Origin of the sequence: Pseudoalteromonas sp. ND6B, assembly GCF_000764215.1 — a bacterium.
In the GTDB taxonomy this organism is placed as follows: domain Bacteria; phylum Pseudomonadota; class Gammaproteobacteria; order Enterobacterales; family Alteromonadaceae; genus Pseudoalteromonas; species Pseudoalteromonas tetraodonis.
This window is the reverse complement of sequence record NZ_JQFL01000058.1, coordinates 115,343-173,013: the sequence shown is the minus strand read 5'-3', so window position 1 is coordinate 173,013 and position 57,671 is coordinate 115,343. Positions and strand designations below refer to the sequence as shown.

Genomic DNA, 57,671 nt, shown 5'->3' with positions numbered 1-57,671 from the left:
GGCACTTACAGCACCATCGCTTGAGTTTTCCCACTGTTTTACCGCTGCTTGCATACGCGTTCTTAGTTTGAGTGTTTCTTGAAATAACCGCTCTGTTTCTTCAAGTCGCTTTGCTATTAATTGTCGTGTCAGTGGGCATGGGCAATTCCCTTGCTCCGACTGAGCAACTATTTGCTGAATATCTTTAATAGAAAAACCAAGTTGCCGTGCACTAATAATAAACTTTAAACGCTGTTGATCGGCAGCGGTATACACTTGATAGCCATTGCTTTGGCTACGAATGGGGTTAAGTAGCTTTATACGCGTGTAGTGCCGCACTGTATCTTGGGTCACTCCCATGATTTCAGCTAGCTGTTTAACATACATAACTCACTCCATCGGGTTTTAATAGTGACATAATAAACCTATGTCTAACACACAGGTCAACCGCTATTTTAAAACTCAGGGAATGCGTTATCGGCACATTAAATAAGTGATTACGTTTGCTTAAAGAAGAGGAAGAATACAGCAGTCACAAAATAGTGACTGCTAGAAAATGTAGACGTTATTTTGCTACGAGTTAGGTTAACTATAGTTTAATTTGCTTCGCTACGCGATTGCTTAAGTGCTTCACCTAGCTGCCCAGCAATTGCTTGGATCTCAGGCATGGCTTCTTGCACTAAAGATTGTGACATTTGCATAGATGCTTGCATCACCTGTGGCATTTTTTTCAAAATAGCTTGCCCTGACTCTGTTTTATAAAAATCGAGCATATCGCTAATCTCTTGCTCACTAAATTGCTTATCATAAAGGTCAACCATCATAGGCTGCATTTTTTGCCAGCTCATTTTGGTTTTTAGCACCTTAGTCATATCGGCATAATATTTGTCAAATATTGGCTTTTCATCTGGCTTTACACCCATTTGCACCGACATATTTTGCATCATGCCCTCAACTTGAGAATACATAGAGTCAACCATAGCGTCCATATCCATCACCTCTACCAGCTCATCAATTTTTTGTTGCTTAGTAGTTTGCGCTGCATATAGGCTAGTTGAAAAAATAAGTAGTGATAAAAGTAATACCTTACCCATATTAATATCCTTTTTGTATTTGAATTTACGCCATACTCACATGTTCAATAAGTGTTGTAAATGGGAACAACCAAAAAAACAAAAAGCCGAATAACTACCATTATTCGGCTTTTTGTCGTTTGTTAGGGTTAATCTTTTTCGATATTATCGAGTCCTTTCGTTCCATCTTTGGCTTTTAACTTATGATGAATAGCGGTTTTAATTAGCATATAACCACTAATGGGCGCCGTGATTAATAAAAATATAGTGATTAATATTTCTTTTACGCTTAAGCCACTAGCTGAATTGGCAAAAAATACCATCGCAGCCGTGAGTATACTTGCCATCCCTAAAGTGGTTGCTTTAGTTGGCCCATGTAAACGCATAAAAAAGTCCGGCAGTTTAATTAAGCCAATAGAGCCAATTAAAATAAAGAGCCCACCTAACAACAGCAATATTGATACGATCCATTCACTTATCATTTTAATACCTTACTCAATTATATCGCCACGAAGTAAATACTTACATACTGCCACGGTACTTATAAAGCCTAACATTGCGATAAGCAAAGCGGCTTCAAAATATAAACCTGTTCCCATACTGATGCTATATAAAATAATCAATGCAATAACGTTAATGTACATTGTATCGAGCGCCAAAATACGATCTGGTACTGATGGACCAATAATAAGTCGCCATAAATTTAGTAGTAATGACAATCCAACCATTGAAAAAACAATCAGTAATACTGTATCTAACATTGAAATATCTCCTTTAGGGGAGCTTCGTAGCGTGCTTTAATTTGTTTGATAAGTGCTTGCTCATCATCTAAATCCAACACGTGAATTAATAAATATCGCTGCGCTGGTTCATCATCTTCATTAAGTGACTTAATGAGAGGATAAACCTCAGCACTTACTGTACCCGGCGTTAAAGACACACAACTAGCTAAAATAGTAATTGGCATTTCATGCATTAAATCGATAGGCACTTTAACAAAACCTGGACGTAAATTTTTTGAAGGGCCCAGTATTAATAAGGCCACTTGTAAATTAGCCACAATAATATCGTAAAGCACAATAAGTAACTGCTTAAACGCCAAGCCAGGCTTTAATATGAGTGGTTGTGGATCTCTAAATGACATACTGAATAAAGGAATAAGCAGTGCTAACAATGCACCCAATATAATATGCCCTACAGACACACTGTTATTTAATAATAGCCATACTATAAATAAAAATAGACTACGAAACGGTGTGGGTAACCAACGAAAACGAGCTTCTAAGCGCATTACAGACCTCCCTTGAGTACCGCATTAATACCACCACTAATATCATGAAGTTGTGTTGCTGTTTCAAGTGCATATTGCGTTGCCAAATCACCAAAAACAACCAACAGTATTGAGCTTGTGAGCAGGCCAACAAGTACGATAACTTGCAACGGATGTGCATTAGCAACATCAGCAGCCTCACCGCCTTTGTCTTTATGCTCCCAAAACAAACTCGTGCCTGCACGTGATATAGCAACAATTAACGCTAAGCTCATAATTAAGTAAACAGGCCAAAATACCAGTGCTTGCTCACTGTTTAAGGTGGTTTTTAAAATCCAAATTTTACCTACAAAACCTGAAAGTGGCGGCATACCTATGACGGTTAGTCCAGCGATAATAAAACACGCTCCCAACAAGAATGGTTGTTTAACTGCGCGTCCGCCAACTAATCTGTCGCCGGCTTTACCTCGCTGAGTTGCAATTAAATCAGCCAGTAAAAATAGTGCTGCAGTCACTAACGTTGAGTGCACCAAATAATACAATAGTGCAGCTGTGGCGTTTATATTTTGAAGTGCAACCAGTGCCACTAAAGTACCCACAGAAACCAGTACTAAGTTTGCGGTAAGCTTACGTAAATCTTGTGCTGCCAACACCCCGATTGCCCCAATCACTATAGTAGCAATGGCCAACGCCCATAGCCAAGACTGCGCCATATGCTCAAGTTCACCGGCTTGCTCACCAAATACCACTGTATATACGCGTAAAGTGGCGTAAACACCTACTTTGGTCATAATCGCGAATAATGCAGCAACCACAGGTGTCGCACTTGAATAGGCATTTGGGAGCCATAAATGCAGTGGTAATAGTGCACTTTTAAGGGCAAATACTACAAGCAATAGTAACCCGCCCGCTTTAGCTAAATAAACATCATCACCGGTTAACTGCGGTACTTTATTAGCCATATCAGCAATGTTTAGGGTACCCAATACCCCATATAAAATACCTAAGCCGATTAAAAATACACTTGAGCCAACTAAGTTTAAAATAACGTAATGCAGTGCTGCACGTGTTTTTGGTTTACCGCCGCCGTGCATTAATAGCGCATAAGAAGCAATTAGTAACACTTCAAAAAAGACAAAGACGTTAAATAAATCGCCCGTTAAAAACGCACCATTTACCCCTAATATTAAAAAATGAACCAAGGGATGGAAAAAGCTGCCTTGCTCGTCATCGCCGGCACACCCATATAAAACCACACCAAGGCCTAAAAAGGCGGTTAAAGTAACCAGTAAAGTTGAGAGCATATCTGCTACCAATACAATACCAAACGGCGCTGACCAGTTACCGATTGCATAAACAATAATCCCGTTATCTTTAACCTGAACCAGCAGTAATACTGTAATTACAAAGGTTAAAATAGCCATTAGGCTTGAAGTTAATCGCCGTGCAAATAAACTTTTGCCACACGGTGGCAGTAGCAGAATGATTGCCGCTAGCATAGGCATTAAAACAGGCAAAGATGCTAAATGCTGAATCATTTTCTCTCCTTGCGTTTACTTCTGGTTAGGGTGCCATCAACATGATCATTCCCTAAATCTGCTCGCCCTCGTATCGATAAAATAACCACAAACGCAGTCATGGCAAATCCTATCACAATAGCTGTTAATACTAAGGCTTGTGGCAGCGGATCGGCGTAATCAGCGCCAGTTCCAAGTACCACCGCTTTATTGATAGTTAAGCGCCCTGATGAGAATAAAAACAAATTAACCGCGTAAGAAATCATTGTCAGCCCCAATACCACTGGGAATGTGCGCGCTCTTAATAATAAGAACACACCACAGGTGACTAGCACGCCAACGCAAGATGCGTATAACAGTTCCATTAAATATTTACCTCTTCTTTCTCTGCGTTCGCTGTCATATTACCTAGGCTCGCAAGGATCATTAGCGTCGCGCCAACAACGGTTAAGTACACGCCCAAGTCAAATACAATGGCGCTAGCTAGCTCTGTTTTACCAACAAACGGAATATCAAAGTAATCAAACCAGGTAGTTAAGAATGGTTTATCGAAGAACCAACTTCCGACACCCGTAAACATGGCGATAGCGATACCTGATGCAATAATTTTTCGATAGTTAACATCAAAACGTTCATTAATCCACGCAGTACCATGAGCCATATATTGTAAAATAAAGGCAATAGAGGTCACGAGGCCGGCAATAAATCCACCGCCCGGTAAGTTATGACCACGTAAGAAAATATAAGCGGATACTAATAGCGCCAATGGTAATAAGCTTTGTGAAATACAAGCCAATAAAATAGGGTGACGGTCTTTAGACCATGGGCGCCCTTCACTGTCGCTTGCTGGCATATAAAGCGGAATTCTTGATAACAGTTTAAATATACCCAGTGCTGCAATCCCTAACACGGTGATTTCACCTAAGGTATCAAAGCCCCTAAAATCAACTAAAATAACGTTAACAACGTTAGTACCCCCACCGCCTGTTTTAGCATTAGCAACAAAGAATTCAGAAATTGAATTAAGAGGACGGGTCAGTAATGCATAACAAATACTAGCAATAATTACCCCCACCGTAGAGGAAATAACCACATCACGTAAAATACGCAACGAGCTTGACTCTCTTGGCGTACTTTGCGGTAAGAAAAACAGTGCCAACATTAATAATATGATGGTCGCAACTTCTACTGTAAGTTGCGTTAAGGCCAAGTCAGGCGCTGAAAAACGTGTAAACGCTACCGACACCATTAATCCCACAATCGACAGCATTAATAACGACACCATCCGAATTCGATGCCAAATAACGGTAGCAATAGCACCAATAATCAGTAGCCCTGCACCTATAGCATTTTGAATATCAACTGGGGTGTTAGGTACACTGCCAGCTAGCTGTTTCATTTCAAATAATGGCCAACCTGAGGCAAGTAATACAACACCTAACATAATAAATACATAGCGTTGTAATGAGCCATTTTCTGTTGATTGGATTTTGTTTTGACACCAATTAACCACAACCGCTAAAAAACGCTCGAAGATTTTTTTAGCGTTAAAAGGAGGTAACGACGCCTGAAACTGGAACAAGTACTTACGATTAACGTAAATAAATAAACCACCAATCACCGCCATACCACTCATAAGTAGAGGTAAATTGAAACCGTGCCAAATAGTTAGCTTGTACTCAGGCATAGCTTGGCCAAGTACGGCCAATGAGGCAGCCGATAAAATACCATCTACTGCAAAGTGCGGAAAAATACCCACTAAAATACATAGCACCACTAAAATTTCGATAGGCACACGCATATAACGTGGCGCCTCATGAGGGGTGCGTGGTAAGTCTATCGGTTCACCATTAAAGAACACGTCATGAATAAAGCGAGATGAGTACGCTACCGACAGCGCACCTGCAACGGTTGCCAGCACAGGAATTAACCACGACATAGAGCCAAGTACTTGCTGATGCAGTGTTTCAGCAAAAAACATTTCTTTAGATAAGAAACCATTTAATAGCGGTACACCCGCCATAGCGGCAGCGGCCACCATCGCCAATGTGGCTGTATAAGGTAAGTAGCGCCACATGCCATTGAGTTTGCGCATATCACGCGTGCCAGTTTCATGGTCAATAATACCCGTGGCCATAAATAACGACGCTTTAAACGTAGCATGGTTAATAATATGAAAAATAGCGGCTACGGTTGCAAGTTGTGTGTCTAGGCCGAGTAATAGAGTAATTAGGCCTAAATGACTAATTGTTGAATAGGCTAATAAGCCTTTTAAATCATGTTTGAATAGCGCGATGTAAGCGCCAAATAAAAGTGTAGTTAAACCCGTCAAACCGACTAATAAAAACCAAGTGTCGGTACCCGCCAGTGCTGGATAAAAACGCGCAAGTAAAAAGATACCCGCTTTTACCATAGTGGCAGAGTGTAAATAGGCACTAACAGGCGTAGGTGCTGCCATGGCGTGGGGTAACCAAAAATGAAACGGAAATTGTGCAGACTTGGTAAAGGCGCCTAGTAATACTAGCACCAGCGCTAATTCGTATAAATCATGTGATTGAATAATCGCTTTGCTAGCTAAAATAGTGTCTAGGTTGTAGCTTCCAACAATATCACCTAGCAGCATTAAGCCGCCCAGTAATGCTAAACCACCCGCACCGGTTACCGCCAGTGCCATACGCGCCCCCTTGCGCGCCTCTGATTTATGCCACCAGTAACTAATCAACAAGAACGAGCTAATACTGGTTAGCTCCCAAAATACCCATAACTGAATCACATTGTTTGACATAACAATGCCCAGCATGGCGGTCATAAATAACATTAAGTAACTAAATAGCTTTGGCAGTGAATCGTTTTGACTTAGGTAATAACGGGCATACAAAATAACCAGCAGCCCTATTCCTAAAATCATAAATAAAAACAGTAAACTCAATCCATCTAAGCGTAAGGAAATATCCAGCCCTAAAGCAGGTATCCACTGCGCGCTAAAACGAATGGTTTCTCCCGCGAGAACCGCAGGCGCATGATAAAGTGTAATTGCAAGCGCGGCTAAAGGCGCAATAGCCGTTAGGCTCGTTGCCTGATTTCGAGAAAGTTTGCCGGTGCATGCAGAAATAACACTGCCTAATAAGGATAACAGGGGTATCCAGAGCAAAGTCATAATGAAGGGCCTTTTTGAATCATAAAGTTTATCAATTCGCTACTTGTTATTATTAAATACCAAAGTGACTTGGGTATACGTTTTATATCTGTTTTTTAACAACATTAATACGTACAGTTATACTGATAAACACGGTTTTTGTCTATAGAAAGCGCTTCTAGCGGGGCAATAATCAAACAAAAAAGTCTATAAATTAATGAACTGGGATAAAACTGGCTCAGCTTTTAAGCAGTTTTAATAGGCTCATATAATCATTGGTTAAACAACCTAAAAGCACTCTATTTAATGATTAAAAGCGCGGGAATAAATCTGCATGTTGCTCTATATGAGTTTGCCACAAAGCCCGATATTGCTCTGAAAGTCCAACCTGTTGATATTGCATAATAGACCACTGTGCGCTTGGCTTATAAGCAACACCTCCTTGCTGACAGCTTTTGCTTTTGTGCCATCCTTTTGGCGCATCAGTGTTATGAGCAATAAACAAGTTAGGGGCAACCAACCCCTCAAGCTGACAAAGCCAAGCTTGTTTTTTTGCTGGTAAAGCATATTCATCTTCAAAACCATTAAAGTGCATTAATTCATGTAAAAAGACTGCATAATTAGCCTGCGAGTTAATATGCATTAAGCCCTGATGCACATTGGCAGTACCTTGCTTGGGCATCATAATCGCAAAATCGAATCCTTTAGGAAGCCGCTGCTTAAGTGATGACTGTTGCCAATCGCACTGCGCAAGCGTTGCTTTAGTGCTGTTACAAGCAATTGCATTACCAACATATATAGGCTTTGAAAAACAAAATGCATTACTACTAGGCTCTGGGTGTTGTGCGTATTTTTTCACAAAGTGGTTGAGCCTATATAAACCATCACGGTGATCGCTCAGCATTAGCACATTAAATGTGCATTGCTTTTGTATCTCAATTTGATCGCTCGCTACCAAAAACCCTAATTTATTCATAAAGGAGTTGTTTAATGCATCGAAGGGAGCATGCTGTTGTAACTGTAAATGATAAAAGGCATCCCCTTTAGGTAACTTATTGTGAGCTTTTAATAACGCTAAATCTTGCCAACGCTGTTGAGCAAGCAATGAAGCTGCGAGATGTTTTTGTTGTTTAATTGTTATCTCATCGAGGCTTGCTTGCCAAAAGAGCTTGGCGGTTTCAGTTTGATTATTGGCTATTAATGATAACCCATATCCGTATTGTGCATGGGCTATTTTATTGCGTGCTAAGGTGGCTAATGAGGTCGGGGGGAGTTGTAAAATATGCGATGCAAAGTAACTAGGGAATTGCCAATAACTATCAATCACATTGGCTTTGGCGTGCAATACTTGCCAAAAGCCAATGCTATTTTGTTTATTACTGGAGCCACTAATTAAGCTAGTGCACAGTAATAAAATACTTAATTTAAAAAAATTAGCCCGCGCTTTCACTTGCCATCAACTCAAGCTCTAAACGTGCATATTTATATTCTATAAATTCATGAACGTTCGTGGCCAGCGCCAACTTAAAGTAATCTGTTGCAATTGAAAGCTCACCTGCGGCTTGGTGCTGTTTAGCTAAGTAAAAATAAGCTTCACATAAACGTTGAGCATATTCTTGTTGTGAACTTACACCATCGGCTATGCCTGAAAAAAATGCTTTTTCACTCATATCACCTACATACAAGGCAATAAGCTGGTATGCCCATTCATTTTCATCAAGGGCCGCCGCATTAGCTTTTAACGAAGCGAGTGCCTGAGTTTTATCTTGTGCGGCCTGCGCTAAATAAAGCCACAGCACACGATAAGGATCGTTAGGAGAGCGCTCCAAAAACGTTTTAAAGTCATCCTTTGCAAGCGTGGCTCTATCACCATAGTACAAAGCAATACCACGATTTAAATACGCATATTCATGTTCTTGGTCTAACTCTATGGCTGAATCAAAATACTCGTATGCTTTTTCGTATTGCTGCATCAAGGTATGTTGAATCCCCAAAAAGTTATACACTTCAGCCAAATCAGGTTTCAGTTTAACTGCTCGGTTAAAATCAATTCGCGATAAAGTGGTCATGCCTAAGCTATCAAACAGCACACCACGGTCATAATACAGCTTTGCTTGTTGCTCTGTACTTAAGTCTGCTCTATTTAATAGTTCTGAAAAACGAGCAATGGCAATTTCATTTCTAAAGTCTGATGCAAGTGGCGCAGTAAATGGCACATTAATAATAGCAGCGGGTTTAGTAGTAGCCTGACAAGCGCTTAAAGACAAAATAGCAAAAGATGCCAAGGCTAAATGTTTAAGTCTCATTAAAATCCTTAATACCGAGGTAAGTAGCAAATAGATAAGACATAAGCTGTCTTGTAAGGTTCATTCTTGTTATATGTTACTTAACGTCTTGAACACAATAGATTGCTAACATTAAAGCATAAAAAAAGGGGCTAAACAGCCCCTTTTTATACTATCCAGTAATTATCTGGATGAAAGATTAGCAATTACGCGTCTTTAGACTCGTCAGCTGCAGGTGCTGCTGATTCCATTGCTTCTTTAATACTTAGACGTACACGGCCTTGGCGGTCTACTTCTAGTACTTTAACTTTAACTTCTTGACCTTCACTAAGGTGATCAGCAACGTTGTTAACACGCTCTGTGCTGATTTGTGAGATATGCACTAGGCCATCTTTACCAGGAAGAATATTTACAAACGCACCGAAGTCAACGATACGTACAACTTTACCTTCGTAGATAGTACCAACTTCAAGCTCAGCAGTTAATTGCTCAATACGGCTAATTGCATTTGCTGCACTTTCACCGTCTGTAGCAGCAATCTTAATTGTGCCATCATCACCGATTTCAATCGTAGTACCTGTTTCTTCAGTAAGTTGACGAATAGTTGCGCCACCTTTACCGATTACTTCAGCAATTTTCTTCTGTGGGATTTGCATCGTGTAAATACGCGGAGCAAACATAGATAACTCTTCAGAAGGTGCAGAAATCGCTTCGTCCATCACACCTAGAATGTGTAAACGAGCTGCTTTAGCTTGCTTAAGCGCGATTTGCATGATTTCTTGCGTGATACCTTCAATCTTGATATCCATTTGTAGTGCAGTGATACCGTTAGTTGTACCCGCTACTTTAAAGTCCATGTCACCTAAGTGATCTTCATCACCTAAGATATCTGAAAGTACTACAAAGTTTTCTTCTTCTTTAACTAGGCCCATCGCGATACCCGCAACAGAGGCTTTAATTGGTACACCCGCATTCATAAGCGCTAGAGACGTACCACAAACCGATGCCATTGAAGATGAACCATTTGATTCAGTGATTTCAGATACAACACGAATTGAGTAAGGGAACTCAGTTAATGTTGGCATTACAGCTTGGATACCACGCTTAGCTAGGTTACCGTGGCCGATTTCACGACGCTTAGGAGAACCTACAAAACCCGTTTCACCTACACAGAATGGAGGGAAGTTGTAGTTAAGCATAAAGTGGTTTTTGTGCGTGCCAGTTAAATCATCGATTAACTGTGAGTCACGTTCTGTACCAAGTGTTGCTGTTACTAATGCTTGCGTTTCACCACGTGTAAAGATTGCAGAACCGTGAGTACGTGGAAGTACGCCAGTCATTACATCTAGTGCACGGATCATATCTGGTTCACGACCATCGATACGTTTTTCGCCAGCAGCGATACGGCCACGAACGATTTTTTTCTCAAGTGAACCGAATACTTTACCTACTTCTTGCTTATCAAGCGTTTCGCCTTCAGCAAGTTCGCTAGTAAGCGCTTCAACTACGGCATCTTTTGCTGCAGTTAATGCTTCTTTACGCGCTACTTTATCAGTAATACGGTAAGCTTCGCCTACTTTATCAGCAGCAAGTGTTGCTACTTTCTCTTCTAATGCAACGTTTTTCTCAGGTGCAGTCCAATCCCAAGTAGGCTTGCCTGCTTCTGCTTTAAATTCGTTGATTGCCTTGATGATAGACTGTGATTGCTCATGGCCGTATACAACTGCGCCTAGCATTACGTCTTCAGCAAGTACGTCTGCTTCTGATTCAACCATAAGTACGGCGTTATCAGTACCAGCAACAACTAAATCAAGTTGGCTTTCTTCAAGCTCTTTTAGTGTTGGGTTAAGTACGTATTCACCGTTGATGTAACCAACACGTGATGCACCAATTGGACCGCTGAACGGGATACCAGAGATAGCAAGTGCTGCTGATGTACCAATCATCGCAACCATATCAGGTTGGATTTCAGGGTTTACAGAAACAACAGTCGCGATAACTTGTACTTCGTTTACGAAACCATTTGGAAAAAGTGGACGAATTGGACGGTCAATAAGACGTGCAATTAGCGTTTCGCCATCGTTAGGACGACCTTCACGCTTAAGGAAACCACCTGGGATACGACCTGCAGCGTACATACGCTCTTGGTAGTTAACTGTTAGTGGGAAAAAGTCTTGGCCTGGTTGAGCTTCACGCTTACCAACAACCGTTACTAGCACTGACGTGTCGCCAATGCTTGCTAGTACTGCGCCATCTGCTTGACGAGCGATAGCACCTGTTTCTAGCGTCACTGTGTGTTGACCTAGTTGAAATTCTTTTATAATTGCTTGCACTTAAAATATTCCTTAAATGTATTTTTAGTATTAATTAAGTTTTCATCAAAGTACCAATTACAGTACATAATTGTATTCAGTTGGAAATCAATTAAGTACTACAATTGGCAATGATGTAAATAACCGTAGATAAACCTTTTTATCTACGCGCCATAGTATATAACAAAGTCAGGTAAAATTGCGAGCTTAGCACCGAGATAAAATAGTGCTTGCAACAATGCCAAATACATTCGCTTTGTGAAAGATAATAGTATGGCTTTTATTCGATATTTCAAGGGGTTTACTGAGAAGTACTGGGGAAGACGAGAAAATTTAAGCACAAAAAAAGGAGCTAAAAAGCTCCCCTTTTGATAATCAAGTTCTTAGCGACGTAGGCCAAGCTCTTTGATTAACGCAGTGTAACGCGAGATATCTTTACCTTTAAGGTAATCAAGCAGTTTACGGCGAGTGCTTACTTTACGAAGCAGACCACGACGTGAGTGGAAGTCATGCTTGTGATCAGCAAAGTGACCTTGAAGCTTGTTGATATCAAAAGTAAGTAATGCTACTTGTACTTCAGGTGAACCAGTGTCGCCTTCAGCGCGTGCGAATTTAGCAATGATATCGATTTTTTCTTGATTGCTTAGTGACATAATAACTCCAAAAGTTAAATTTAATAGGTGCTTTAGCCGATCACTAATTCAGCCAAAACGATTAAGCGGGCGTATTCTACCAATTATCAGCATAACTACAAGTTAAACTTTACTCTGGTTGCTGATTAGACAAGCCACGTTTTGATTTTAGATGGCCATCAGGATTACGTTCACCAGTACCAATAAAAATTCCGTCAGCCAGAACTTTTATTGCACCTTCAGGTAATTCTTTACCTAGCACCACAGCTTGACCATGGCTAAATGCTATTCCCTGCTCTTTAGTAATTTCCACAACAGGTAAATCAACTAACGCGGTATCCATTGGCAATAATAGTTCGTCAAGGTAAGTAGAAGGCGCAACGTCTTGTTCTTTCGCTTGATTTAATAACGTTTCTAACTGCTCAAGTGTGACCATTTTATCTGCTGGGTAATGCCCTACAGCACTACGATGCAGCATAATCACATGCGCGCCGCAGCCAAGGTTTTCACCTAAGTCATCAACAATAGTACGAATATACGTGCCTTTAGATACATGGGCAGTCATTTGTATTTCGTTAGCTTGCTCATCAAACTCATCAAGCGTTAAGCTAAATACGTTAATTTTTCGACATTTGCGAGGAACTTCTATGCCTTCGCGCGCGTATTTATATAAAGGCTTGCCTTCATATTTAAGCGCTGAGTACATTGATGGGTATTGATCTGACTCACCTAAAAATTTAGCAATTTCCTGTGTAAGCAGTTCAGCAGTAACATTAACATCACGCGTTTCGACCACTTCACCATCAGAGTCTGACGTGGTAGTACGCTCACCCAGTTTTGCTCGCACAACATAGGTTTTATCTGTATCGAGTAAAAACTGGGTAAACTTAGTGGCTTCACCAAAACAAATAGGCAGCATACCGGTCGCAAGCGGATCGAGCGCACCAGTGTGCCCTGCTTTTTGAGCAAAATAAATACCTTTCGCTTGCTGCAGTGCTTTGTTTGATGAAATACCTTCTGGTTTGTTTAACAACAAAATACCATCAACTGGACGGCCTTTACTGCGTCTTGCCATTAGTCTTTAGTGCCTTCTTCGCTATCTGTTTCATCATCAACATGCTTAGCATTATCTTCACGAATGATAGAGTCCACTAAGTTAGAGATTCGCATCCCTTCCATTAATGAATTATCAACCACAAATTTAAGCTCAGGCATGATACGCGCACGAATACGTTTACCCAGCAACGAGCGGATATAACCGGTTGCTTCGTTAAGTACTTTGGCACTTTGTTTGGCTGCATTTTCATCTTCAGTGTTAAACACGGTGATAAAAACTTTGGCATAAGATAAATCGCGCGATACTTCTACCGCAGACACTGTCACCATGCCCAAGCGTGGATCTTTAATTTCGCGTTGTAAAATCACCGCAATTTCTTTTTGAATTTGCTGAGCAACACGATCAGTGCGAGAAAATTCTCTCATTTCACTTTCCTAAAATTATAACTTATTGAAAAATAATAATAAGCTAACTAAATAATGGATACACAAATGGGGGCTGAGCCCCCATTTAAAATCTTAGCATAGGTTATGTTGGGCTATCGAGGTACAACCTTGAATGTCCAACACCACCTAATAACAATTAAAGAGTACGTTGTACTTCAACTGTTTCAAATACTTCGATTTGGTCACCAACGCGAACGTCATTGTAGTTCTTAACGCCGATACCACATTCCATGCCGTTACGAACATCAGCTACGTCATCTTTAAAGCGACGTAATGACTCAAGTTCACCTTCGTAAATAACCACGTTATCACGAAGTACACGAATTGGAGCGCTACGCTTAATTGTACCTTCAGTAACCATACAACCGGCAATTGCACCAATTTTTGGAGACTTAAATACGTCACGTACTTCAGCAAGACCAATGATCTCTTGTTTAAACTCAGGCGCAAGCATACCAGACATGGCTTGCTTAACTTCTTCGATTAGCGCGTAGATTACGCTGTAGTAACGAAGATCTAGGTTTTCAGAATCAATCACTTTACGCGCTGATGCATCAGCACGAACGTTAAAGCCAACCACAATCGCGTTAGACGCTGCCGCAAGAGTTGCATCAGTTTCAGTGATACCACCAACACCAGAACCAACAATCTTCACTTTTACTTCATCAGTAGAAAGCTTAGTTAATGAGTCTGAAATTGCTTCGATTGAACCTTGAACGTCTGCTTTAAGTACCACGTTAACTTCAGATACGTCGCCTTCAGTCATGTTAGTAAACATGTTTTCAAGCTTCGCTTTTTGTTGACGCGCTAGTTTAACATCGCGGAATTTACCTTGACGGTAAAGTGCAACTTCACGTGCTTTACGCTCATCTTTAACTACAGTTGCTTCATCACCGGCAGCTGGAATACCAGACAGACCTAAAATCTCAACTGGAATAGAAGGACCGGCAGACTTAATGTCTTTACCGTTTTCATCGCGCATTGCACGAACACGGCCGTATTCAAGACCACATAATACAATGTCACCTTGATTAAGCGTACCTGACTGAACAAGGATAGACGCAACAGGACCACGGCCTTTATCAAGACGTGATTCAATAACAACACCTGCAGCCATACCTTCGGTCGGCGCATTTAACTCTAAAAGCTCAGATTGCATTAATACAGCTTCTAGCAGGTCATCAATACCTAAACCAGTTTTTGCTGAAATGTGCACGTACTGTGTATCGCCGCCCCACTCTTCTGGGATAACGTCTAGCTGAGCTAGTTCGTTTTTAACGCGATCTGGATCTGCGCCTTCTTTATCCATTTTGTTAACAGCAATAATTAAAGGAACGCCAGCTGCGCGAGCATGCTGTACCGCTTCTTTAGTTTGTGGCATTACGCCATCATCAGCTGCAACTACTAGGATTACGATATCAGTTGCTTTTGCACCACGAGCACGCATTGATGTAAATGCGGCGTGACCCGGAGTATCTAAGAAAGTGATCATGTTGCCGTTAGTTTCAACGTGGTATGCACCAATGTGCTGTGTAATACCACCGGCTTCGCCTGATGCAACTTTAGCTGAACGAATGTAATCAAGCGTTGATGTTTTACCGTGGTCAACGTGACCCATAACAGTTACTACTGGCGCACGTGGCTCTGACTTACCATCTTCATGGCGGTCATTAAGTACTGTTTGCTCTAATTCGTTTTCTTTAACGATGATAACTTTATGGCCCATTTCTTCTGCTACAAGTTGCGCAGTTTCTTGGTCAATAACTTGGTTAATAGTAACCATGTCACCCATTTTCATCATAGTTTTTACAACTTCAGCACCTTTAACCGCCATGCGTGATGCAAGCTCAGCAACTGTAATTGTTTCACTAATACGCACTTCGTTTTTAACATCAGCCGTTGGTTTTTGGAAACCGTGCTGTAATGACGCTGGCGCTTTTAGCTTACCTTTTTTACCTTTAGACGCTGCAAATTTATCTTTTGCTGGCGCTTTTTTCTTTTTCTTCGCACGGCGAGAGCCTTGCTCTTCGCGAGCATCAGCTACATCTTCTGCTTCACGTGCGTACGTTGAAGTCGTAAGGTGGTGATCCGCGGTTTCTTCGCGTTTCTTACGTTCTTCTTCTTCTTTCTTCCAGCGTGCTGAGTTCTCTTCAGCTAGCTTTCTTGCCTCTTCTGCTTGACGTTTCGCTTCTTCTTCAGCTTTCTTCAATGCGGCCTCTTCTGCTTCTTTTTGCAGACGCTCAGCTTCGATGCGATCTTTCTCAGACTTAGCACTTTGCTCAGGGGTCATCTGCTGTTGTTTCGCTTTACGCTCAGCATCTGCTTTGCGTTTAGCTTCTTCTTTGGCTTTACGATCAGCATCTTCTTTTGCTTTACGTTCTGCCTCTTGTTTTGCCTTTAATTCAGCAGCGGCTTGTTCAGCTTTTTGCTGCTCTTCAAGACGTGTTTTTTCTTCAGCGGCTAGACGTTGCTGTTCTTGTTCTTGCTCAACAGCACTTTTTTTCACATAAGTGCGTGTTTTACGAACTTCAACTTGCACAGCTTTTGCTTTACCCGTAGAGCCCGTCACACTTAATGTGCTTTTGCTCTTACGTTGCAATGTCATGCGAGCAGGGCCTTCAGAGCCCGTGCCACCATGTTGCTTGCTTAGGTGATCAAGTAACGTCGCTTTTTCAGCTTCAGTTACATTATCGCCTGCTTGTTTAGTAATACCGGCTTGTGAAAACTGCTGTAGTAATTTATCAACAGTTGTACCTATATCACCGGCTAGTTTTTCAACATTTACTTCTGCCATAGTCTCTAATACCTCCGTTAATAAATTACTCGTCTGCAAACCAACAAATATTACGTGCAGCCATAATTAGCTCGCCCGCTTTCTCTGAAGATAGCTCTGTAATATCTACAAGCTCATCAATGCCTTGCTCAGCTAAGTCTTCAAGTGTTACTACACCCTTACTTGCCATAACAAATGCTAAATGACGCTCTAAGCCTTCAAGCGCAAGTAAGTCTTCTGCAGGCTCAGCGCCTTCTAAGCTTTCTTCCGTTTTAAGCGCTTTCGTTGTTAATGCATCTTTTGCACGTGAACGTAATACGTCCACTGTTTCTTCATCTAAGCCGTCGATTTCTAAAAACTCTGAAGCCGGAACATAAGCAACTTCTTCAAGTGTTGAGAAACCTTCGTTGATAAGTAATGATGCAAATTCGTCATCAATATCTAAGTTTTCAGTAAATAAGTTAATTAACTTATCTGACTCAGCTTCGTTCTTAGCGCGCATTTCATCAACGGTCATTACGTTTAATTCCCAGCCAGTTAATTGGCTTGCTAAACGTACGTTTTGACCATTACGACCAATAGCTTGTGCTAAGTTATCAGCTTCAACAGCAATATCCATTGAGTGTGTATCTTCATCCATTACGATTGAAGCCACTTCTGCTGGTGCCATTGCGTTAATAACAAACTGTGCAGGGTTGTCATCGTAAAGTACGATATCAACACGCTCACCGCCAAGTTCTGACGATACCGCTTGAACACGTGCGCCACGCATACCAACACACGCACCAACAGGGTCAATACGCTTATCGTTAGATTTAACCGCGATTTTAGCGCGTGAACCTGGATCACGTGCTGCAGCGCGTAATTCAATCATTTCTTCGCCAATTTCTGGCACCTCAATGCGGAATAATTCCATCAGCATTTCTGGTTTAGAACGGGTTACAAATAATTGTGCACCGCGTGCTTCAGGCTTCACTTCATATAAAAGACCGCGGATACGATCACCCGGGCGGAAGTTTTCACGTGGCAGCATGTCGTCACGATAAATAACCGCTTCTGCGTTGTTACCTAAATCAAGTACGATTGCATCACGAGTTGCTTTTTTAACAACACCCGTTACCAGCTCGCCTTCTTGATCTTTATATGCTTCAACGACTAAGGCGCGCTCTGCTTCACGTACTTTTTGTACGATCACTTGCTTAGCCATCTGTGTTGTTATGCGGTCAAATTTAATTGATTCAATCTGCTCTTCTACGTAGTCGCCCATTTTCAAGTCAGGTTCTTCAACTTGAGCAGCTTCTAACGTGATTTCGCTGTATGGATTCTCTAAAGAACCATCTTCTAAAACTTCAGCTATTTGCCAGCGACGGAAGGTATCGTAATCGCCGGTTTTACGGTCAATTGCAACACGTACATCAATTTCACCATCATGCTTTTTCTTTGTCGCTGTCGCTAATGCGAACTCTAGAGCTTCAAAAATCTTTTCTTTTGGAACCGCTTTCTCATTGGAAACGGCTTCAGCAACCAATAATATTTCTTTTGCCATGGGTAATGCCTCGCTTGCCCTATTCCTTCGCACTCGAATTAAAACTTTGCGATTATGTTCGCACGTTCAATGTTACTAAGCATGATTAAATGCTCTGCACCATCGCTAGATAGTGTGATCATATCGCTGCTAACTGCTATTAAATCGCCTTTAAAATTACGGCGACCGTCTTGTGGAAGCTTAGTACGCACGCGTACTTCCTCTCCTTGCGCCTGCTCGTAGTGATCTTGTTTGAATAATGGACGATCAACACCAGGAGACGACACTTCCAAATCGTATTCGTTTGTAATTGGGTCTTCGACGTCTAAAATCGCACTAATTTGACGACTTGCATCGGCGCAGTTGTCAACTGAAATCCCATCCTCATGAGCAATGTATACTCTTAAGGTAGAATGGCGACCCGCTTGTACAAACTCAAGCCCATGTAATTCAAAGCCTAACATTTCTACCGCAGGCGTTAACATGGTTACTAAATCTTGTTCAAGTTTTGTCACGAAAATCCTCCATACAAACAAAAAAAGGGCTTATAGCCCTAAAATACTGAGTTTAAATTTTGATTTAATCGATAAACATTAAATCAAACGGTGCAGATACAACAACGCCCCGAACCAAGCGGGGCGTCACACCAAAAAACGCAAAACTGTGTGGCCTAGGGCCAAGCTTGGTTGCGAGTCAGTACCCTGACCAAATTAAACTTCATTAGCTTAAACGCAAAACGCGCATTACTTAGAATGCGCGATATAAAGTAGTAAGTATAAACCTACTATTAAGATTGGTTGCGGGAGCCGGATTTGAACCAACGACCTTCGGGTTATGAGCCCGACGAGCTACCAGACTGCTCCATCCCGCGCCAATAGATAAAAAGTTAATAACTTAATATCGCTGTTAGTAAATTTTATAACCTACTAAACAATGGCCGCTATTATAAAGATGTACACCTAAATTAGCAACCACAATAAGTAATAAGTTGATAAAAAAAGCAATGCTGTTTATTGCTTTGCTCTATGATTAAAACGACATGTAGAAATCGATCGCTTTTTAAAATACAGCGTATAAAAATGATTTTGGCTCATTATGAAAAAATTCAAAACCTTAAAACTAATTTTAGGTGACCAGCTAAACCCCGCTCATTCTTGGTTTAAAGATAAATCCGATGACACCGTGTTTGTTATTGCCGAGCTCATGCAAGAAGCGCAGTACGTAAAGCATCACGTGCAAAAAATATCAGCCTTTTTTAAAGCCATGGAAAACTTCGCTAACGCCTTAAAAGATGCCGGCTTTAACGTGTTGCATTTAACGTTAGATGACACCAAAGACGATGATAACTTACCCGCTCTTTTAACTCGATTAGCTAAGCAGCATGAATGCACCTCAATTGAATATCAATACCCAGATGAGTACCGTTTAAAAACACAACTGCACGACTTTGTCACTAACAGCGAATTAGCTGTGACTGCCTGTGACAGCGAGCATTTTTTATTAGCATTTAACGATATAGACAAACGCTTTAAAAAAGATAAACACGTCACTATGGAGCATTTTTATCGGGCAATGCGAAAGCAGTTTGATATTTTAATGGACGATGACAAACCTCAAGGTGGTCAATGGAACTTTGATGCGAATAACCGTAATAAGTTTTCAAAAAGCGATTTAGCCGATATCCCCAAACCCAAGTTATTTAAAAATGATGTTAGCACCATCATTGAGCGTTTAGATAAACATAAAATAAAATACTTTGGGCAAATAGAAACCCAATTAAGCTGGCCAACAACCCGTAAACAAGCAATAAGCGCACTTGATCACTTTTGTGCACATTTACTCCCCCGCTTTGGTCAATTTCAAGATGCGATGACAGATCAATGCCCTGATAAAGATACCTTTTATCACAGCCGGTTATCATTTGCGTTAAATGCCAAAATTTTACACCCTCGCTATGTTATCGACCGTGTGGTCAAAGAATACCAACAACGCCAAGATGAAATATCTATTTCTCAGGTTGAAGGCTTTATTCGCCAAGTACTAGGTTGGCGCGAATATGTGCGTGGCGTGTATTGGAAAAACATGCCCGATTACGCTAACAAAAACCAGCTTAATGCAACCCGTGCACTGCCACGTTATTTTTGGAATGGTAAAACAAAAATGAACTGCTTAAGCCACTCATTAACACAAAGCTTAGACAGCGCGTATGCCCATCATATTCAACGTTTAATGGTAATAGGTAATTTTTGTTTACTAACCGCTATTAACCCTGATGAAGTGGATGAATGGTATTTGGGTGTTTATATCGATGCTATTGAATGGGTAGAAATGCCTAACGCCCGTGGCATGAGTCAATTTGCTGACGATGGCATCATTGCTACCAAGCCTTATGCGGCTAGCGGCAACTATATAAATAAAATGAGCGACTACTGTAAAAGCTGCCAATATAAGGTGAAAGAAAAAGTAGGAAAAGACGCTTGCCCGTTAAATAGCCTCTATTGGCAATTTATGCAAACACACCGAGAGCGGCTTGAAAAAAATCCACGAATAGGCATGGTTTATCGCAATTGGGATAAACAAGATGAATCATTACGCCAAGAAACTTTAGATCAAGCTAGCCACTATTTAAATAGTATTGAAGAGCTATAAATACAAATGCCGTCAATTGGCGGCAACATCCTTAATAGTTAATATTAAAGTACCAAATACAGGTAATATTGTTAATTAAATGTTTAGTCTGTTTGTCATGTCAGTGTAATGAGCTTATTTTTTAATTGCATCTCTTACTCCAGACTATGATGAGAATAAAATGAAAAAACAATTAATTGCAGCGACACTTTTACTACTGAGTACAAGCCAAGCTCAAGCTTTTAGTCAAGAAACTCACAAACGTATTGTTCTTGATGCTGTTAACTATATGCAGCAGCACCCAACGAGTACTGAATATGCAGCCCTACGACAGTACGCCGAACAAAACAATCTGACTATCTCTGAATTAGCCGAGCTGCTTGGACAAGCTGCTTATGATGTAGATGACTTTGAAGACACTTTTTTCTGTGGTGCAATCACAGGTTCGTGTGTTCAAGCGCCAGTATGGGGAGCAGCGCAAAGTATAGTTAAATATACAAGCTATTGGCATTTTCAAAATCATACCCAAGGTGCAGACCAACATGGAAACGATTTTGGTGGTTATAATTATGAAAAGCTCACCGTTTGGGGAACTATTGATAATCTTGCATCTGCTTGGCTTAAAGGTGACTACCTTGATGATGGTAAAGGGGGTGAAACAGGTTGGTTTAATGCCGATTCTTCAAAATATAACAGTTATGGTGTGACAGAATCTCACTATAGAATCGATAGCAACTCAACCTATTCTATGTACGATGACTTTGAAGAAATGCCATTTCAACCTATCGATAATTTAGGGCAATATTGGTATCAAAGTTACTTACAAAGCGGCAATCCGCAAGTATTAGGGTTTGTGTTCCATACTACTGATTTATTACAACCTCACCACACATGGACCACATCAGATCTAAATCATTCTAGCTGGGAAAGTTGGGTAAACGATTACTATGATCAAGAGCAGCTCAACGATTTATCACTCGTTACTCAAGCAATGCAAACGTTCTCGCCTTTAGATAAAAATAGCCAAGATGTTCGCCCATTATTAACTCAAGGCGGTTCATTTTCTTATGCACAAGGTGGGATTGTACTCAACTCAGAAGATCATTTTGATCGCCTTAATGTAGCTAAGCAGGTCGTGCCCCATGCAATAGCAATGGTGGTGCACTTATTAAACCACGCCATGGTTGCTCGCTAATGAAAAAAATGGCTATTTTAGTGATTACATTACTAGGTGTGTTTTACCACTCCCTAGTAATGGCATCATTTACACAATACAGCAGTGATGAAATTAACTTTATGCATCGTGCTTATTTAAAGCACAACCCTGATATTACAGTCAATGAAGTTAGAACTCGTCTGTATGAGAATCAGTTTTTATTACAACAAGCTGCGCTAAAAACACCTGCGATAATAAAACGACAATCTGCCGTTGGTTTTAGTACTCAATACCATGTTGAACGTTACTTAAAAAATCTGTTCGATTCACAATTAGCTATAATCGCACAGTCAAGCCCGATAAAGCTTGAAACTTATGATAACCAATGGCTTAAACACACATTAGGGCCCTACCCTAAAAATGGCCAGTATGTGCAAAGCGCCATCAAAAAAATGCAGCAGTTTGATTTAACCCCTCTTTTGTATAACGCTATTAATTTATATGAATTTGTCGATTCACTATCAATGCAGGTACGCTTTAAACTCCACAAAGGAGATAGTGAACTATTCAAAAGTGAATTAATAAAAAAACGGCAATTCAATATAGCGTTTTCAAAAGCCAAACCAATTTTGGCAAAACAGAATATTGATATTGAACATCTGTATGAAATAGCTAAAGGAGATATTCTGCGCCCCTCCATTCAAAGCTGGCTAGGCATAAATACAATGATGCATATGCAAAGCCCCGTTCTTGAAAAACTAGAGAAACAAGTAAACAAAAACGAAATTAAAGCGTTTTATCAAGCCAATAAATCGCAGTTTAAATTTTTAAGCCACGTAAAAGCACATGGAGCTCAATTTTCTCATCGAGCCAATGCTGTAGGTTTTCGCACCTTGGCCGGTAACAAAACGCTAAAACAAGCATTAGTAATATCAGGAAAACAAGATATATATGCTCAATACAACAGTGAATTAAACCGTAAAAACAAAAGTAGCTGGGTTGTACAACTTGCGTTCACAACTAAAGAAAACACTATTTCTCCTGTTATACGTACACCCAGTGGTGAATGGGTGGTGATACACAGTTATGAGCATCAGTTTGAGTACTTTTCGCCAGAAGATGAAACCGTTCGATACCAAGCAACAAAGGCCATCGCAAAACAAAAAGCGGTACAACAGTATGAGGATACTTGGCTCAAGTGGCAAAATAAGACAGGAGTAATTTTATGAGCAAAAAAGTTTTCGTTTCTGTTGTTGTAGCTTGTGTTGGTATGTACGCACTTTTTACTCAATATACTAGTAAACCAACGATAAAGAATATTGATTCCCTTAACCAAGCTAAAAGTGTTAAGCAAATAACGTCACTTGAGCTGACTACTGCTGACATGACCCAAGAGCTGAAAAGCACGCAATTAAACACGGTTACAACTAACGATACGAGCCCTCAGCCTTTGCCACCAATAACCTCTCCTGCCTATTTACCCAACATAGTAAAAAATACTCAGCCAGTTGCTCAGTACAGCGGTGATTTAAATAATCACCAGGCATATCAAGATTTCCACCTTGAACAGCAAAGACAGCTAGAGCAACGTTTTGTTATTGCTGCACAAGCCAAAATATTAAAACTTGAAGAATTACTGGCTAAAGGCCGACAAAAAAAGCTTTCACAAGAACAACTGCAAGTTGCGATAGATAAAATTAACGCTTTAAAACAAATGCAAATAAACTTAAAAGACTAACAACGCAAAAAGCCGCCAAATGGCGGCTTTTCACAGGGAAAATACGTGTGCTAGCTTAACTATTTGCTTTCTAGCATATTGCCTGAGCCAATCTCGATTTTACGTGGCTTAAGCGCTTCTGGGATCTCACGTTCAAGGTCGATGCTTAGTAAGCCATTGGCTAAGTCTGCACCAAGTACTTTAACGTGGTCGCCTAACTGGAACTTACGCTCAAAGTTACGCTCGGCAATCCCTTGATGAATAAATTTACGCTCATCATTTTGCTCTTTACCTGCTTTAGTGCCTGATACAACCAAAGTGTTGTTTTCAGATTGTAAGGTTAACTCGTCTTCACTAAATCCAGCAACTGCCATAGTGATACGGTATTTGTCTTTATCAAGTGCTTCGATGTTGTATGGAGGAAAACTTGGCTGCTTGTCAGTTCGTGCAGCGGCATCCATTAATGATGCTAAGTGATCGAAACCAATGAATGAACGGTATAGGGGTGATAAATCTACTGTACGCATAATAATATCCTCATATTTAAGCGATATATTGCTGCAACTTTTCGTTTGAACAAGTAACAGCAAAATTTAATTAATAATATAACTTTCAAATAGTTCTGTTTAAATGAAGACCCATCAGGCGTCCTCAAATAACTATTTATGGGCGGACAATTTTATTTCAAGATTTTTTTATAAAATATTTTTTATTTTTTTTTACAGGCCCTAAAAAAAGCGAACACAATAATCGTTTTTTTGCACTGTAATAAATAATGAAATTAGTTACACTAGGATCAATTAATTTGAGGAGAGCGTTATGTTAACAGTAATTTTTGGCCGTGAAGGCTGCCCTTTTTGTGTTCGCGCTAAAGATGTTGCAGAGCAACTTGCTAATGATCGCGATGATTTTAAATACCGCTACATCGACATCATCAAAGAAGGTATCAGTAAAGAAGATTTAGAGAAATCTGCAGGCAAACCATGCCCGACTGTGCCACAAATTTTTGTAGACCAAACACACATTGGTGGATTCACTGAATTTGAAGCTTATGCTAAAGAAAACCTAGGCCTTTACCAGTAAATTTGTAGGTATATTGTTAACCAGCTTAATTAACGCACAACTTGAGCTGGTTAAATTTCGACCAACATCAACCACATATAAATTAGTTGTAATTTATACAAGCATTTGCCTCGTATTTCCTATACAATGCGCGCCTCTTTAAATTCGTTGAGGCGTATTAATGTCAGAACCAGTCACGTTTGAATCTCTAAATCTTTCTCCTGCAATTTTAAAGGCAGTTGAAGAGTTGGGTTACAAGACACCATCTGAAATCCAAGCTCAATGTATACCGTTATTGCTAGAAAGAAAGGACGTACTGGGACTAGCACAAACGGGTACAGGTAAAACAGCAGCATTTGCACTGCCATTACTAAATAATATTGACCCGTCTGTGAAACAGCCACAGATCCTTGTACTCACACCTACCCGTGAGCTTGCGATCCAAGTAGCTGAGGCATTTGAACAATATGCAAAACACACTCGTGGTGTTGAAGTATTGGCACTTTATGGTGGCCAGAGCTACAGCATCCAGTTAAGCGCACTTCGTCGTGGCGCACAGATTATCGTTGCTACACCAGGTCGCTTAATCGATCACATAAACCGTGGCACTATCAAGTTTGATGCTTTACAAGCACTTGTACTTGATGAAGCCGATGAAATGCTACGTATGGGCTTTATCGATGATGTAGAAAGCATCATGGAAAAAACACCGCGTGAAAAGCAAACATGTCTTTTCTCTGCGACTATGCCTAAGCAAATTCAAAACATCAGCAGCAAATATATGAATAACCCTGAACAGGTTCATATTTCTGCGCGCAACTCAACTGTATCATCAGTAGAGCAAGTGTTTTGGAATGCACACGTACATAAAAACAAAGCGATTGTTCGTTTCTTAGAAGCTGAACAATATGAAGGTGCTATTGTTTTCGTACGCACGCGTAACGACACAGTGCAACTTGCTGAGTTATTAGAGCGCGAAGGTTTCTCTGCAGCGCCACTTAACGGTGACATGAACCAGCAAGCGCGTGAGCGCACGGTTGATCGTTTAAAAAGCGGCATGCTAAACGTTGTTATTGCAACAGACGTAGCGGCACGTGGTCTTGATGTAGACCGTTTAAGCTTAGTTATCAACTACGACATTCCACAAGACTCTGAAGCCTACGTTCACCGTATCGGCCGTACAGGTCGTGCTGGTCGTACTGGTAAAGCGATTCTTTTCGTTAAGCATAACGAGCGTTATTTACTTAAAAATATCATTCGTCATACTAAATCTGAAATCGCACAAGTTGAATTACCTACAGCTAAAGTTGTTGAAGAAAAACGTATCAATGCCTTACAAGAAAAGCTTACGCTTGCTCTTGAAAACAAAGATATTACTTTCTTCAATGAAGTGGCTGCTAACATGGCACAAAAACTTGAGCTTGCTCCTGAAGACTTAGCGGGTGCGTTACTGTGTTTAGCACAGCAACAATCACCAATTAAAGTTGAAGAAGTTAAGATTCAACCGCGTGAGCGTAACGAACGTAATGATCGTAATCCTCGTAGCAATGACCGTGGTCGTCGTAACGAACGCCCTGAACGCGGTGGTGAGCGCGCTGAGCGTAAACCACGCGAGCGCAACAGCCGTGATGCAGGCCCTATGGATACATACCGAATCGAAGTAGGTCGTGAGCATGGTGTTCAGGTTAAGAACATTGTTGGCGCAATTGCTAACGAAGCAGACATTTCAAGCAAGTTTATCGGTGACATTCGTCTTCACGACAGTCACAGTACGGTACAATTACCGCAAAACATGCCTAAAGATGTACTTGATCACTTTCAAAAAGTGTTTATTTGTAAACGCCCAATGGGTATGACATTAACACAAGATCAAGGCCCTTCTGAGCCACGCGGCGAGCGTTCTGAACGCCCTGCTGGTGACAAGAAGCGTAGCTTTAATAAAGAAGGCCAACGCCCTGATAAGCGTAGCGGTCCTCGTAAAGAACGTCGCCCAGTTAGCTTCACCGCTAAGTAAGCAACGACTCTTTAGTAAAAAACCTTGCCACGAAAGTGCCAAGGTTTTTTTGTGTCTGAAATTCAGGTATCAGGTCAGCTTAAATTCCGTAACTTGAAGCCGCAAGCCAGTATTAGGTACTTAACTAAAATATTGAATTAAAAATATTTTGTTTGTTTTCTCTAACCAGAGATTGCAGTGAAAACATGGCGAAATTACGCGTCAATTACTAGCCTATTGTAAGTAAATTCAACGCAATGAGCGTTGAAAAAGCTGCTTGAGATAGCTTTATTATCCAAAACTCAGATTACTTAATGTGTATAAACATGTTTTCTTTGATTTTTAAAACAATAAAATTTATGTAAACTAAGCAAAGGCTATAATTCACGGATGAATTAAAAATTGAAAAGAAATTACGACAACTTACTCTTTGTAGTAATAATGTTCCCTATTTTATTATGCATCATTATTCCTATTTTAATGGACTTTACAGATCCACCATTTATCACAAATGAAATATACGACGTTATTTTCTTTATAGCATTCCCTATTATTTGTGGCGCATCATTCATCTATTTAAATATACTTGTATTCAATAAATATAGACGCTGCAGTAAATACAGGGAGCATCTTAAATATAGTTTTTCAGATACAAAAACGAAATTATCATTAATATTCGCGTACCCATTAATCCCTTTGTTAATCTATGCAAGTCTCTATTTTTTATTCTCTGCCCCCATTAAATTATGGGCTTACTACACGCAAGGCGACTATTGGTATAAGGAATATATCCTAACTGATGTACAAAAGTGTGGTTCTGATTATGAAGATAGTTGTACTCGTTTATATTTTAAAGATCCTAAAACAAACGAAACTCATGATTTTAGATGGTACGAAGATAAGTCTACAATAATGAATAACAAAAACGATTATGTTTATATTTTTGGTGAGGCTAGTTTGTTTGGCTATATAGTGAGAGATTTAGAAAGGTAACTTAGACTTACTTTGAATATTACAGCACTTTTATATAAACCTCACTCGAGTGAGTGAGGTTTATGAATCAAGATTTAAGTTAAGGCGCTACTGCTGGGTACACGTAGCTGGCATCAAGTCCTAATGGGATACCGAGTGCCCAGTAGCCTAGCAAGAAGATACTCCAGCCAATCATAAAGGCGATTGAATACGGTAGCATCATCGCGATAAGCGTACCTATGCCTGTGCCTTTAACGTATTTTTGACAGTACACCACAACTAGTGGGAAGTATGGCATGAGCGGGGTGATAATATTAGAGCTAGAATCTCCCACACGGTACGCCGCTTGCGTTAAGTCTGGCGAAATACCGAGTTGCATTAGCATAGGCACAAATACCGGACCTAATAGTGCCCACTTAGCCGAACTTGAACCAACAAATAAGTTTACAAAACCAGTTAAGAAAATAATCCCTACGACCGTTACAGAGCTCGGTAACTCCATTGCTTTTAATACTTGAGCCCCTTCAATTGCCAGCAATGCACCTAGGTTTGATTTACTAAATGCAGCAATGAATAATGAACAAAAGAATGCCATAACAATGTAATACGCCATACCATTCATGGCTTTGCTCATTGCATCTATCATGTCTTTAGAGGTTTTAAAGGTGCCTACGGTAAAACCATATACTGCGCCTGGGATCCAAAATAACAAAAATATCAGCGGTACTATTGATTGCATTAGTGGTGAGCTAAAGTTTGTTAAAGAGCCATCGCTGCTGCGCATCGCTGAATCAGCGGGTGCGGATACATACGCTAATAACGCAATACCTGCAATCATTACGCTACTTGCAATAAGAAAGGCGCGCTTTTCGTCACTACGCGCATCTTCAAATGCTGGTAGGTCTTGAGTTTCGCCATCAACGGGTGAATTTTTTAAACGTGGTTCAATAATTTTATCGGTGATATACCAACCTAACATCACAATAAATAAACTTGATGCTGAAGCAAAGCCCCAGTTATTAAGCGGGTTAATGCTCATTGTCGGATTAATAATTTGTGCTGCACTTTGGGTAAAGCTTTGCAGTAATGGGTCAATTCCAGATGGAATAAAGTTAGCACCAAAGCCACCACTTACCCCAGCAAATGCCGCTGCAATACCGGCAAGCGGATGACGACCGGCGGCAAAAAATATTACCCCAGCAAGAGGAATAACTAACACATACCCTGCATCGGTAGCCGTATGGCTCACAATAGCCACCAAAATAATTGAGGGTGTTAGTAATTTTCTAGGCGTTACTTTGAGCATTAATTTAAGGCCGGTATTAATAAAGCCCGAATGCTCTGCAACGCCCACACCTAGCATTGCAACCAGCACTACACCCAGTGGTGCAAAACCGGTGAATGTTTTTACCATAGAAGATAAAAAAGTGGCCAACGAATCGCTGGCAAGCATGTTATTAATGATAATGGCTTCGCCAGTACGAGGGTCTATTGCATCAAATGTGACGCTTGAAAACCACCAAGACAAAAACCAAATTAATAACATGGCAAACAAAAAGATAATTGCTGGATCAGGCAGCTTATTACCTACCCGCTCAACAAAATTTAAAAATCGCGCAACTATGCCCGTTGGCATTGTCGCATCATTATTGTTATTCATTTCACTTGTTCCCTAGAATTTAGACTGTGCTACTTTAGCGTATCTAAGGAATGAGGTAAATTTTAACTGAATAAACAAGTTCTTTTTTAGGCACAAAAAAACGCGGCTCAGTGGCCGCGCAGTTATAAATGAATAAAAAAGCTTATGCGAGTGCTTTTACTTCATCCCATATTCTTACTACGAGTGCTTTATCGTCTTCATTAAGTTCGCCATTGCGATAGGCTTTTACTAGGCTTTTTTCAACGGTGTCGTTTAGCTCAGTAATTTCTAAATTTAGCTCCTCAACTTGGGCATACCCTACCGCTAAATCAAAGTGACCACGTAAATAACCGCCGGCAAATAGCTCATCATCAGTGGCTTTTATCACTAAATCATCAAAATATTGCTGCGCAGCATCTATGTAATTTACTAAACTCATGTGTTACTTCTCCTCAAGGTGCAGCCCATCTTGATGACCTACTGCATACATAATATGGTCGTTAAACCCACTGGTTACACGGATATAACCGCTTAATTCATCATCTAACTCGCTATCGCCGGTGTCACAAATTAGCGGTCGGCCATTTAAAGCCTGTAATTTGGTTTTTGTTGCCACGACAATAATATTGTCGCGGCCTATCGCTTTAATTAACGCAGGACTGAGTTGTTGATTACCTCGACCAAAAATATGCCCTTGACCGCCAATCAAGGTGATCACTAATTTTGTCTCACGCCCTGTCGTAAGTTCAAGTAATTGTTGCGCTGTTAAGTCTTGGCCTACTAAAGCTTGATCTTCAACTAAATCAACACCGAGCAGCGTATTCTCAAGCCCCATTTCTTCCATCACCGCGCCAACGGTAGAGCCACTGCCCATTACATAGAGGGTATCGGCATCCATTTCACTGACCACATAAGCGGCAATATCAGCAAGTACCAATTCATCGGTTTCTTTACCGCCATTTTTAACCGCTTGTACATAGCGCACTTCACTGGGTACTTGCATTTCGCCATAACGTTTTGCTTTTACTGTTCCTTGGCGAAAGGCGACTTCATCAATGTCCATGACATCGGCATCGCTTAGCGTTACCAACTCACCTTTAACTAACATTTCAACTACGCGGCCTGCAGCTTTTGGCGTTATGGCATATACTCCAGAGTGAATTTTACACCCTGCAGGAATGCCCAACACAGGTACAGAATCTTCTACCGCATGGCAAATATTACGTGCTGTGCCATCGCCACCTGCAAATAAAATTAAATCTACACCTTGCTGCTGTAATAAACGTGCTGCCGCTTCAGTATCGTCACTGGTTGTGGGTGAGCTACTTTGATAAACTACTTGCGTATTAAAGCCGAGTGATTTTGCTGTTTGCTCCCCCATTTCATCATTAACAGTATAAATAGTAATATTTGACTGATGAGGTACAAGCACTTCAAGTGCAGCTTTAGTGCGGCTATTTGATTTAGGCTCAGCGCCTAATGCAATGGCTTTAGCGGCGGTGTCTTCGCCGTCACTGCCTTTTAACGCTACGCTACCGCCCAATCCTGCAACCGGGTTTACAATCAGCCCTAACTTAAACTGCATCTTTTAGCTCCTCGGGAGAATGCCATGAAAACTGCGCAGCATTTAAAGGCCACGTTGTGTTATAAAATTTACACAGTGCTTTTAGTAACCTTGTAGTACGTGGGTTAAATCCGTCTTGCAGCAGCTGTAATAACTTTGCATGTACACGCGATTGAAACGCAAATCGACAAGTTTGTTCACCATTTAAATTATCTACCGATACGTTAAAATCAAATCCCGCGGCCACACTGAGCGCCCACTCTATTGCTTGGGGTTTTACCTCTACAGATTCAAACTCTGCTTGCTGTGAAGCATCGCGCCCGTCGGGGCAATACCAATAACCATAATCTTCAACTAAGCGGCGCTGAGAACCTGCCACTAACCAATGGGCTATTTCGTGCAGCGCACTGGCGTAAAAACCATGGGCAAATACAATTTGATGATAAGGCGTTGTATCATTTGCGGGAATGTAGATAGGCTCGTGCTCACCTTTTACCAAACGCGTATTATAGCTTTGGAAAAAAGTGTGTTCGAAAATAGAAATTAAATCCGCTATTTGATGCATAAATATTTCGTATACTCGTTTGAACCCGATGCTTTATAGCCATATAAAACTAATATAAAGCGCACTAAAAACGAGGCGAATTGTACGTACTTTTCTGCACAAAGTAAAAAGCTAGCGATTTAAAGCGATGTTCACATAAATCTCTTTAAGTTTACACACGCTGAGTCATGCTCATTGTTGTTATGACAAGTATTGAGAGATATCTACCTCATCTATTTGTTCAGCACTGAGGTAGCGTTTAGCGTAATCAAGGTAAATACCTGAACTTAAAAACAGTTCAAACACGGCTTTATCAACATGATGATCGGCCACCATTTTGGCTAATATACTCATCGACTCGCTGAGTTTTTTTGCCTTTTTATAGGGCCTGTCGGCCGCCGTTAGGGCTTCAAAAATATCAGCTAGCACCAATACTCGTTCTGGTATCGATAAGTCATCCGCATTGAGTTTACGCGGATAGCCAGTTCCTTTTAATGTTTCATGGTGAGTAGAGGCATAACGCGGGACACGCTCCAACTCTTTAGGGAACGGCAGTGTATCGAGCATACGTATCGTACTTATCATGTGCTCATTAATTTTAAACCTATCCTCTTTAGTAAGGGTGCCTCTTGAAACTGTTAAATTATAAAGCTCCCCTAGGTTATATTTATATTTACATGGGGCAATTTTAATCCCTAAACGCTCATCATATTCAATCGGCTTATCATGAGGAATTAAGTGCCAAGGTTTATCACTGAGTAATTTTTCTGTGATGGGAAGCGTGTCATCAGTCCCTTCATAGCGATACATTTCTACTGGTGAAAGCCCCAACTTATCGTCAAAATGACGCTGCCAAGTAATATTACTCAACGCAGTTAAACGCTCAAGGGCAGCTTCTGTGATTTTTTCGCCGCCAATATTACACTGTGCAATAAAGGCAAAATCGTCCAGCAACTGTTGCTGTTTAGCTGCCAACTGCTTGGTTAAGTCGAGCTGATTTTGAGGACTGTGTTGCAATGATTTATAGTAATCAAGTTCGGCATCTCGCCAAAGTACCTCAAAACGCGTTCTAATTTCATGAATACGATTATAAATAGTCTCCAGCTTAGTGCCTTTATCGACTATGTGCTCTGGAGTGGTTATTTTACCGCAATCATGTAGCCAAGCGGCTAAACTAAATTCTTCAACCTCGTCATCATTTTTAAACTTAAACCCTTTAAAAGCGGGTAACTCTGACTCTGAAGCGGCCTTAGCAAGCTCAATACCGAGTTCAGGTACGCGCTCGCAGTGTCCCGCAGTGTAGGGAGACTTATCATCAATTGCTTGAGCTATAAGCTCAACAAACGACGCCATGAGTGCTTTTTGACTGTCTTCATGTTGCTGTATCGACTTACTCATATCAACCATAGAGTAAGCTAACGTATTAATTTCTTTAATATGACTTTTTAAAGTCGAGACTTGTTTAAACTGCCGATTTTTAATTTTATTGTTTTCACCCACCAGCGTTTTAATAGGACCGACAATGGGGGATGCAAAAAACCACGACACTGGTAACATCATAATTAAGCAGGCAACCGTAATTATTATTGAAAGCTTTATTTTTTCTCTTGTGGAGCTCAATACATCTTCTTTAGAAACCATAATGGCTAAATAGCCCGTACTAGCCCGTACTAGCTAGCGCTAAATAATCAGATAGTGGCTTAATAAAAACATACTGTTCTTTACCATTAATGTTCACTAACTGTAGCTTAGAGAAGTTACTATCATCATCCAATAAAGTGATTAATTGCTCATCAGGAACAGTGCCTACAATTTTTGATTTTTTCCCTGAGTTAGTATTGAGCCATTTATCACTCAGCTGTTGTTTAAATTGCAGAGGAAGTTGCGTGGCGGCGTAATCAAACAAAGCTTTTAATTGTGCGTCTTGGTTTTGAAACAATAAATGGTAGTCATTTAAAAAAAGCGCGGCACTGTCTTCATCAAGCGGATTGTACTGGATCCCCTCAATAAAAAATTGCTGCTGTATATATTGCAATACGGCTTTGCTGTCTATTCCCGCATAAGTATCACCATTGGCAACATGCATTAACAACGCCTTTGTGTTGGGAACTTCCACGAGGTTAATTTCTGGAAATTGCGCTCGTAATATTTTTACAATTGACCAGCCCTCTCCCACCGCAACTGACTTACCAGCAAGTTGCTGCATATGGGTAATTGGTGAATTGTTTTGTTGATTAACAATACTCAAAGGCAAACTTACCATGGGTGTGCTGAGCATACCCAATGCATTATTCGATGCTGTATTAAGTACCGGATGAATCACATCTATCTGCTTATTTTCAAATAAATTAAGTAATTCTTGCCAACTGAGTCCATTAATATAATTAACCTTAATACCCAACAGTTCAGCAATCGCATTTATATATTCAACACTGTAGCCTTTAGGCTTACCACTGACACTAAAATCCATAGGTGCCCAATTGGTTTCATTTGAAACTGTGATAGTAGGGTATTTGGCAACTATTTTTTGCTGTTGCTCATCCAGTATCAACCGATTTAGCCTTGCCTCAACCGTTGAGCTAAAGGGCTGATTTGATGAAATAATTTCTCCTTCTCGGTTATAAATAAGTAACTGTGTTGAGCTGTGCATCTCCAAACGCTGTTGCTGTTCGATTAAATAATTAGACATGTTATCAACGATAATCCCTAAGCCAAGCACATGGTTTTTACCCGCTATTTTAATCGAATACGTTTGCCCAGAGGTTTGTAAATGGGTAAATAGATAAGGCTTGGTTTTGTTTACTTGCTGTGAGTTTGCTTGCTTAAACCATGCTTGCTCGCGGGGATCAAAATACGTCGGTTTTTTGGTTTTTTCTCTTAAGCTAAATGACGCATCAAAATAAAGCGTTTGCTGTATTCTTTGCCCTTCTTCAGATTTTATTTGAATAACGACCCAGCGGTCATTATCCGTTGCACCAAGGCGCTGACGAACCATCGCACTACTTTCAAGATTAATAACCTCAAAAAAGTCACCATTGTTATAGCCTATATAAAAAGCATAAAACAAAGGGTTCAAATCCATCATTTCACTTAATACATTTCGTAGCTCTGTTTTATCTGAAAGGTTTTCACCGACTAACGAGGTGTTTTTTACCATCATATATAAAGTATTTTCAGATTTTTCATTAATGCGTGTTAGGTAATCAGCAACCGATTGAGTGGTCATATTAAAGTGTTGCACATTCGACTCGAGCGCCATTTTTTCACTGAAATAATACTGTAAGCTTGTAGCTATAATAGCGGTAATAGACGTTGCCAACACAAATACTGCCACAACCGTCAAACGAATAGAAAAGCGTACTGTTTTTGTTAACTTTTTAAGCGCTTTAAATATCATTGAACGTTCCTTGCGACACTTTTAAAAGCAGTAAATATACGTCGTTGAAAATTGCAATTTAGCAATATTCAAAGCCTATGAAGTAAGTTAATCATTAATTGTTTAAGCTAAAATAATATTAGTCACAAAATCAGAAATTTAAAAACTTTATGCCTTTATTTACTGAACACCTAATTGCGCTTACCATATGCAAACTAAAAACCTAAATGAATACACTCTTATGGTTAAACAACACACCACTAAAGCATGGCCAGTTAGCATTCTTACTTTTTTAGCGCTACTGAGTGCCTCTGCCAATAGTTATGCAAAAAGCGTGAGTATTAACGTGTTTGCTATTCCCTCTTCGCCAATTGTTGAGCTCATGGCTACAACCAGCAATGAACTAGCCAAACAGCAAATAACCACGTTTTATCAGCAAGGCTTACCCGTGCATGCCACATTATATTTGACTGATTATCCGCAAGAGGTACAAAATGAAATTAAGCAGGTGGTGGAGCGTATTGTAAAGAAACATCAACCTTTTGAAATTAAAGCCAATGGGTTTAGTGTATCTGCCAGTAATTGGGCCTTTATAGACTTAGAAAAATCTTATCAGTTACAACGCTTAGCCGATGAAGTGACACTTAAACTTGAGCCACTTCGCGATCATCAAGCGCCAGTACCAAGTTGGGTAAAGCATTACCCTAATAAACTCGTGGCCTTTGAGCGTTATGGTAGCCCAAATGTGTTTCAAAACTTTCAGCCACATTTAACCCTACTTGCAAATGAGCAAAACCCTGCATTGGCTGCGTTTAATAAAGTCATGCAAGCTGAGCCACCGCAAGCACAAGGTGAAATAATTGGGATTGGAATTGGAATTTCTGATCAGTTTGGGCAACAAAAACAGGTCATCGCTAAGTACTTCTTTGATACCAAATAAATAATTAATAATGGGGGCTAATTACACATTTATTAACTTAAATGGTTTATGGATTTGTGGTTAGCTTATCGCTTAAATGCTTTTTAAGTATGCGGGTATTGCGCGTATTTGCTTTGAACATGGCATCAAAAATATCTCCAAAAAATGGAATAAGCCCACCTACAAAATCAACTAACATGTTTAAAATAATCCGGCTTTTTACTCGCTTACCAACACCCAATCGCTGCGCTTCAATTAGTACATACCCAGATAAAATAAGCCCGGCTAAATCGCCTACCACTGGCAATAGCCCTATCAATGATTCGACACCGAAACTAAATTTAGTAAACGGAATACCAATGCTGCTGTCGGTAAAGCGGCTAAACTCTTCAAGCCGTTTTATGGTGGCTTTATATTCAGCTTGTGTAACGTGAGATTGATTATTTTTTTGCATAATGACTGCTCTTTATTTTTAGGTGCGCTAAGCACATGGAAATTATTGAGCGGCAATAAAGATGTATAGCCTGTACATAATAAACGCGCTAATGCGCGTTTATTATTAATTTATAGTAAAGCGCGCTTAAATAGCGCCTTTAATTGGCCCGTGTTCGTGGTTAACATGTGGGTTTTGACCGCGTTGACGTAGTAAATGATCCATTAAAGTAATGGCCATCATTGCCTCAGCAATCGGAATAGCACGAATGCCTACACAAGGATCGTGACGACCTTTAGTGATCATCTCAACCGCTTCATTACTCGTGTTAATACTATTACCGGGAATGGTAATGCTTGATGTTGGCTTAAGCGCAATGGATGCGATTATATCTTGCCCTGTAGAAATACCTGCCAATACGCCGCCGGCATGATTTGAGGTAAAACCATCAGGGGTTAACTCATCACGGTGCTCTGAGCCTTTTTGCTCAACCACATCAAAGCCATCGCCAATTTCAACGCCTTTTACAGCGTTAATACTCATTAATGAATGTGCAAGTTCGGCATCTAGCCTATCAAATACCGGCTCACCTAAACCAACAGGCACATTTTTAGCGACCACTTTGACTTTCGCGCCCACTGAGTCGCCTTGCTTTTTAAGCTCGCGCATATATTCATCGAGTGCTTCAAGCTTGCTAACGTCTGGGAAAAAGAATAAGTTATTTTCCACCTCATCCCAATCGTAATTTTCGGCTTTAATTGGCCCTAATTGGCTCAAACACGCACGTACTTCAATACCATGAAATTGCTTTAAATACTTTTTAGCAATAGCGCCTGCGGCAACCCGAATAGCGGTTTCGCGCGCAGATGAACGGCCACCACCACGGTAATCGCGAAGGCCATATTTGTGCCAGTAGGTATAGTCACCGTGGCCTGGGCGAAATACGTCTTTAATTTTGCCATAATCTTGTGAACGTTGATCGGTATTTTCAATTAATAAACCAATGCTGGTACCAGTGGTTTTACCTTCAAAAACGCCCGCTAAAATTTTGATTTGGTCGCTCTCACGGCGCTGCGTGGTATAGCGACTTTGCCCAGGTTTGCGTCTGTCTAAATCGTGTTGTATGTCGGCCTCAGTGATTTCAAGGCCTGCGGGCGTGCCATCCACTACGCCGCCTAATGCAACGCCGTGGCTTTCGCCAAAGGTGGACACTTTAAATAACTGCCCTATGCTATTACCTGCCATTAACTTTCCTCATTCCTAATGACTTATAGCCGAGGATTAACTCGGCTATTGTTTTGCCCAGCCATTTCGGATGAATGGCTAGTACTAATTATTACTGTGCAAAGTAGGCATCTAGTTGTTGTTTGCTAATAACAAACACCCCTAATCCGCCTTTTTCAAACTCAATCCATTCAAATGGTGCGCCTGGATACAGTGCATCCATATGTACCATAGAGTTACCTACTTCGACAAATAACAAACCGTTATCTGTTAGATGCTCACTAGCTTGATCTAAAATAGTACGTGTTACATCAAGGCCATCGTGTCCCGATGCTAATCCTAGTTCTGGTTCATGGTGAAATTCACGTGGTAAATCAGCCATATCTTCAGCATCAACGTACGGTGGGTTTGCTACGATTAAGTCGTATTTTTGCCCAGGTACACCACTGAATACGTCAGACTGAATCGGTAATACGCGGTCACTTAGTTGATAGTCAGTGATATTAATATCAGCCACTTCAAGCGCTTCATAGGATATATCAACCGCATCAACTTGCGCATTCTCGAACGCTTGTGCCAAGGCAATAGCAATACAACCTGAGCCTGTACATAAATCTAAAATACGCCCTACTGACTCTGGTTTTTCTAACCAAGGGGTGAAGCGATTATTAATAAGCTCAGCAAAAGGCGAGCGAGGAATTAATACGCGTTCATCCACATAAAATGGCATGTTAGCAAACCATGCAATGTTGGTAAGGTAAGGTACTGGGGTAAAATCGTTAATGCGCTCGGCAATTAAGCCCGCTAAACGATTTTTTTCAGTACTGGTTAAACGCGCATGCATCAGCTCTTTGGGTGCATCGATAGGCAAACTAAGCGCTGGTAATAACAAACTTACCGCTTCATCCCATGCGTTATCGGTGCCATGACCAAAGAAAATACCGCTACTTGCAAATTGACTAGTTGTCCAACGAAGCCAATCGTGTAAGGTTGAAAGTTCTGCAACAGCTTCATCTAGGGTTGCTTCTTCTATTAGTAATTCACTCATCAGTATTATCTGCCTGCTACTTTCAAAAAAAATAAACTCAATCGGGGCGCATCATTGGCCCCATGATTGCCCTATTGTATACCCAAGCCACCTTTAGGTGCGAGCGCAGTTAGTGTTAAAAGCGATTTAGGTAAGGCTTTGATTGCAAATAATAGTCACTCTATTGTTCAAATCAATAACGCAGTATAAATCGCTTTTAAACTAACCTTAATGGCGCTGTACTATGCACCTCAAAGCTGCTTGGGTATCACACCTTTTTACTCGATTTTTACCGCTTTTTTGTTTAGACTGCCGCTATGAAAAAAGATCCCCACTCAAACAGCCTAATTAGTCCTGACGACATTGACTTGTTCCGTCAAAGTATCATTGGTGCGCGTGTATTTAAACAAGACACTCACCGTTTTAGCAATAAACCTAAAGTGTCACAAGCGAAGCAATTTGCCCAGCAAAAAAAGCAACAACAGTCAGAATTTTTCTTTTCTGATGAATATGTGCCCGATATAGACACACATGGTACCGTTAATTATGTGCAACAGGGTCAGGATCGTTTTTTAGCCAAACAACTTCGTCGAGGAGATTTTATTCCTGATTTAACCCTCGACCTGCATGGCTTAAATAAAGAGATAGCCAAAGATGAACTCGCAGGGCTTATTCATGAGTGTAAAAAAAAGCATTACTATTGTGCCTGTGTTGTACACGGAATTGGCGGCCATATCCTCAGGCATAAAGTACCGCAATATTTAGTGCAACACCCCGATGTAATTGCTATGCACCAAGCTCCGCTTGAGTATGGCGGTAAAGGGGCGGTACTCATATTAATTAACTTACCGCAAAGTGATGAGTTTAGACGCTGAGCACTAGAGCCAATCAATAAGAGTCTTTTTTAGTGCATATATTTTCGATTATATTTCCGCTTATTTTTATTGTGTTATGCGGCTACATAGCAAGCCGAAGTCAGTTTTTAGAACGCATTCATATAACAGGGCTCAGTAAATTTACTTTTTACATTAGTGTACCCAGTTTTTTATTTTTAAATATGGCCCAGGCAGACCTAAAAACCAGCGTGAGCTTAAATGGCTTTTTAAGCTTTTATATTCCCGTTATTTTAATTTATTTTTTTGCGCTCATTATTGACCGCTACACTCTCTCTAAACATCCTCAATATGAACGTCACAGTGTATTTGCCCTTGGCAGTAGTTATTCAAATACCGTATTGGTGGGCTTGCCCATTATCATTGCAGCATTAGGTGAGCAAATGATGGGCATTATTTTTATGATCATCACCTTTCATAGCGCGCTATTGTTCACCCTTACCTTTTTAATTAGTGCAAACAGTGCCAGTCATGTGTTTTCTTGGTCAACATTTGCCAAAAATATGCTACTCAACCCTGTCGTATTGAGTATTAGCACGGGTTTGTTGGTAAATTTAGCAGGGATTACTTTATTTGCTGATTTAACTAATGGCTTAGCGCTTTTAGCTAAACCTGCCATTGCCTGTGCGTTATTTGTTTTAGGCGCAAACTTAGCTTTTTATAAAATTAGCGATAACTGGCAAGCGGCAGCTATTGCCAGCCTGTTAAAGCTAGTTATATTGCCCGCCTTGGTATTAGTGTTAGGCTCACATGTATTTGCTATTAATGAGTCGCTGTTAAAAGTACTCGTATTATTGAGCGCATCCCCCTTGGGGGTTAATGCGTACTTAATTGCATGCCAAATAAAACAACATCAAGATACGTTAGCCAGTGCGGTTGTTTTATCGACAGTTTTGAGTGTGGTGAGTTTTAGTATGTGGTTAACAATTCTACTGTAGACAAATACCTAAAAGTATTGACATTTATTTAATAGAAAGTGGCTTAGCTAAATGCTAATTTACACGCTATGCATCTACATTCGCTGGTGCATTAATGGTGATATAATCACTTTTGTGGCGAGTTTCATCATAACTAATTTGTGCAACAGCGCCGGTATTAAAAATAGGCATGTGCCCAGCACACAACTGATCAACCAAATAGCTCACCATAGGCATATGGGCAACCACAAGCCAAGTATCGCATTCTGGATGAAGCGCGATTAACGTTTCTAAGTAATCTGCAGCAACCTGCGGGTTACCTTCAGGAATAATATCTTGGCAGGTCTCTTCAAATAAAAAGGTATTATTTTTTTTAACACCCTCAGCTGTTTGCTGCGCTCTTACATAAGGACTCACTAATAACCCTGTTGGAGCATGCTTTTTTTGTAACCACAGCCCCATTTTTTCTACCTGCTGATGGCCCAAAGGAGTCAAATTTCTACTGACATCATCAGAGTGCATCGGTATTGCTTCACCATGACGCATTATCAAGATTGTTTTCATAAAAAATCAACCAATTAAAGAATATAAAACAGTAGCCAGTTTGCTCGAATTTCCGCTATATTAATAACTCAAACCTATTTATTTTCTTAAAATAGTTCTTTCATGATGTTCAGGTAAATAGCATTGCATTCCTGAAGTTATCATCTGTTGTTAACAATTATACGTTTAGTTTCAGGAGCATCATTTGAAAATCAGCACCAATGATAACAGAGCTTACCGCACACTAACACTGGACAATGGTCTAAAAGTACTTTTAGTGCACGATCAAGACTCAGCAAAAGCTGCCGCATCCATGGCTGTTAACGCTGGTCACTTTGATGATCCACTTGATAGACAAGGCCTAGCGCACTTTTTAGAGCATATGTTGTTTTTAGGCACTGACCTTTATCCTGAATCAGGAAGTTTTAATAATTTTGTCTCGCAGTCTGGTGGCAATACCAACGCGTGGACTGGCACAGAGCATACCTGCTATTTCTTTGATATTAATAACCATCATATTGAAACAGCATTAGCGCAATTTAGCCGGTTTTTTATAGCGCCTACACTAAACCCCGCTGAAACAGAAAAAGAACGTAATGCTATTGAGGCTGAGTTTAAATTAAAAATTAAAGACGATGGCCGTCGAATTTATCAAGTGCATAAAGAAACGGTTAACCCAGAACATCCTTTTGCCAAGTTCTCAGTGGGAAACTTGCAAACATTAGCAGATAGAAAGCGCTGTATTAGTGATGAATTACGTGACTTTTTTAATAGGCATTACCAAGCTCAATGGATGACGTTAGTGATTTGTGCCAATGAGTCATTAGATACACTTGAGGCATGGGCAACCCAGTATTTTTCCCAGATAAAGGGAGATAAACACCAATTAAAGCCACCTATAGAAGCGCCGCTTTATCGCAGCCAAGACTTGGGTAAGTTGCTTCATATTGAGCCACACAAACATGTACAAAAGCTGATTATTAGCTTTGCCATGCCAAACATTGACGATTTTTATCGTCATAAAACGGTCAGCTTTATTGCGCACTTACTAGGTTATGAGGGGCAAGGCTCGTTGTATTCTGTGCTTAAAGAGCAAGGTTGGATCAATGCCCTCTCTGCAGGTGGCGGAATTAATGGCAGTAATTTTAAAGACTTTAATATTAGTATGGCGCTGACCGATGAAGGCATTGAATACTACGAAGATATTATTGAAATGGTGTTTGAATACATTTGTTTAATTAATAACAACACCAGCAAACTACCTCGCCTATATCAAGATAAGCAAAAACTATTACAAATCGCATTTGATAACCAAGAAAAGTCTCGCCTAATTGATTGGGTCAGTAATTTAAGTATTAACATGCAACACTACGATGAAGTTAATTACTTACAGGGTGACTATTTAATGGAGGGCTTTAAAGCCAGCACGCATGAAATGGCTATGCAGTGGTTAACTCCGCACAACATGCGTTTAGTGCTTATTCATCCTGATGTAGAGCCTGAACACACAGCTGCTTGGTATAACACCCCCTATAAAATTGAAAAATTGTCGCTACATTGGCTCGAAGCACTTGCACAGATTAGCCAGCCACAAAGTGAAATGCTATTGCCCACGGCTAATCCTTATTTAGCTAAAGATGTCATTTTATATCCGGTTGAATCACAGCAACGACATCCAACATTACTGGTAAAAGAAGCAGGCTTTGACTTTTGGTTTAAACAAGACGCCACCTTTAGAGTCGCCAAAGGGCATTTTTATTTAGCCATGGACTCTGACTTTGCAGTAAAAGATGTGAAACATATGGCACTGACGCGGTTATTTTCAGATTTATTCATGGACAGTGTTGGCGAACAGTTTTACCCAGCGGAACTTGCGGGCTTAAGTTATCACTTAACCTCTCATCAAGGTGGCTTAACGCTTCATACTGCGGGGCTTTCTTCAAGCCAACTCGAATTAGTCGATCAGCTGATTGATGCACTATTTAACGTAAAAATTTGTGCCAAACGCTTTGCAGAATATAAAAAGCAACTGGTAAGGCATTGGCGTAATAGCAATCAAAACAAACCCGTTAGTGAGCTATTTAGTATTTTAGGCGCTAAAATAATGCCGTGGAATCCTCAGCCTGACGAGTTAGCAAATGCACTCAAAGACACCTGTTTCCATCAGTTTAATGAATTTAGACAAGCGTTTTTTAATGCCCTTCATGTTGAGTCTTTTTTACATGGTAATTGGCAGCAAAATGATGCGCTTGAGTTTCAAAAGAAGGTCGCCCAGCACCTTAAAAAATCAGCCGTTATCGACGATTTAAAGCGCCCACTTTATGAAATTACTAAAGTGACCCGCTACGAGCTTGAACTTGCCTGCAGCGATAATGCCATGGTGATTTACTACCAAGCACAAAGCGATGACGTTATTGAAAAAGTGAAAATGATGGCGCTAAATCATTTAATTAATCAAGATTACTTTAATGAACTCAGAACCACGCAACAACTCGGTTATTTAGTAGGCGCAGGATACGCTCCTTTTAATACCCGTGCTGGTATTGCCTTTTATATACAATCACCAAAATTTGAGCCCACCACGTTACTGCACAGGCATAATTTATTTATTAGCCAGTATTTAGCAACAATTAATGAACTAACAGAACAAGACTGGCTGCAACAAAAACATGGATTAACAACCCATATTGCTGAAAAAGACAAAAATTTGCGTTTACGTTCACAACGTTTATGGCTTGCTATAGGTAATGGCGATCATCGGTTTAATATGCAGCAACGCCTGCTGGATTCTTTAAACGCATTAACGCTTGAAGATTTAAAAGCCTACGCCGCTGAAATTTTTAATGCAGATCGCCCAAGATATGAGCTTTTAAGTGCCAAATCTGTGAATTTGTCTGAGAAACTACCACTTTATTCGCATTCTCTTTGACTCTTGCTCGCGCTTGATTTAGATTGTCTTTTGTTAATAAGAAGTAAGACAATGAAAAAAATAAAAATAATAAAATACATTCTATTGTTGGCCTCTTTGGCCACAGCCTACTCAGCGAGTGCATTCGAGTCATCGTTTAACTTGAATTTAAATGCGTTGGTCGTGAGCGTGTGCGCAATAATGTCGTTAGTTGTGGTTTATTTGTTAACTATTGTTCACTCACTCAAGCGTTCACACTCTCAATTACAGCTTTCTGAAAAACGATTAAAAAGTACCGTAGAAGGCAGTGGTGATACTCTATGGGATTGGAATATCAAAACCGGTAAAGTTATTCGTATCAATGACAAATACGTGATGAATAGTAATAACCTAGTAGAATTTCCACCGAATAAAAGCTTGATCCACCCCCGCGATTTAACCCATGTTGATTACCTACTAAAAAAACACTTTGCCGAAGAAAGTACTTTTTTTGAAGCAACTTATCGTATTAAAGACAGCTTTGGTAAATGGCACTGGGTGCTCGACCGCGGAAAAATCATTGAAAAAGACGCTAACCTAAGCCCACTGCGAATGACTGGCACAGTCAGAGATATCTCGCAGTTAAAATCAACGGAAGATCGACTTAATTTATTTGCAAAATGTGTTGAGTCACTCACTGATGCGCTGGCCATTTATGATAAAGACTTTAGGCTTGTGGATATTAATCCCAGCTTTTTAACTTTGTTTGGCGGCGTACGCGAGCAATACCTAAAGAAAGAGTTTCATTTAGCCGGTTACGACAAAAGCTATATAGAATCCATAAAAAATACCGTTAGAAAGCACGAACATATTCAAGAAGAAGTAAAGCTTCGCAATAGCGATCATGCTCTGCTGCCATTTGAAATTTCAATAGATGAAATTAAAAACGCACAAAATCAAATAACCAATTATGTGGTGGTGTATTCAGATTTAACCGAACGTAAAAAAACCGAATCTGAACTGAATAATTTATCAAACCGAGATCGCACCACCAGCTTACCTAACCGTAATTTGTTTTTTTCTGACTTACAAAAACTCGCAAAGCAGCACTCTCATCATGCATTACTCGTATTTGATTTAGATAACTTTAAAAAGATAAACGACTCATTAGGCCATCAATTAGGTGATAGTTTACTGGCAAAGCTTGCTATGCGTTTAAATAAGCTCACCCGTGAAAATGACGTATTTTATCGCCTTGGCGGCGATGAATTTGCGCTAGTTATGTCAAACACCAACGATATTCTCACTATCACTCGCATGGCTAAACAGTTTTTGGCGGCCATAGCTACACCATTTAAAATGGCAGGCCATGAACTTGCTATCACCTCAAGCGTTGGTATAGTGTTGTTCCCCGAAGATGGTAACACCCCCGAAATACTATTAAAGAACGCCGATACTGCGATGTATCATGCTAAAAAGAAAGGCAATAGCTACCTGTTCTTTAATGACACCATGAACCGCCAAGCAGTAAAACGACTGCAAATAGAAAATCTAATGCGCTTTGGCTTAAAAGAAGATCATTTTGAGGTGTATTACCAGCCTAAAATGAATATTCGTACTGGTAAGCTTGCTGGAATGGAAGCGTTGGTACGTTTTATTACCCCGAAAAAGGGGGTTATTAGCCCAGGGGTATTTATTCCAATTGCCGAAGAAACAGGGCAAATTATTGAAATTGGTGAAGTAGTTTTAAACAAAGCTTGTCGCGATGTAAAACAGTGGTTAGATGCAGGCTTATTTAATGCCCGTGTTGCTGTTAACTTATCAGCAAAACAATTTAGCCTACCCGATCTAACCTCGCGCATAGATGTGATTTTACAAAAAAATGAACTGCCTTCGTACTTTTTAGAGCTTGAGATAACTGAAGGCACCGTAATGGACGATCCACAAGAAGCCATTGCGATTATGCGCTCTTTAAGTGCCCGCGGAATTCACTTAGCAATGGATGACTTTGGTACCGGCTATTCATCACTTGCGTATTTAAAGCAGTTTCCACTCAATACGCTTAAGGTAGATAAAGCCTTTATCGATGATATGAAGACTGAACGTGGCCGCAATATGGTGGACTCTATCGTCACTATTGCGCATAACCTTGATTTGCATGTAGTTGCCGAAGGGGTGGAGCAAGCGTCACAAATAAGCATACTTGAAGAGCTAAACTGTGAAACACTGCAGGGTTATTACTACTCTAAACCACTCTCAAAAGATGAATTTACTGCGTTTTTAAAACAACAACAAAGCCAATCAAAACTCAGTTTAATTAGAGCGACCAGTTAAGCACGCCATAGACACGCATTTACACCTATATTGCGTATCAATGCACGTCGATAATGTATATTAAACAAGCACCAAGCAACAGGACCAAACACGCCACCTAAAAATAACCAGCGTTTAACAGGCATGCCCTTTTTAATGGTTTCTAAATACATAAGCGCTATAAATACACCGCTAAGCAAAATAAATAACACCACCACCTCAACCAGCTCAAAAATAAGGCGCGTATAATAGCGTTAAATTGGCTAAATTTGAAGCAACGCATGCTGCTAATCAGCAATAATGCTGAATCAATTTGAGGGGCAAATCAGACACAAAAAAGCCGAGCAACTTAAATACTCGGCTAATCATCATAGATTTATAGCGGCTTACTTGTCAGCACGGCCCATAAACTTATGCTCTGCAGTATTAATACGGATGCGATCGCCCGTAGAAATATGCTCTGGCACTTGAATAGTTAAGCCGGTTGATAAACGAGCAGGCTTTGAACGCGCGCTGGCTGAAGCCCCCTTAATTGAAGGGTCGGTTTCCTCAACTACAAGCTCAACACTTGAAGGAAGATCAAGCCCAACTGGCGCACCATCAATCACAATAACGTGCACGCCTTGGGTCTCTTCGTTAACAAACTGAATCTCTTCAGCTATCGCGTCTTTAGCCAAGTTGTAAGGCGTGTAGTCTTCATTATCCATAAAGACATACTCATCACCATCAATGTACGACAGCATCGCTTCACGACGGGTTAAATCTGCAAGGTTAAGCATGTCGCTGTCTTTAAATGTTTCGTCAACTTTGCTACCCGTGACCACATCGTATAAACGCATACGGTATAAACTACCACCGGCACGACCTTGTGGTACAGAACGTACGATATCTTTTACTACTAATACACGGCCATTAAAGTCAATAGCCGTCCCTTTTTTAACATCACTCGCCTTTGGCATGGGTGAATTCCTATTGTTTTTTTGATTGCCAGAAACATACCACGAACTGAAGATACTTCAATAGAAACAAAACAACTTAGCGATACTTTTTAAAATATGCGATTCAGCGCCGCTAATAGCGGCGCTGTTCGCACTACGCATCAACTTAAAAGCGTACTTTTATTCCCGCTGATAACTCACTTACATCATTTTTTGATACTTTATAATAAGTATACTTTAGTAACAACTCAGTCTGTGTATAAACCGAATAACCTAAAGCGGCACCAATATAAGGTTTGGTAGCGTGTTCTTTATACTCTAAGCTATCTCCGTCCGTGATGCTGCTTTGTATTTTATACTGATGACGGTAAGCACCTAAAAACAATTTTGTGCTTAAAGATTCAGTAAGCATATATCGATAACCTACTTCAGCCGCCACCCCTTTTGGTAATACCGGTACAAAACGTGAATAATCTTGGTGTAATTTATCTGCATCAGCTTTTATTGTTTGTGCAGTTAAATCGGCTCGACCTTGACCTAAATCAATATATCTAATAGCGACTTCCCAATTGGGTGACAGATCATAATAAGCACCAATTGACCAACTAGTATCAGTATCATCAATAGACACTAAATTAGCCTGGTTATCTTTAGTTACTAAAGAATGCTTTGCTTTAGACTCACCAAGCGTGGCCTCAAACGACCATGTATTGGCCATTGCACTGGTGCTAATTAAGCAACTGGTTGTTACTATTGCAAAGCTTGGAAACATTGATCTTCTGCGACTGATAACAAGTACTGAAATCAATAATAAACCTAACCCTCCCATACTTCCTCCTGATGACTTATTATTGATAGCAACTGATTTAACAGCGCTAACTGTTACTTTTACTTGTGATACAGATTTTGCGCCTTTGCTATCTTTTATTGTGTAATCAATAATATCAACACCGTCAAAGCCACTTTTAGGTGTGTATTGTAAAGTGCCGTTAATGTTAATTGATACTGTGCCCTGAGCCGCAGCTGCATTAACAACAAATAATTCATCACCATCAATATCTGAATCATTACGAAGTACATCTATTTCTATCGATGTATTATCCGTGGTTGTTGCCGAATCAAAAACAGCGGTTGGTGCATTGTTTATAACTAAGTTAACTTTAACTTGGCTGTTTGATGTGCCCCCTTTGCCGTCACTAATACTATATTCAATAATAGCAACACCAACAAATCCAGTTGGTGGGATATACAGTAACTGCTCATCAACAATACTTACATCACCAAAATCAGCCGTTGCACCACTTAAAGTAAGTGTATCGCCGTCCATATCTGTGTCATTTTTTAACACATCAATAGTCGCAGACTCCCCTACACCAATTGTTATCTCATCTTGATTAGCCTCAGGAAGCTGGTTTGATGTGCGAATAATTGCAACACCACCTGGATCGACTATTGAGCGATTTACTTTGCCATCATCATCATTAGGGCCACCATCAACAATTTGTAATTGTACACACCACGCGCCTTCAATGAGTCCTTGCGTCCACTCACTACTTCTTGGTGGAGGACAATAACCAGGTTCACCTGCTGTAGAGAGTAATTGGTTATCACCTGATGTATCAAAATCAATCCACTGCCCTTCTTTCAACTTTCTGTAAACAGAGTTTTGTGATGTTGGCTTTCTTTGCGGTATTACTATGCTGTATGTATCTCCAGCATTAGGTAAACCCGTTGCGATAAAATCAAACAGCCCACCTGTATTTACCGCACCTTGATCTTCAGGTAATTCACTATCAAGCAACTGAACACCACCTGTTGCATTTTGTGAAACCGTGACCCCTTTTCTAAGGCAAACGCCCGGTTCGCCTTCTACTAAAAACTTATCACTGTCTTTCACTTGTTCTTGCATGACATTACATTCACTAATGGCATCTAAATAATCTGGAATACCGTCGCCGTCAGTATCACTATAACCTTCTTGCGCATCAGGAATTAAGTCGCCATCAGAATCTTCCTGTCCTAACGCCTCAAGCGATGCGACCACTTCAATATACACATCTTTCGTTGTCGATAAGCTCGGCTCACCAGAATCATTTGCCGTTACAGTTACTTTATAGATCCCAGGAGTTAAAGATTGTGTTGAAAAAACAAATTCATCTTCATTAGCACTAATATTTAGAAGTTCATCATTTTGCGATGACCACGCTAACGTAACGTTATCATTTGGATTTGCATCCTCTGTAATACCTTTAATTGTAACAAGCTCATCACCTATAGTAACAAGCGATCTTTCTTGAGCAGCTTGTGTAATGCGAGTGGTAATAGTCGGTGCTACATTGTTTTCAACAATCGTGATCGTCGTCGAAGATTTCGCACCTAAATTCAACGTATCTACCAGTGTAATTACAATGGTTTCATTGCCTTCGGTCTCAGAGTCAGCATAGGTTGTAAAATTAACTTGTCCTTGCAGACCACTGTTAATAACCAACTCTGACGATACTAAATCATGATCAGAGCTATCAGCAGTACCCGATACTTCATAGGCAATTGTCACTGGATAACTTGGCGCTTCACCATTTAAAAACACCTTAAAGCTATGTGTTTTATTTTCAGCAATTTCACTATTTTTACTGAGCGAAATAAGTGGGTTCACGTTTACATTTTGCGTTGCAATTGCTTCAAGTCCACTGCTGTCTTGCGCTTTCCAATAAACTAAATGCTTACCTGGCGCATAAAACAAACTTGGGTTAACTAATGAAACCGCTAATTTGTTACCTTGGCTATCGGTTGCCAAAGGTACACCTAGCTTAACCTTAGTAAATAATCCTTTTGCATTAACCTCAATATCAGCTGGCACCTCGATTATTGGCGCATTATCGGTTTGATTATTTAACGTTAATGTTGCTGTTGTTCTACTCGTTTCTTTATCAGGATCTTCTATCAAATAATTAATTTGAATAGCCCCTTTGGTGCTTGCCTGAGCCTGATAAACCAGCAATCCATTTTCAATTTTCACAGAGCCCACACTCGCATTAGCGCTAACAATAACTAATTCATCTTCATCAACATCTGTGTCATTGACTAACACATCAAGTGGGTAGCTATTATCAGCGTTGCTATTTAATGAATAGCTATCTGGGTTTGCGATTGGCGCATCATTAATAGAAGTCACCGTAAAGTTCACCGTGGCAACTGCTGATTTATCCTTTTTATCATCGGCAACATAGTTAAAACTATCAGAACCAAAGTAGTTTGCATTAGGCGTATAAGTAAATGTATTGGCTTGTTTGGTTAATGTACCAAATTGAGGCTGCGACACAGCACTAATTATGAGCGTGTCTGAGTCTGCATCCGTAATATCAGGGGAAAAACTGATATTAGAATCTTCATCAAGCTCTAAACTTAAGTTAGCAGCAACCGGAGCACTATTTGTTGATACCACTTCTAAATTGAAAGGTGGCAAGCTTGCTTGTTCGCTACCGTTACTAACAGTAATGGCGATATTAGGATAAAGCCCTACGTCAGTTTTAGCAGGAGTACCCAATAAATTTCCTGTTGTAGTATTAAAGCTCGCCCAGCTTGGCTTATTCGTAATACTAAACGTCAGTGTTTTATTTTGTGGATCCGTTGCTGTTGGCGTAAAGCTGTAAAGCTCCCCCTGATTTACTTTTGTTGCCGCTGTACCGCTAATTTGGGGTTTACTAGCTTTAGTTACGGTAATAGCAAACGATTTTTTAAAGGTGGCGGCACTGTCATTGGTCTGTATACAAACAGTGTAAATACCCAGTGGCAATGCTGTTTTTGTTTCTAACGTACTGCCATTGATTTGGAAAGAACTATTACCTGTACTTGCAGTACAGCTGCCCGCAGCCAATGACGTTGATGAAACTAACGAATAAGTATGACTGCTCGAATCAACATCAGTTGTGCTTAATATTCCAACATCTGCCCCCGCGCCAACAATTGATTCACTAATCGTAGAGCTTGAAAGGTTGATATCAGTAGGTGCATTATTTTCACCCACGACGCTAACTGTAGAGGATCCAAAACTGCCACTTGCTCTATCAGCGCCACCATTAGCTGTGCCGCCGCTGTCTTTTATAGATGTAAGTGTAACAATTCTATTATCGGTAGTTGGTAAGTCACTGGTGTTTTTATATTGTAAAAATGGCACATAGTTTTGCCATACCGCAGCTGAATCTAATGCGGTAACTGTTACCGTTGCCGTTGAACCATTTAAAGTAACTAAGTAGCTAAAATTAACAGCTCCCGAATACGTGCCCGAGACATTATGTTCTAAATTAATAAGATCGGTGCCAAATTGAAGGAACTCATGACCCGTATCTTTTACATTAGTTAGTGTTAGTGATATTTGTTCAATATTTTGTCCACTCTCCACAGTACTAATAGAAGCTGAAGAGAAAATCCCAACTGGTGAGCCATTCTCAGTAAAAGTTGGATTAGCCCCAACTGCCAATACCGTAGGTGCGTCGTTAACCGAGGTAATAGTAACTGACGCCTGATTAGTACCTGTACTCTCTACCACGCCATCATTAAATGTATAGTCAAGCACGGTTGCATTTGAAGGGTCATCTGAATTATTGGCATAAGTAATTGCTTGTGCAATAGAGTCCACAATCGCAGAGTTAGCATTACTATTAAATGTTAGCGTTAAAGTACCTGCTGAGTTTGAAGTAACAGTACCTACATTATTACCATTATAGCTAAATGTATTACCCTCAGTTAACGTACCTAATAACCCCGAATGACCAAATATATCTTCGGCACTCGCACCGTCACGTCGACGAATAGTTAGGCTAGCATTGTTGTAATCGCCTGCGTTGCTGTTAAGTGCATCAAGCTCAGCATCTGCAATCGTCATATCACTGTCTATAACCACTGCACTGCTATTTTCTATAAATGTAGCACCGCCATTAAGCGAGCTAAATGTGGGTGCAGAGTTTGGTGAAACAAATGTAATGAGCGTGTCAGAGCCATTATCAGCAACCGTAAAGGCTAAATCATTGCCAGGCGCATTAGTAAGTGAAAGAGTAAGCTCAGAAATATTAAAATCGGTGGCATCTGTATCAACTTCTAATGTGCTCGTGCCATTAAATCGCACATTTGCACTTGAAAGCCCTGTCACGCCAGTAATCGTTAAGGTATCGCCTGCGGCTAGATCGGTGATGGTATCCCCTGATAATTGAGATGAGCTACCTACAAAATTATCATTACCTGCGTTACCTGTTAACGTATCTGTACCAGCGCCTGGGCGTAAAGTATCGGCCCCAGAGCCACCTTTAAGTACATCATCACCATTAAAATCTGATGAGGTCATTGTTAAAATGTCAGCGCTAAATGCACTTGCATCTAGCGTCACTGCAGCTGTAATAGCACTGCCACTAGCATTAGAAAAAGACACAACGCCAGCATCAGTATTAAAATTATCGGTTAAGGTGATAGTCGTGTTGCTGTTAGTGCCGATTGCCAGATTTTCAATACCCGATACCGTGGTGCTGGAAAAATTAAAAATACCACCATCCATAAGTTTTAGCGTATCAGCGCCAGCAGAGCCTGTAATGGCAGTATTAAAATCATTAATATTATTAACATCAATTGCTACTGTCGCTGTAGAGGCTAAGCTTAATGTACCAATATTAAAGAATGAGCCAGAAGTCACGTCAGCACCGTCAGTGACACTCACCTTATCTGCAGCATTTAGCTCTGAGGTTAATGAACCACTAAACCCTGCGCCACCAAGTGCAAAGGTCATCGCTGTATTACTAGATCTATCTATTATACTTTGAGTCGCTGAGACTATCGTAATTGTTCTACTGTTTGAAGAGTCATCAAATACGTTGTAAGTTTCAACATCACTGAAAGTAGAAAAATCACCATCGCCATAAACATCAATTGTTTCAGAACCTATTGCAGATATAGTGCCTGTAAAACCGGCGTGTTGCGAACGCGTCATTGAAACCCTTGCACCACTGCTAAGTGTTAGGTTTTCAATATTGGAAACTGTTGCAGCGGTAATATCTCCCGTATTACTGATAGATAGCGTATCGTTAACGCTTGCTTCACCTGTTATTGTGCCAGTAAACGTTAATCCACTGACATCAAACGTATTTGCGTCGGTTGTTGATGCGCTTGTTACATTAACAGACGAAGAACCTAACGTAATTGTTCGTGTATTTGTTGAATCATCACCAACGTTAAACGCTTCAATATTGCTAAGTGTTGTAAAGTTACCATCACCCGAAACCGTAATCGTTTCAGCGCCTGGCGCTGTAATCGCACCTGTAAATGTACTCACTTGCGCTGCAGATAAAGCCACCGATGAGTTTGCTGCGAGGGTTAAGTTTTCAAAACTAGACATTGTAGCACTTGTGGTGTCGGCACCTGTTGCCATGCTTAATGTATCGGTACCACCATTTGCATTGAGTGTACCTGTAACCGTTAAACCTGCAATATTTAGCGTATCATTGCCCGCGCTGCCGGTTATATTTTGTGAGCCATTTGATAAGGCAATTGTGTTTGCACTACCGAGTACATACGTTTCAATATCATTCGCAGCAATTAAACCATTAGTTGCGTCTGAAATGGTAATTTGATCAGTACCTGCGCCTGAAATTGTAGAAAACGCATCATGCTGCGCTTCTTTCATCGTGACAGATACGCCGCCGCTCAAATTAAGCGTTTCAAAGTTTGAAATCGTTGCCGCCGCTAAACTCGCGCCATCAGCTAGCGTAAGTGTATCTGCGCCATCCCCACCATCGAGAGTTCCTCGGTACGAAAAGTTGGAAATATCGACTGAATCAGCTAAATTACTGCCTGTAACAGACTGATCTCTATCTACAAGCGTTAATGCAATTGGTGTATTCAAAACGTATGTTGCAATAGTGCTATTTGCCGTTAAATTTGCATCGCCCCCACTGCCTGCTGCAATTGTAAATACGGGAGCACCGCTCCCCGAAATAGTCGTAAATTGCTCATGCTGCGCTTCACTTAGCGTTAAAGTGGCGCTGCTAGGCATTGTTAATGTTTCAAAGCCTGTTAATGTAGTGAAAGCCGTTAAATCGGATCCAGTCGGAACGTGAATGGTATCTGTACCCGTGCCACCATCAGCCACTGAACCTGTAATATGTGATGGATTGCTTATCGTTAATGTTTCGTTGTCACTACTAAACGTAATTGCCGGGTTTAAATTAGTCCCATCTAGTGTACTAAAACCCGCTGCTGTAGAGCTAGCTGCTGTAAGATTAGCCACTGAAATTGTCGCGGTACGGCTAGTACTGTTTTCAGTGCCATCATTGATAACAACTGACACTGTCCGCGAAGTTGTGTTGGGCGACGAACTGGTATTGTTATACGTGATTGCTTTAAGGAAAGTGGTAACTTCCGCCGTTGTTGCAGTTGCACCTGTAATAGAAATTGTATCTTGTAAACTAATATCTGATGCACCACTAACACCCCCAAGTGCATTTTGCGCACTGGCAGATACATTAAGACCTTCAAACACCCCGTCTTGATCATTTGTTAATGCAACGGTTATTGTTGTTATTGAGTCGCCATCACTATCACCGGCTTCAGCATCGGGTGCAATCTCGGTAGCAGGGCTGCCTTCAGTAAACGCCGAAAAACTGCCTGTACCTGGAATACCACCATTTAAATCAACAACTGGGGCGAGGTTGCTTGGCGCCGCGGCTGTAAAAATAAGATTATCTATACCAATCTGATGCCCACTAGAATTATTTTCATAACTCATGATTACTGAGTTAACTGATGTCCAATCTGGGGGGCTTAATGTGGCAATCAAGTCACTCAGCTCTGGATCATTATCTGCAATGGTCACTGCTGTGCCGTTATCTGGCGTAAAAATATAGTTTTGACCCAAATCTACATTAGCAAATTCACCTATGTCGAACTGAGTAATACTAACAGGTGCGCTAAAAGTAAAAGTCCATGTTTCTCCAACGCTTGAAGTGTTTGGATTAAGAAAGCTACTTTCAACGTTGAGTGTATTGCCAGCAGACTGAGTAGCAGTTAACGTTATACCATCCACAGTGCTCGTTAGTGTCTGCGTATTGTTACCACTTACATTGTCAAACGTATAGGTTCCTGCAGAGGCATTAACGCTATATAAAGTAGACATTATCAATGCCAACTTTGTAAAATTACGACACATACCTTGTCCTCTAGGGACCTGTGTTATTGTGGAAGATGTTGAATTGAAATGCATTACCTTAATCCTTAATATCAATACTCTTTAGGTACAAGCCTTTAACCATGGCTTTATAGAGCTACTTATACGCCGCCTATTATGTAAGCGTGCGACTAATTTAATTGCCTTTACTCATATGGAGCAATATACGGCTATTTTTTATAATTATCGTTAGTACAAAACTTCAATTGTAAACTGATTTTCCACTACCTTTATCTATTCAAAATGTATAAAAACACAACAACAAACTGTTCTTATCAAAATATTTATAATCGAGCACCATACAAAACATCAGTTGGCTCTACACAAAGCCAACTATTAAATTAATTACTATTAAATAATTAACTGCGTGACGGATAAATCCCCTGTAGGGCAATCAGCCAATTTAATGGCAATACAGGGTTCACTATTACTACAGGCGAATTATTACCTGTACTTCCAATAACCACGGTTCCTCCAGTACTGCCACCAGAAACTGTGAGTCCTTGAATCTCAGTCAGGGTTACTCCTCCCAACCCGGGTGATATATAGTTAGCGCTGGTACTACCTGCTGCTAAATATGAATTACTAACGGGCGTTTTTAGAACACCTTTATCGGTGGCTACTTCGAGTTTTCCCTTAATACTTGAATCACTGTTAGCCGTGAAAGCAGCTGTATGGGTGTGCTCTGGCAACTGGCTTTTATCAAGTATAACCCTCTCACTTCCCATTTTAATGCCCTGTTGATAGCTAAATCCCCCTGGCATAGTACCTTGTCCAACAGGACTGCGACCTCGCAAGTCAGGTATAGCAAACGTGGTGCGTCCATCACCACCGTATAAAGTACCGAGCAAAGAAAATAATGCTGCATTCTCGCTGATCGCTTGCACCTGTCCAAAACAGGTTGCCCAACTTTGAATCGTAAAAGTGCCGCCAAAAGTAGTCAGTGTGCCAATAAATGGTTCAGTTGCCATGTATAATTCCTTCATATTTTGTTTAAATGCTTTTTTATAAAACGCACTGTAGAGTGTATTTTATCGCTTCGGGAAATACCGCGGTCACGAGTTAGTCGCAATTAGTGCTTACATAAATCTAGGAACCACCATCACCTACTCAGTCACAAACACAGCGTGCTACGCCTATTAACACTTATCTAAACACACGGTACTGGTATCAATAACACATACGGTTAATTCAGCGGCATCGTCACTGGTAGGAAAGCGCCAATAAATCTCTGTAGTTCTATAGCGTAATAGTGTCATTTGTCCATATTTATCAAAGTAACTTGGAACTTCACAAACCCTATCATGAAAGTTTTCTAGCTTTTGATCTCCTAAAAATGTATCAGTAAAAATTCCATACCGAGTATTTCTATAATCGTGATCTCACTATTGACGATGGTCTACTCACCCGTGTCTTCACTCTGCATTATTTTTTCGGTTTTACTACTATCGGGGTAAATACCACCGTTAAAAGAATAAGCAATCAGCTCATACCCACCGCGGTTTGTTAGACCTATTTTTATATTCATACCTACCTCGCCTCTGAAGTAGTAATCAGATAATAGTTAAACCACAGGAATAACAAACTACATTGCCCTTACCGTAACCACGCCACATCACTTTATCTCAACTACACCATCATATTTATAGCTTATAAATTGTAAGTAAGTATTGACCTACTGCAAAATTATGCATCATTAATACAACTCATATTCTCCAATATTTGACCAGGCTCTAATGCAAATAGCAGTGCAAATCGATAGCCATCAAAGCCACCCTGTGATGTGCCAATGAAATCTAACTTAACGGCTCCATCATATGTTTTTATAATCAAACCTTGTTTTTTATCAAGCTCTACAACAGTACCAGGGCTGACCCCCTTTAATGTAGAATCGACTTTAGTTGCTTGTAGTAATTGAAAAGTACCTTCGTGAAATTGAAAAAGCGCACATAGGCTATCAAAATTACCCGCTCTTGCCATATTAACAATGTCGCGAGCGCTGTGTTTGTACCAATTAATAAATAAATCAAACTGCTGCAATGCAGGTGCTGGTTTAACGTTTTTTTGTTCTTGTTGACGCCACTGTAGTTTACTTTGCTCACTCAACTGAAAAAATTGCGAAACTAAATAAGGTAAGGCTTGATTTGTTTTTTGATATAAACACTGAATTGTGTCAAACGGGTGGATCTCTATATCAACATCCAATGCAATATCGCCACAGTCTAATTCTTCGGTTACTCTGTGCAATGTTAATTTGGTGAGTGTTTCACCATTTCTTAATTGCCAATAAAGTGGTTGTGGCCCTCTGTATTCAGGTAAAGGACTTGGGTGAATATTCATCAACTCACCATTGAAATACTGGATCAATGGCGCTCTTATTTTGTGTCTAAATAAATAAATCAACCCACAGTTGATAGCTAATCTATCTAATTGAGCAATCAGTGTTTCGTCTTGTGCTTTAACGTAAGATAACGTCGTTATACCTTGCTGTTGTAACCAATGTTGCAGTTGTATTAAATCGGGGTTCGGTTCACCCTCAACTAACACCACACAGCCTAATAAATTGCTTTGAAGTAAGTATTGAATTGCAGGTAGACTTTGGCAGCTACCTGTAAAGAAAGCTATTTTTTTCACTTTAATCACCCTGTACTTTGACAGGGACAAATCCTGGCAAACCAGTTAATTGATAATAAAACTGCACAGTATCACCGCTAT

General features: G+C 40.3%; 45 protein-coding genes, 1 tRNA gene and 1 pseudogene (2 of these 47 running past the window's edge). 12 read left to right on the top strand and 35 right to left on the bottom strand.

Translation table 11 applies throughout. The features are described from left to right. The 18 genes from ND6B_RS05310 to ND6B_RS05395 all read right to left on the bottom strand — a co-directional run. Positions 1-366: the 5' portion of a MerR family transcriptional regulator gene (locus ND6B_RS05310; RefSeq protein WP_033103887.1), read on the bottom strand. 72 nt of this gene lie to the left of the window's left edge; the window shows 366 of its 438 coding nt (coding positions 1-366); the start codon lies at positions 364-366; its stop codon lies off the left edge, out of view. A 209-nt stretch (positions 367-575) separates the two neighbouring features. Next, the gene (locus ND6B_RS05315; protein ID WP_033103886.1) at positions 576-1,073 is read right to left on the bottom strand and encodes a DUF2059 domain-containing protein; all 498 of its coding nucleotides are present in this window, start codon (positions 1,071-1,073) and stop codon (positions 576-578) included. 128 nt (positions 1,074-1,201) lie between these two features. After that, positions 1,202-1,534: a Na+/H+ antiporter subunit G gene (locus ND6B_RS05320; protein ID WP_013464546.1), complete on the bottom strand. Its 333-nt coding sequence runs from the start codon at positions 1,532-1,534 to the stop codon at positions 1,202-1,204. Between the two features lie 9 nt (positions 1,535-1,543). Next, positions 1,544-1,813, bottom strand: a complete 270-nt coding sequence (locus tag ND6B_RS05325) for a K+/H+ antiporter subunit F (protein ID WP_008114565.1) — start codon at positions 1,811-1,813, stop codon at positions 1,544-1,546. Then, positions 1,807-2,343 (bottom strand): Na+/H+ antiporter subunit E, encoded by a 537-nt coding sequence (locus ND6B_RS05330; protein WP_016899457.1) that lies wholly within the window; start codon positions 2,341-2,343, stop codon positions 1,807-1,809. Before ND6B_RS05330 ends, ND6B_RS05325 begins: the two co-directional genes overlap by 7 nt. Next, positions 2,343-3,860: a monovalent cation/H+ antiporter subunit D gene (locus tag ND6B_RS05335; protein ID WP_024602786.1), complete on the bottom strand. Its 1,518-nt coding sequence runs from the start codon at positions 3,858-3,860 to the stop codon at positions 2,343-2,345. The genes ND6B_RS05330 and ND6B_RS05335 overlap by 1 nt, the downstream gene beginning before the upstream one ends. Next, the gene (locus ND6B_RS05340; protein WP_013464542.1) at positions 3,857-4,204 is read right to left on the bottom strand and encodes a Na+/H+ antiporter subunit C; all 348 of its coding nucleotides are present in this window, start codon (positions 4,202-4,204) and stop codon (positions 3,857-3,859) included. The genes ND6B_RS05335 and ND6B_RS05340 overlap by 4 nt, the downstream gene beginning before the upstream one ends. Continuing rightward, positions 4,204-6,996: a monovalent cation/H+ antiporter subunit A gene (locus tag ND6B_RS05345; RefSeq protein ID WP_028835352.1), complete on the bottom strand. Its 2,793-nt coding sequence runs from the start codon at positions 6,994-6,996 to the stop codon at positions 4,204-4,206. Before ND6B_RS05345 ends, ND6B_RS05340 begins: the two co-directional genes overlap by 1 nt. Before the next feature lie 289 nt (positions 6,997-7,285). Beyond that, a complete protein-coding gene (locus ND6B_RS05350; protein WP_033103885.1) occupies positions 7,286-8,425 on the bottom strand; it encodes a hypothetical protein in 1,140 nt (379 codons plus the stop codon). Continuing rightward, positions 8,409-9,281 carry a lipoprotein NlpI gene (nlpI, locus tag ND6B_RS05355; RefSeq protein WP_013464539.1) on the bottom strand — a complete coding sequence of 291 codons (873 nt, stop codon included), beginning with the start codon at positions 9,279-9,281 and terminating at the stop codon, positions 8,409-8,411. Before nlpI ends, ND6B_RS05350 begins: the two co-directional genes overlap by 17 nt. A gap of 185 nt (positions 9,282-9,466) precedes the next feature. Continuing rightward, positions 9,467-11,593 carry a polyribonucleotide nucleotidyltransferase gene (gene pnp, locus ND6B_RS05360; protein WP_013464538.1) on the bottom strand — a complete coding sequence of 709 codons (2,127 nt, stop codon included), beginning with the start codon at positions 11,591-11,593 and terminating at the stop codon, positions 9,467-9,469. Between the two features lie 362 nt (positions 11,594-11,955). After that, positions 11,956-12,225, bottom strand: a complete 270-nt coding sequence (gene rpsO, locus ND6B_RS05365; protein WP_006793376.1) for a 30S ribosomal protein S15 — start codon at positions 12,223-12,225, stop codon at positions 11,956-11,958. A 109-nt stretch (positions 12,226-12,334) separates the two neighbouring features. Then, a complete protein-coding gene (gene truB, locus ND6B_RS05370) occupies positions 12,335-13,279 on the bottom strand; it encodes a tRNA pseudouridine(55) synthase TruB (RefSeq protein ID WP_013464537.1) in 945 nt (314 codons plus the stop codon). Continuing rightward, the gene (gene rbfA, locus ND6B_RS05375) at positions 13,279-13,686 is read right to left on the bottom strand and encodes a 30S ribosome-binding factor RbfA (protein ID WP_008467148.1); all 408 of its coding nucleotides are present in this window, start codon (positions 13,684-13,686) and stop codon (positions 13,279-13,281) included. The genes truB and rbfA overlap by 1 nt, the downstream gene beginning before the upstream one ends. Before the next feature lie 157 nt (positions 13,687-13,843). Then, positions 13,844-16,501 carry a translation initiation factor IF-2 gene (gene infB / locus ND6B_RS05380; protein ID WP_033103884.1) on the bottom strand — a complete coding sequence of 886 codons (2,658 nt, stop codon included), beginning with the start codon at positions 16,499-16,501 and terminating at the stop codon, positions 13,844-13,846. A gap of 25 nt (positions 16,502-16,526) precedes the next feature. Continuing rightward, positions 16,527-18,026, bottom strand: coding sequence for a transcription termination factor NusA (gene nusA / locus ND6B_RS05385; RefSeq protein WP_013464535.1), 1,500 nt, complete (start codon positions 18,024-18,026; stop codon positions 16,527-16,529). Between the two features lie 38 nt (positions 18,027-18,064). Beyond that, positions 18,065-18,520 carry a ribosome maturation factor RimP gene (gene rimP / locus ND6B_RS05390; RefSeq protein ID WP_008114543.1) on the bottom strand — a complete coding sequence of 152 codons (456 nt, stop codon included), beginning with the start codon at positions 18,518-18,520 and terminating at the stop codon, positions 18,065-18,067. A 279-nt stretch (positions 18,521-18,799) separates the two neighbouring features. Continuing rightward, positions 18,800-18,876 (bottom strand) — tRNA-Met (locus ND6B_RS05395). A 224-nt stretch (positions 18,877-19,100) separates the two neighbouring features. Between ND6B_RS05395 and ND6B_RS05400 the strand changes: the two genes are divergently transcribed. The 4 genes from ND6B_RS05400 to ND6B_RS05415 all read left to right on the top strand — a co-directional run bounded on the left by ND6B_RS05400 (position 19,101) and on the right by ND6B_RS05415 (position 23,527). Then, positions 19,101-20,654 carry a cryptochrome/photolyase family protein gene (locus ND6B_RS05400; RefSeq protein ID WP_033103883.1) on the top strand — a complete coding sequence of 518 codons (1,554 nt, stop codon included), beginning with the start codon at positions 19,101-19,103 and terminating at the stop codon, positions 20,652-20,654. A gap of 160 nt (positions 20,655-20,814) precedes the next feature. Further along, complete coding sequence (locus ND6B_RS05405) at positions 20,815-21,828, top strand: phospholipase (RefSeq protein ID WP_033103882.1); 1,014 nt, start codon at positions 20,815-20,817, stop codon at positions 21,826-21,828. Further along, positions 21,828-23,018, top strand: a complete 1,191-nt coding sequence (locus ND6B_RS05410; protein ID WP_033103881.1) for a peptidyl-prolyl cis-trans isomerase — start codon at positions 21,828-21,830, stop codon at positions 23,016-23,018. Before ND6B_RS05405 ends, ND6B_RS05410 begins: the two co-directional genes overlap by 1 nt. Further along, the gene (locus tag ND6B_RS05415; protein ID WP_033103880.1) at positions 23,015-23,527 is read left to right on the top strand and encodes a hypothetical protein; all 513 of its coding nucleotides are present in this window, start codon (positions 23,015-23,017) and stop codon (positions 23,525-23,527) included. The genes ND6B_RS05410 and ND6B_RS05415 overlap by 4 nt, the downstream gene beginning before the upstream one ends. 59 nt (positions 23,528-23,586) lie before the next feature. Here ND6B_RS05415 and ND6B_RS05420 read toward each other — a convergent pair whose 3' ends face one another. Further along, on the bottom strand, positions 23,587-24,033 hold the full coding sequence (locus ND6B_RS05420; protein ID WP_008114537.1) for an Hsp20 family protein: 447 nt from the start codon (positions 24,031-24,033) through the stop codon (positions 23,587-23,589). Between the two features lie 292 nt (positions 24,034-24,325). On the opposite strand from ND6B_RS05420, the gene ND6B_RS05425 reads away from it, so the two are divergent. The 3 genes from ND6B_RS05425 to ND6B_RS05435 all read left to right on the top strand — a co-directional run bounded on the left by ND6B_RS05425 (position 24,326) and on the right by ND6B_RS05435 (position 27,554). Next, complete coding sequence (locus tag ND6B_RS05425; protein ID WP_008114535.1) at positions 24,326-24,589, top strand: GrxA family glutaredoxin; 264 nt, start codon at positions 24,326-24,328, stop codon at positions 24,587-24,589. 160 nt (positions 24,590-24,749) lie between these two features. After that, on the top strand, positions 24,750-26,582 hold the full coding sequence (locus ND6B_RS05430) for a DEAD/DEAH box helicase (RefSeq protein ID WP_033103879.1): 1,833 nt from the start codon (positions 24,750-24,752) through the stop codon (positions 26,580-26,582). 420 nt (positions 26,583-27,002) lie between these two features. After that, entirely contained in the window at positions 27,003-27,554 is a 552-nt protein-coding gene (locus tag ND6B_RS05435; protein ID WP_235420507.1) for a hypothetical protein, read from the top strand. A 79-nt stretch (positions 27,555-27,633) separates the two neighbouring features. On the opposite strand, the gene ND6B_RS05440 is transcribed toward ND6B_RS05435, so the two are convergent. The 5 genes and pseudogenes from ND6B_RS05440 to ND6B_RS20565 form a co-directional block, all read right to left on the bottom strand. Then, positions 27,634-29,193: an AbgT family transporter gene (locus ND6B_RS05440; protein ID WP_033103877.1), complete on the bottom strand. Its 1,560-nt coding sequence runs from the start codon at positions 29,191-29,193 to the stop codon at positions 27,634-27,636. 142 nt (positions 29,194-29,335) lie between these two features. Continuing rightward, positions 29,336-29,611 carry a YfcL family protein gene (locus tag ND6B_RS05445; protein WP_024602794.1) on the bottom strand — a complete coding sequence of 92 codons (276 nt, stop codon included), beginning with the start codon at positions 29,609-29,611 and terminating at the stop codon, positions 29,336-29,338. 3 nt (positions 29,612-29,614) lie between these two features. Continuing rightward, on the bottom strand, positions 29,615-30,757 hold the full coding sequence (locus tag ND6B_RS05450; protein WP_028835360.1) for an ATP-NAD kinase family protein: 1,143 nt from the start codon (positions 30,755-30,757) through the stop codon (positions 29,615-29,617). Further along, complete coding sequence (locus tag ND6B_RS05455; protein ID WP_008114523.1) at positions 30,747-31,301, bottom strand: elongation factor P hydroxylase; 555 nt, start codon at positions 31,299-31,301, stop codon at positions 30,747-30,749. The genes ND6B_RS05450 and ND6B_RS05455 overlap by 11 nt, the downstream gene beginning before the upstream one ends. A 180-nt stretch (positions 31,302-31,481) precedes the next feature. Further along, positions 31,482-34,677: pseudogene (locus ND6B_RS20565) on the bottom strand (HD domain-containing phosphohydrolase). Positions 34,678-34,897: 220 nt separating this feature from the next. Between ND6B_RS20565 and ND6B_RS05460 the strand changes: the two are divergent. Further along, on the top strand, positions 34,898-35,596 hold the full coding sequence (locus ND6B_RS05460) for a 2'-5' RNA ligase family protein (RefSeq protein ID WP_200882090.1): 699 nt from the start codon (positions 34,898-34,900) through the stop codon (positions 35,594-35,596). A gap of 46 nt (positions 35,597-35,642) precedes the next feature. Here ND6B_RS05460 and ND6B_RS05465 read toward each other — a convergent pair whose 3' ends face one another. The 3 genes from ND6B_RS05465 to prmB all read right to left on the bottom strand — a co-directional run bounded on the left by ND6B_RS05465 (position 35,643) and on the right by prmB (position 38,280). Beyond that, positions 35,643-36,029, bottom strand: a complete 387-nt coding sequence (locus tag ND6B_RS05465; RefSeq protein WP_028835364.1) for a DUF4112 domain-containing protein — start codon at positions 36,027-36,029, stop codon at positions 35,643-35,645. 126 nt (positions 36,030-36,155) lie between these two features. Further along, positions 36,156-37,253: a chorismate synthase gene (aroC, locus tag ND6B_RS05470; protein ID WP_033103875.1), complete on the bottom strand. Its 1,098-nt coding sequence runs from the start codon at positions 37,251-37,253 to the stop codon at positions 36,156-36,158. 91 nt (positions 37,254-37,344) lie between these two features. Then, positions 37,345-38,280, bottom strand: coding sequence for a 50S ribosomal protein L3 N(5)-glutamine methyltransferase (gene prmB, locus ND6B_RS05475; protein WP_033103874.1), 936 nt, complete (start codon positions 38,278-38,280; stop codon positions 37,345-37,347). 296 nt (positions 38,281-38,576) lie between these two features. Between prmB and smrB the strand changes: the two genes are divergently transcribed. Next, positions 38,577-39,134 carry an endonuclease SmrB gene (smrB, locus tag ND6B_RS05480; protein WP_033103873.1) on the top strand — a complete coding sequence of 186 codons (558 nt, stop codon included), beginning with the start codon at positions 38,577-38,579 and terminating at the stop codon, positions 39,132-39,134. A gap of 32 nt (positions 39,135-39,166) precedes the next feature. Continuing rightward, positions 39,167-40,090: an AEC family transporter gene (locus ND6B_RS05485; RefSeq protein ID WP_033103872.1), complete on the top strand. Its 924-nt coding sequence runs from the start codon at positions 39,167-39,169 to the stop codon at positions 40,088-40,090. Between the two features lie 66 nt (positions 40,091-40,156). On the opposite strand, the gene sixA is transcribed toward ND6B_RS05485, so the two are convergent. Beyond that, on the bottom strand, positions 40,157-40,633 hold the full coding sequence (gene sixA / locus ND6B_RS05490; RefSeq protein ID WP_024602806.1) for a phosphohistidine phosphatase SixA: 477 nt from the start codon (positions 40,631-40,633) through the stop codon (positions 40,157-40,159). A 184-nt stretch (positions 40,634-40,817) separates the two neighbouring features. On the opposite strand from sixA, the gene ND6B_RS05495 reads away from it, so the two are divergent. Next, a complete protein-coding gene (locus ND6B_RS05495) occupies positions 40,818-43,541 on the top strand; it encodes an insulinase family protein (RefSeq protein ID WP_033103871.1) in 2,724 nt (907 codons plus the stop codon). Positions 43,542-43,592: 51 nt separating this feature from the next. Then, the gene (locus ND6B_RS05500) at positions 43,593-45,833 is read left to right on the top strand and encodes a sensor domain-containing protein (RefSeq protein WP_033103870.1); all 2,241 of its coding nucleotides are present in this window, start codon (positions 43,593-43,595) and stop codon (positions 45,831-45,833) included. Here the strand turns inward: ND6B_RS05500 and ND6B_RS05505 are convergent. The 7 genes from ND6B_RS05505 to ND6B_RS05530 all read right to left on the bottom strand — a co-directional run. Then, on the bottom strand, positions 45,830-46,024 hold the full coding sequence (locus tag ND6B_RS05505; protein WP_138686387.1) for a hypothetical protein: 195 nt from the start codon (positions 46,022-46,024) through the stop codon (positions 45,830-45,832). The genes ND6B_RS05500 and ND6B_RS05505 overlap by 4 nt on opposite strands. Positions 46,025-46,198: 174 nt before the next feature. Then, entirely contained in the window at positions 46,199-46,771 is a 573-nt protein-coding gene (efpL, locus tag ND6B_RS05510) for an elongation factor P-like protein EfpL (protein WP_024602810.1), read from the bottom strand. A 145-nt stretch (positions 46,772-46,916) separates the two neighbouring features. Continuing rightward, complete coding sequence (locus tag ND6B_RS05515; protein ID WP_235420503.1) at positions 46,917-54,905, bottom strand: Ig-like domain-containing protein; 7,989 nt, start codon at positions 54,903-54,905, stop codon at positions 46,917-46,919. Positions 54,906-55,315: 410 nt separating this feature from the next. Beyond that, positions 55,316-55,927, bottom strand: a complete 612-nt coding sequence (locus ND6B_RS05520; protein ID WP_033103869.1) for a phage tail protein — start codon at positions 55,925-55,927, stop codon at positions 55,316-55,318. 428 nt (positions 55,928-56,355) lie between these two features. Next, complete coding sequence (locus ND6B_RS20505; RefSeq protein ID WP_268746948.1) at positions 56,356-56,484, bottom strand: hypothetical protein; 129 nt, start codon at positions 56,482-56,484, stop codon at positions 56,356-56,358. 158 nt (positions 56,485-56,642) lie between these two features. Further along, positions 56,643-57,590, bottom strand: coding sequence for a methionyl-tRNA formyltransferase (locus ND6B_RS05525; protein WP_051686720.1), 948 nt, complete (start codon positions 57,588-57,590; stop codon positions 56,643-56,645). 1 nt (position 57,591) lies between these two features. Continuing rightward, on the bottom strand, positions 57,592-57,671 hold the end of the coding sequence (locus ND6B_RS05530; RefSeq protein WP_033103868.1) for a hypothetical protein. 814 nt of this gene lie beyond the right edge of the window; 80 of the gene's 894 nt are visible here — the last part of the coding sequence; its start codon lies off the right edge, out of view; its stop codon occupies positions 57,592-57,594.

Coding starts and splice junctions, on each gene's coding strand:
- prmB (WP_033103874.1), bottom strand. CDS start 38,280: ATGAGTGAATTACTAATAGAAGAAGCAACCCTAGATGAAGCTGTTGCA.
- ND6B_RS05345 (WP_028835352.1), bottom strand. CDS start 6,996: ATGACTTTGCTCTGGATACCCCTGTTATCCTTATTAGGCAGTGTTATT.
- ND6B_RS05520 (WP_033103869.1), bottom strand. CDS start 55,927: ATGGCAACTGAACCATTTATTGGCACACTGACTACTTTTGGCGGCACT.
- ND6B_RS05320 (WP_013464546.1), bottom strand. CDS start 1,534: ATGATAAGTGAATGGATCGTATCAATATTGCTGTTGTTAGGTGGGCTC.
- ND6B_RS05435 (WP_235420507.1), top strand. CDS start 27,003: ATGTTCCCTATTTTATTATGCATCATTATTCCTATTTTAATGGACTTT.
- ND6B_RS05410 (WP_033103881.1), top strand. CDS start 21,828: ATGAAAAAAATGGCTATTTTAGTGATTACATTACTAGGTGTGTTTTAC.
- ND6B_RS05420 (WP_008114537.1), bottom strand. CDS start 24,033: ATGCGTACAGTAGATTTATCACCCCTATACCGTTCATTCATTGGTTTC.
- ND6B_RS05440 (WP_033103877.1), bottom strand. CDS start 29,193: ATGAATAACAATAATGATGCGACAATGCCAACGGGCATAGTTGCGCGA.
- nlpI (WP_013464539.1), bottom strand. CDS start 9,281: ATGAGACTTAAACATTTAGCCTTGGCATCTTTTGCTATTTTGTCTTTA.
- ND6B_RS05515 (WP_235420503.1), bottom strand. CDS start 54,905: ATGTCTACTTTATATAGCGTTAATGCCTCTGCAGGAACCTATACGTTT.
- ND6B_RS05455 (WP_008114523.1), bottom strand. CDS start 31,301: ATGCATCAAATAGCGGATTTAATTTCTATTTTCGAACACACTTTTTTC.
- ND6B_RS05325 (WP_008114565.1), bottom strand. CDS start 1,813: ATGTTAGATACAGTATTACTGATTGTTTTTTCAATGGTTGGATTGTCA.
- ND6B_RS05430 (WP_033103879.1), top strand. CDS start 24,750: ATGTCAGAACCAGTCACGTTTGAATCTCTAAATCTTTCTCCTGCAATT.
- ND6B_RS05400 (WP_033103883.1), top strand. CDS start 19,101: ATGAAAAAATTCAAAACCTTAAAACTAATTTTAGGTGACCAGCTAAAC.
- ND6B_RS05445 (WP_024602794.1), bottom strand. CDS start 29,611: ATGAGTTTAGTAAATTACATAGATGCTGCGCAGCAATATTTTGATGAT.
- aroC (WP_033103875.1), bottom strand. CDS start 37,253: ATGGCAGGTAATAGCATAGGGCAGTTATTTAAAGTGTCCACCTTTGGC.
- truB (WP_013464537.1), bottom strand. CDS start 13,279: ATGGCAAGACGCAGTAAAGGCCGTCCAGTTGATGGTATTTTGTTGTTA.
- ND6B_RS05330 (WP_016899457.1), bottom strand. CDS start 2,343: ATGCGCTTAGAAGCTCGTTTTCGTTGGTTACCCACACCGTTTCGTAGT.
- ND6B_RS05425 (WP_008114535.1), top strand. CDS start 24,326: ATGTTAACAGTAATTTTTGGCCGTGAAGGCTGCCCTTTTTGTGTTCGC.
- sixA (WP_024602806.1), bottom strand. CDS start 40,633: ATGAAAACAATCTTGATAATGCGTCATGGTGAAGCAATACCGATGCAC.
- ND6B_RS05405 (WP_033103882.1), top strand. CDS start 20,815: ATGAAAAAACAATTAATTGCAGCGACACTTTTACTACTGAGTACAAGC.
- infB (WP_033103884.1), bottom strand. CDS start 16,501: ATGGCAGAAGTAAATGTTGAAAAACTAGCCGGTGATATAGGTACAACT.
- nusA (WP_013464535.1), bottom strand. CDS start 18,026: ATGGCAAAAGAAATATTATTGGTTGCTGAAGCCGTTTCCAATGAGAAA.
- ND6B_RS05340 (WP_013464542.1), bottom strand. CDS start 4,204: ATGGAACTGTTATACGCATCTTGCGTTGGCGTGCTAGTCACCTGTGGT.
- ND6B_RS05460 (WP_200882090.1), top strand. CDS start 34,898: ATGGTTAAACAACACACCACTAAAGCATGGCCAGTTAGCATTCTTACT.
- efpL (WP_024602810.1), bottom strand. CDS start 46,771: ATGCCAAAGGCGAGTGATGTTAAAAAAGGGACGGCTATTGACTTTAAT.
- ND6B_RS05465 (WP_028835364.1), bottom strand. CDS start 36,029: ATGCAAAAAAATAATCAATCTCACGTTACACAAGCTGAATATAAAGCC.
- rpsO (WP_006793376.1), bottom strand. CDS start 12,225: ATGTCACTAAGCAATCAAGAAAAAATCGATATCATTGCTAAATTCGCA.
- ND6B_RS05450 (WP_028835360.1), bottom strand. CDS start 30,757: ATGCAGTTTAAGTTAGGGCTGATTGTAAACCCGGTTGCAGGATTGGGC.
- ND6B_RS05335 (WP_024602786.1), bottom strand. CDS start 3,860: ATGATTCAGCATTTAGCATCTTTGCCTGTTTTAATGCCTATGCTAGCG.
- ND6B_RS05315 (WP_033103886.1), bottom strand. CDS start 1,073: ATGGGTAAGGTATTACTTTTATCACTACTTATTTTTTCAACTAGCCTA.
- ND6B_RS05500 (WP_033103870.1), top strand. CDS start 43,593: ATGAAAAAAATAAAAATAATAAAATACATTCTATTGTTGGCCTCTTTG.
- rbfA (WP_008467148.1), bottom strand. CDS start 13,686: ATGAGAGAATTTTCTCGCACTGATCGTGTTGCTCAGCAAATTCAAAAA.
- ND6B_RS05415 (WP_033103880.1), top strand. CDS start 23,015: ATGAGCAAAAAAGTTTTCGTTTCTGTTGTTGTAGCTTGTGTTGGTATG.
- smrB (WP_033103873.1), top strand. CDS start 38,577: ATGAAAAAAGATCCCCACTCAAACAGCCTAATTAGTCCTGACGACATT.
- ND6B_RS20505 (WP_268746948.1), bottom strand. CDS start 56,484: ATGAATATAAAAATAGGTCTAACAAACCGCGGTGGGTATGAGCTGATT.